Genomic DNA, 56,770 nt, shown 5'->3' with positions numbered 1-56,770 from the left:
CTTCAACCTCGACGGCGCGTCCATCTACCTCTCCATCGGGACGCTGTTCATCGCCCAGGCCATCGGCGTGCACCTCTCGCTCGGCCAGCAGGTGACCGTGGTCCTGGTGCTGATGCTGACCAGCAAGGGCATGGCGGGCGTGCCCGGTTCGGCGTTCCTGGCGCTGTCCGCGACCGCCTCCGCGCTGGGCGTCATTCCGGCCGCGGCGGTCGCCCTGCTGCTCGGCGTCGACCGGATCATGGACTCCATGCGGGTGGCGACCAACCTGCTGGGCAACTGCGTCGCGGTGTTCGTGGTGTCCCGCTGGGAGGGTGCGCTGGACCGGGTGACGGCCAAGCAGGTGCTGGCCGGCGCGGTCCCGGCTGGGCCGCAGCCGCAGCCGCAGCCGCAGCCGGCGGCCACCGCCCCCGTCGGTCGGGAGGAGGCGGACGGCGCCCCCGTCGCGCCCGGCGAGAAGTGAGCTGCGGGGCCCGGTGGCGGACGGTCGGCCACCGGGCCCCGGGCGGCGCGCCGTGCGGGGCGCGCCCCCGCTACTGCGCGGGCCTGTCCGAATCCATCCCCGGCCGGGCCTTGCTCCACAGCCCCCGGGTGAAGTCCGGGATCTCCTGCGGTGCGCCCTGCGCCCTGATCGAGCGGTCACTCAGCGGCAGCGGGGCGGACCAGGTGGCCGCGTCGTACACGTCGAAGTCCGGTACCAGGCCCAGCCGCAGGCACTGGGTGAGCCGGAAGACCAACATGTAGTCCATGCCGCCGTGGCCGCCGGGCGGGTTGGCGTGCTCCTTCCACAACCAGTGGTCCCACTGGGCGTACTTCCCGAAGTCGCCCCACTCGTCGTTGCTCTGGTCCGGCTCCAGGTAGATCCGCTCGGGGTAGTCCTCGAAGAGCCCCTTGGTCCCGCCGAGGCTGTTGATCCGGCTGTACGGGTGCGGGGTGGAGACGTCGTGCTCCAGCCGGATCACCCGGCCCTTGGCGGTCTGCACCAGGCTGATCGTGCGGTCGCTCTCGACGTACGACTCCTTCCAACTGGGGTCGCCGGCGGGCATGTGCTGCTTGCGGTAGGCGGCCAGTCCGAGCGCCGGCGTGCCGAAGCTGGAGATCCGCACCACCCGGTCCCCGCGGTTGACGTCCATGTAGTTGGCGACCGGGCCGAAGCCGTGGTTCGGGTAGAGGTCGCCGCGCAGCCGGGTGTGCCACAGCCGGCGCCAGGGCCCCTCGTAGTACGTCGGGTCGAACATCAGGCCGCGCAGGTCGTGGACGTACGCCCCGGCGCCGTGCAGGAGGTCGCCGAAGAGGCCGGCGTGCGCCATCCGCAACACCCGCATCTCGTTCCTGCCGTAGCAGCAGTTCTCCAACTGGAGGCAGTGTCTGCGGGTCCGTTCGGAGAGGTCCACCAACTCCCACAGCTGGTCCAGGCGCAGCGCCAGCGGGCATTCGGTGCCGACGTGCTTGCCGTTGAGCATGGCGGTCTTCGCCATCTCGAAGTGCCAGTCCCAGGGCGTCGCGGCGTAGACGAAGTCGATGTCGGTGCGTTGGCAGAGGTTCGCGAAGTCGTGGTCGCCGTTGGTGTAGACGGCGGGTGCGGGCTGGCCGGCCTTGGTGACCTTCGCCGCGGCCTTGGCGACCTTGTCCTGCACCGGGTCGCAGAGCGCGACGACCCGCACGCCCGGCATCGCCAGGAACAGGTCGATCATGCTGCCGCCCCGGTTGCCGAGGCCGATGATGCCGACGCGGACCGTGCCGCGCGGCTCGAAGGGCACCCCGATCATGGTCTTGCCGTGCCGCTCGGGGGCGGCGGCGGTGTCCGGGCCCGCCGCGGGTGCCTGGGGCGCGGCCGCGGCCGCCGAGGGGGTGCCCAGGCCGGTGAGTCCCAGTCCGGCGCCGGCCGCGCCGGCGGTCCACAGCACCGAACGGCGGCTGGGGCCGGCCTCGTGGGGCTCGTGGTTCTGCGGTGTTGCCTCGTGCATCGGTCCTCCAGGGGAGCGGATCGTACGCGGGACAGTCGTGAACCTCGGTGAGGACCCTGACGGTTGGGCGGCCTGGGGCACAAGAGGGCGCATTGGACTCTTGGTGTGCGTACGTGGACTCTTCGTCCCCCTCGGGTGCCACCGGGACGTGGCGTCCAGCCCGCCCGTGTCGGCATCTTTCGCAAGAGCCTGAAAAGCCTTGCCGAAGACCTTGACGTGTCCACGCACGAAACGGCAGGCTCCGAAGCGGAAATCCCCCCATGGCGGCCTGGCGCGTGGCTGCTCTCGTGGGCGCGGTCCCCGTGCCCCATGACGAAGGAGCCGCAACAGTGCAACGACGAAGGAGCCGCGACCACGCAGCGACACGGCAGCCGCACCACCGGCGCCGTCCCCGGGTGCGGGGCGGGGCACTGGGCGGACTGCTGGCCGCCCTCGGCCTCACCGTCCTCGCCCCCTGGCCCTCACAGGCCACCCCGCCCGGCGACCGGACCGTCACCGCCACCCTCTTCGAGTGGAAGTACGCCGACGTCGCCCGGGCCTGCACCGACCAACTGGGCCCGGCCGGCTACGGCTACGTCGAGGTCTCACCCGCCTCCGAACACATCCAGGGCGACCAGTGGTGGACCTCGTACCAGCCGGTCAGCTACAAGATCGCCGGCCGGCTGGGCGACCGCGCCGCGTTCGCCGCGATGGTCGGCAGCTGCCACGCCGCCGGCGTCAAGGTGATCGCCGACGCCGTCGTCAACCACATGGCGGCCGGCTCCGGCACCGGCACCGGCGGCACCCCGTACACGAAGTACACCTACTCCGGCACCTACCAGGACTGGGACTTCCACGGCTGCCGCAAGAGCATCTCCGACTACACCAACCGCGACGACGTCCAGAACTGCGAACTGGTCGGGCTCGCCGACCTCGACACCGGCAGCGACTACGTCCGCACCACGATCGCCAGGTACCTCGACGACCTGCGGTCGCTCGGCGTGGACGGCTTCCGGATCGACGCCGCCAAGCACATCGCCGCCGGCGACCTCGCCGCCATCAAGGGCAAGATGAAGGACCCGGGGTACTGGGTGCAGGAGGTCGTCTACGGCGCCGGCGAGGCGGTCCAGCCCGACGAGTACACCGCCACCGGCGACGTCGACGAGTTCCGCTACGGCACCCACCTCAAGAGCGCCTTCCTCAGCGGCAACCTCGCCCAGCTCAAGTCCGTCGCCGACGGCAAGCTCGGCAGCGACAAGGCCCGCACGTTCGTCGACAACTGGGACACCGAGCGCAACGGCTCCACGCTGAGCTACAAGGACGGCGCGGCCTACGCCCTCGCCAACGTCTTCATGCTCGCCTCGCCGTACGGCTCCCCGAACGTCTACTCCGGCTACCAGTGGACCGACAAGGACGCCGGCCCGCCGCCCTCCGGCAGCTCCGCCTGGACCGACGAGCACGCCCGGCGCGAGATCACCTCCATGGTGGGCTTCCGCAACGCGGTCGGGTCGGCGGGGCTGACCGACTGGTGGGACAACGGGGGCGACGCGATCGCCTTCGGGCGCGGCTCCGCCGGGTTCGTCGCCCTCAACGGCGGGGGCCAGGCGGTGAGTCGGTCGTTCACCACGTCGTTGCCGGCCGGGACGTACTGCGACGTGGTCGCCGCGGACCCGGCGGCGTGCGACGGACACACGGTCACCGTGGGCGGCGACGGGCAGGCGCAGCTCACCGTGCCCGCCCACGGCGCGGTGGCCCTGCACGTCGCCCGCTGACGTCCGCCCGTCCCGACGGGCCGGGCGGACGCCACGCGCCGCCTCACGTGCCGTACGGAATCGAGGGGTTGCCGGGGCGGGTCGCCCATTCCAGCGCCAGGAGGGCCGAGCGGTAGCCCCGGCCCTGCGTGGCGTGGTCCATGCCGATCTCGCACGTGCGGTTCGCCGAGAGGTGGGCGTCGAAGGGGCGGGCGGTGACCTCGGCGGCCTCCTTCTCGGTGGCCGATTCGGTCAGTTCCCGGTGGAGCAGACCGCGGTCACCGGCGAAGGCGCAGCACCCCGCGTCGTCCGGGACCACCACCTCGCGGGCGCACGCCTCGGCGACCCGCCGCAGCCGGTCCCCGTCCCCCAAGTGCTCCATGGAGCAGGTGGGATGGAGGACGGCGGAGCCGAGGGTGCGGTGGACCTCCAGGCGGGGGAGGAGGTCCGCGGCCCACCCGACGGAGTCGACGACCGTGAGCGCGGCGTGCAGCGAGCGGTTGAGCGGGGTCAGGTACGGCACCACCTCGCGGGCCAGGCCGAGCGTGCAGGACGACGCGTCCACGACCAGCGGCAGCCGTCCGCCGGCGGTCCAGCCCCAGGCGGCCTCGACGATCCGGTTGGCCATGAGCCGGTTGCCCCGTTCGTAGCCCTTGGAGTGCCAGATGGTGGCGCAGCAGGTGCCGGCGACGTCCGACGGGATCCACACCGGGCACTCGGCGCGGCGGGCGAGCGCCACCACCGCCTCGGGGAGGGACGGCCCGTGGTGGTCGGCGGGTGCGCCGAAGATGCGGTTGACGCAGGCCGGGTAGTAGACGGCGGCCGCGCCGGCCCGGCGGGTCGCGGGCGGTCGCCGGGCCGCCGGACCGGGGACCTGCGGGAGCCACTCCGGCACCAGGTCGGGGCGGATCGCCCGGCGGGCGGCGCCGGTCGCCCGGGTCAGCAGCCGGTCGTCGAGCCGGGGTGCGACGGCCAGCGCCAGCCGGGCCGCCCGCTCGACGGCCGCGAAGTGCCGCGCGGCCCGCTCGGCGATCCGTTCCTCGCGCGGGGAGTGCCGCCGGTGCCGGAAGTCCTTCATCAGCGCGCCGGTGTCGATGCCGACCGGACACGCCAGTTGGCAGGTGGAGTCGCCGGCGCAGGTGTCCACCGCCTCGTAACCGTAGGCGGTCAGCAGCGCGTCGTTGACCGGTGAGCGGGGTGGCTGGCGCAGCATCTCGCGGCGCAGCACGATGCGTTGGCGGGGCGTGGTGGTCAGGACCCCGCTGGGACAGGTCGGTTCGCAGAAGCCGCACTCGATGCACGGATCGGCGACCGCTTCGATGCGGGGGAGGGTCTTCAGGCCGCGCAGGTGCGCCCGCGGGTCGCGGTCGAGCAGGACCCGCGGCGCGAGGATGCCCCGCGGGTCCACGATCTCCTTGATCCGCCACATCAACTCCGTGGCGCGCGGGCCCCATTCGAGTTCCAGGAACGGTGCGATGTTCCGGCCGGTGGCGTGCTCCGCCTTCAGCGAGCCGTCGAAGCGCTCGACGGTCAGCCGGCAGAAGTCGTCCATGAAGGCGGCGTAGCGGGTGACGTCGGCGGGGTCGGCGGCGTCGAAGGCGAGCAGGAAGTGCAGGTTGCCGTGGGCGGCGTGGCCGGCGACCGCCGCGTCGAAGCCGTGCCGGGCCTGGAGCTCCAGCAGCGCGGTGCAGGCGTCGGCGAGCCGGGCCGGCGGGACCGCGAAGTCCTCGGTGATCAGGGTCGTGCCGGCCGGCCGGGAGCCGCCCACCGCGGTGACGAACGCCTTGCGGGCCTTCCAGTAGCCGCCGATCACGGCCGGGTCCCGGGTGACGGCGTTGCTGATCGACGGCACCGGGGCGACCAGCGCCAGCTCCGCCAGCACCCGTGCCGCCGCCTCCTCGTGGGCCCGCTGCGCCGCCTCGTCGGGTGCCCGGAACTCCACCAGCAGCGCGGCGGTCTCCTTGGGCAGTTCCGCCCAGTCGGCGGGGACGCCGGGCACGCTGACCGAGGCGCGCAGGGTGTTGCCGTCCATGAGTTCCACGGCCCGGGCGCCGGCCTCGGTGAAGCGCGGGACGGCGGCGGCCGCGGCGGCGAGGCCGGGGAAGAACAGCAGGGCGGTGGAGGTGTGCCGGTCCAGCGGCACGGTCCGGAAGACCGTCTCGGCGAGGAAGCCGAGCGTCCCTTCGGAACCGACCATCAGCCCGCGCAGGATCTCCACCGGGGTCCGCCCGTCGAGGAGTGCGTCCAGGCGGTAGCCGTTGGTGTTCTTGAGCGCGTACTTGGCGCGGATCCGGGCGACCAGGTCCGGGGCCGCCTCGATCTCCGCCTTCAGGGCCAGCAGTTCGGTGCAGAGCACCGGTTCGGCCCGGGCCAGTCGGGCGTCGGCGTCCGGGCGGGCGGTGTCGACGACGGTGCCGGACGGCAGCACGAAGGTCAGCGAGTCCAGCGTCCGGTAGGAGTTGCGGGTGGTGCCGGCGGTCATCCCGGAGGCGTTGTTGGCGACCACGCCGCCCACCGTGCAGGCGACGGCGCTGGCCGGGTCGGGGCCCAGCAGCCGGCCGTGCCGGGCGAGGGCGGCGTTGGCCCGCAGCACGGTGGTGCCGGGCCGGATGCGGGCCCGGGCGCCGTCGTCCAGCACCTCGATGCCGGCCCAGTGGCGGCGCACGTCGACGAGGACGTCCTCGCCCTGCGCCTGTCCGTTGAGGGAGGTCCCGGCGGCCCGGAACACCACGTGCCGGCCGTGCGCGCGGGCGTAGGAGAAGACCGCGGCGACGTCCTCGACGGTCTCGGGGACGACCACGACCTGCGGGACGAAGCGGTAGGGGCTGGCGTCGGAGGCGTAGCGCACCAGGTCGGAGACGGTGTGCCGGACCTTGTCCGGGCCGAGCAGGGCGAGCAGGTCGCCGCGCAGCGGCTCGGGGGTGCCGGCCGCCAGCCGTTCGGGCACCCGGTCCGGCGCGGGGTGGGTGGTGCGGGGCCGCAGGGCTTCGGGCGTGGGCTCCAGCAGGGGCACGGTCACCTCCGGTTGGCTGCGCGACGGCCCGTCGGATCAGGCCGGTGCGGCAGAGCGGTGCGGTTCCCCCGGTCCGTCGACGAGGGTGGCGAGCAGGCCGCCGAGCACCTCGCGCTGGGCGGCGGTCAGGGGTGCCAGGATCTCCTCCGCGGCGGCCCGCCGGGCGCCGCGCAACGCCCGCAGCGCGGACCGGCCGGTGTCGGTCAGTTCGATCCGCACCACCCGGCGGTTGGTGGGATCGGGCACCCGGCGCACGGCGCCGTTCGACTCCAGCGCGTCCACCAGCGTCGTCACCGCCCGGGGCACCACCTCCAGCCGCTCGGCCAGGTCGGCCATCCGGGGCGGGGCGTCGTGGCAGTGCCCGACGATTCGCAGCAGCCGGGACTGCGCGGGGGTGAAGGGGACGTCCAGGTGGGCCATGTGGCGCTTCTGGGCGCGCTGCATCCGGCGGGTCAGTCGCACCAGTTGCTCGGCGACGTTCGCCTCGTTCGCGCTGGCCGACGGCTCGGGGGTGGGCATGGCCACAGGATACAGGACAAGATTCATTGTGAGTATAGGTAACAATGAGCTAAGCTCGGCAAAGTTTTCTCCCCCCATAGCTTCCTGCTTCCCCTCCCGCCCTCGAAGGAGCCCATGCGTCCCGAAGAGCCGAACTGGACCCCGCCCCCCAAGGACCCCGACGCCCCGGTCCCGCTGCGGCGGATCCTCACGCTGTTCCGCCCCTACCGCGGCCGCCTCGCCCTGGTCGGCCTGCTCGTCGCCGCCTCCTCGCTGGTCTCGGTGGCCTCCCCGTTCCTCCTCCGCGAGATCCTGGACGTCGCCATACCCGGCCGGCGCACCGGCCTGCTGACCCTGCTCGCGCTCGGCATGATCGCCATCGCGGTCACCACCAGCGTCTTCGGCGTCCTGCAGACCCTGGTCTCCACCACGGTCGGCCAGCGCGTCATGCACGACCTGCGCACCGCCGTCTACGCCAAGCTCCAGCGGATGCCGCTGGCCTTCTTCACCCGCACCCGCACCGGTGAGGTCCAGTCCCGGATCGCCAACGACATCGGCGGCATGCAGGCGACCGTCACCTCCACCGCGACCTCCCTGGTCTCGAACCTGACCTCGGTCGTCGCCACCGTCGTGGCCATGGTCGCCCTCGACTGGCGGCTCACCGTCGTCTCGCTGCTGCTGCTCCCGCTGTTCGTCTGGATCAGCCGCCGGGTCGGCAACGAGCGCAAGAAGATCACCACCAAGCGGCAGAAGCAGATGGCCGCGATGTCCGCGATGGTCACCGAATCCCTCTCGGTCAGCGGCGTCCTGCTCGGCCGGACCATGGGCCGCGCCGACTCCCTCACCAAGAACTTCGCCGACGAGTCCGCGCGCCTGGTCGACCTGGAGGTCCGCGCCAACATGGCCGGCCGCTGGCGGATGGCCACCATCGGCATCGTCATGGCCGCCATGCCCGCGCTCCTGTACTGGGCGGCCGGCCTGGTCCTCCAACTCGGCGGCCCGGCCTTCTCCCTCGGCACCCTGGTCGCCTTCGTCTCCCTCCAGCAGGGCCTGCTGCGGCCCACCGTCTCCCTGCTGACCACCGGCGTCCAGATGCAGACCTCGCTCGCGCTCTTCCAGCGCATCTTCGAGTACCTCGACCTGCCGGTCGACATCACCGAGCCCGCCGACCCGGTCCGCCTGCCCGCCCCGCGCGGCGAGATCCGCTTCGAGGCGGTGTCCTTCGGCTACGACGCGGAGGCCGCCCCCACCCTCGACGGCGTCGACCTGACCGTGCCGGCCGGGAGCAGCCTCGCCGTCGTCGGCCCGACCGGCAGCGGCAAGACCACCCTGAGCTACCTCGTCCCGCGCCTGTACGACGTCACCGGCGGCCGGGTCACGCTCGACGGCACCGACGTCCGCGACCTCGACTTCGACACCCTCGCCCGCGCGGTCGGCGTGGTCTCCCAGGAGACCTACCTCTTCCACGCCTCGGTCGCCGAGAACCTGCGCTTCGCCAAGCCCGACGCCACCGACGACGAGATCGAGCGCGCCGCCCGGATCGCCCAGATCCACGACCACGTCGCCGCCCTCCCCGACGGCTACGACACCGTCGTCGGCGAACGCGGCTACCGCTTCTCCGGCGGCGAGAAGCAGCGGCTGGCCCTCGCCCGCACCATCCTGCGCGACCCGCCGGTGCTCGTCCTCGACGAGGCCACCAGCGCCCTGGACACCCGCACCGAACACGCCGTCCAGCAGGCCGTCGACGCGCTCTCCGCCGGCCGCACCACCGTCACCATCGCGCACCGGCTCTCCACCGTCCGCGACGCCGACCAGATCGTGGTCCTGGACGGCGGCCGGATCGTCGAACGCGGCACCCACGACGAACTGCTGGCCGCCGACGGCCGCTACGCCGCCCTGGTCCGCCGCGACACACACCAGGAAGCGTCCGACGCCCCGAACGACGGCCGCGCCCCCGAGGTCCTGGTCTGACCGCCCCGCCCGGAGCACGGTCCGGGCGGGCCGACGGGCCGGTCCTCACAGCGCGGCCGGATCGACCGCCCGCGCCATCACCCGGTACCCCTCGTCGCCCGGGTGCTTGAAGTCCCCGCTGTCGTAGGCGGACCGCAGCGCGTCCGGGTCGGCCGGGTCCGCCAGCGCCGCCGCGAAGTCGGCCACCGCGTCGAACGCGCCCGCCGTCCGGATCCACTCGTTGACCGCCCGGCGCTTCGCCTCCGCGACCGGCGTGTGGTACTCCGACCCCTGGAACGGCAGGATCGTCCCCCCGACGACGCGCACGCCGGCCGCGTGCGCCCGCGCGATCAACTCCCGGTAACCGTCGATGAGGTGGTCCGCCGCGTTGTCCGGGGCGGGCCTGTAGGTCGGCAGGTCGACCTCGCTGAAGCCGATGTCGTTCAGCCCGACCAGGACCACCACCGTGCGCACGCCCGGCTGCGCCAGCACGTCGCGGTCGAACCGCGCCCCGGCCCCCTCGCCGAACCACGGCGAGTCGTTCAGCAGCAGGTTCCCGCCGATGCCCAGGTTGAGGACCCGCAGTGGACGGCCCTCGGCGCTCAGCCGCTCGGCCAGCGCGTCCGAGTACCGCCGGTCGGCGTCGACGCTCGACCCGAAGCCGTCGGTGAGCGAGTCGCCGAAGAGCACCACGGTGTCCCGCCGCGCCGGGCCGCCGTCCGCCAGCTCCACCGCGGCCAGGTAGTACCAGGACACCGACGTCTCCCCGAAGACCGCCGGATCCACCTCCCCCAACTGCGCGCCGGCCGCCCGGTACGCGGTGGCCCACGCCTGCGCGTGGAAGGTCGCCGGTCCGGTCGGCCCGGCGAAGTGCAGTGAGACGGTCAGTGATTCCAGCGCCGCCACGCTCACCTCCGCCGCGTCGCTGTGCACCTCGCCGCCGGCCGGGATCCGTACCGACGCCGCCCCGTCGAAGGTCAGCGGCCGGACCGTCCCGGGCGCCACCGCCGCCCCGGCACCGGCCCGGGCGATGCTCGCGCCGGACACCTCCAGCGGCGCGGTCCCGTACCGGTTGGAGAGCCTGATCCGGGCCCGGGCCCCGGAGCCGGTGACCCGCACCGTCTGTCGCACGGTCTGGTCGGCGAACCCCTCCTCGGCCCAGTTCGGATGGAAGCCGACGCTCGGCCGCTGCACCGCGGTGGCCCAACCGGCGTTCCAGGCGGGTGAGTTGTCGTGGTCGTTCATGGGGTGACTGCCTCTCGGTCATCTGCTCGGTGGCGATGACCAGGAGTCTGCCGACCGGGGCGTGGGCCACCCAGACACCTGCCGGTGGTACCCACCGGGTGCCTACCAACGCCGGGGTCACCCTCCGCGGCGACCGCCCGACGCTACCCGGCGCTCCCGTGCCCCGCACCCGCCCCGACCAGCACCACCTCCAGCGTCCGCGGGCCGTGCACCCCCTCCACCCGGTCCAACTCGATGTCGCTGGTGGCGGACGGCCCGGAGATCCACGTCAACGGGCGCCGCGGGGACAGCCGCTCCAGCGCCTCCGGGACCGAGTCGACGACCTGGTCGGGCACCCGCACCACGCAGACGTGGTGGTCCGGGACCAGGGTGATCCGGCGCCGCCCCTGATCCGGGCCGCCGTCCAGGACCAGCGTGCCGGTCTCCGCGACGGCCACCGCACACCCCGTCACCACGCTGTCCACCGCGTCGAGGTCCCGAGCGGTGTCCGCGGCCCGGTCCGGTACGGCGCTGACGTCGGCGGCCGACAGCCAGTGCGGGTCCAGCCCCGGCGGGACCAGCACCGTGCGGGCCCCGCGCGCCGCCAGCAGTCGGCCGACCAGCGCCGGCAGCTCGGCGGGCGCACAACGGTGCACCCGCGCCCGGTAGTCCGCGAGGTGCGCCGCGAGCAGCTCCACCGTCTCGTCCGGCGTCCGCGCCCCGTGCACCCGGCGGTAGTCGCGGGGGACCGGCGGATCGTAGGGGCCCTCGCCGCGCGGCACGTCGGCCAGCGCCCGCCGCACCCGCGCCAACACCACGTCCCTGCTGCTCACCTGAGACCTCCTCGCTCGGGCCCGGCGGCGCCGCCCCGGGTGCGTTGCCACCAGTCGCGGAACGATTCCGCGGGCACCGCCGGCAGCGCCCGGGTGTCGGACCAGGCGCGGCCCGGCCCCGGCAGTCGGCGCGGATGCAGCCGACGGGTCCGCGCGGCGAGCCGCATCCCGCCGCGCAGCGCGCCCGGATGGTCGAAGGCCCAGGCGGCGGCGCGCAGCGCGGCCCGCTCCGCCGCGTGCCCCTTGGCGGGTTTGAGCACCACCCGGGCGCCGTGCCGGGTGACCGGGCCGCCCTCCACCACCCGCTCCCGCAGGTGCACCAGCACCTCCGGGATGTCGATCGCCACCGGGCACACCTCGTAGCACGCCCCGCACAGCGACGAGGCGTACGGCAACGACTGCTCCAACGGGCCGGCCATGCCGCGTAGTTGCGGGGTGAGGATGGCGCCGATCGGGCCGGGGTAGGGCGATCCGTAGGCGTGTCCGCCGGCCCGCTCGTACACCGGGCAGACGTTCAGGCACGCCGAGCAGCGGATGCAGCGCAGCGCCTGCCGGCCCACGGTGTCCGCCAGGGTGTCGGTGCGCCCGTTGTCGAGCAGCACGAGGTGGAAGGTCCGCGGCCCGTCGCCGTCCGTGGTCCCGGTCCAGGTGGTGGTGTACGGGTTCATCCGCTCGGCCGTCGACGAGCGCGGCAGCAGTTGGAGGAAGACCTCCAGGTCCTGCCAGGTCGGCACCACCTTCTCGATCCCGACGACGGAGATCAGGGTCTCCGGCAGGGTCAGGCACATCCGGCCGTTGCCCTCGGACTCCACGACGACCAGGGTGCCGGACTCGGCGACCATGAAGTTGGCGCCGGAGATCCCCACCTTCGCGGTGAGGAACTTCTCCCGCAGATGCAGTCGGGCCGCCTCCGCCAGTGCGGCGGGGGAGTCGGACAGTCCTTCCGGCGCCGGGCGGCCCCATTTGCCCATCTCCCGGCGGAAGATGTCCCGGATCTCGGCCCGGTTGCGGTGGATCGCCGGCACCAGGATGTGCGACGGCAGGTCGTCGCCGAGCTGCACGATCAGTTCCGCCAGGTCCGTCTCGTAGGCCCGGATCCCGGCGTCGGCCAGCGCTTCGTTGAGCCCGATCTCCTGGGTGGCCATCGACTTGACCTTGACGACCTCGTGCTCGCCGGTCTCCCGGACCAGCCGGGTGACGATCCGGTTGGCCTCGTCGGCGTCCGCCGCCCAGTGCACCCGGCCGCCCGCGGCGCCGACCGCCTCCTCCAACTGCTCCAGGTAGTGGTCGAGATGACGGAGCGTCCGGTCCTTGATCGCGGCGCCGGCGGCCCGCAGCTCCGCCCAGTCGTCCAGCTCGGCCACCGCCCCGGCCCGCTTGTCGCGGATGGTGCGGGTGGCGTGGGCGAGGTTGGCCCGCAGTTGGGTGTCGCGGGTGGAGACGGCCGCCGCCTGGGGGAACGCCGGCATGCCGAGGAAACTGCGGCTCATCGCGCACCGCCTGCCGCGCCGCCGCCCGGGACCGCGGGGCCGGCCGGCGCCGGATCGGCCTCCGTACTGGCCAGGATCTCCGCGAGGTGTACCGGTCGGACCGTCGAACCCTGCCGGGCGAGCAGGCCCCCGAGGTGCAGCAGACACGAGTTGTCGACCGTGCAGAGCGCCTGCGCACCGGTACCGGTCACCGCACGGACCTTGTCGACGCCCATCGCGACCGACACCGCCGGGTTCTTCACCGCGAACGTCCCGCCGAACCCGCAGCACTCCTCGGCGCCCGGCAGCTCCTTCAACGTCAGCCCGCGGACCCGCTCCAGCAGCCGCCGCGGCCGGTCGCCGAGCCCGAGCACCCGCAGCCCGTGGCAGGTGGGGTGGTAGGTGACGGTGTGCGGGTAGTACGCGCCGACGTCGGTCACCCCCAACACGTCCACCAGGAACTCCGTCAGCTCGTACGTCTTGGACACGGCCCGCGCCGCGGCCTCGGCCAGCTCCCGGCCGCGCCCCTCCGCCGCGGCCTTCGCCGCGATCCGCGGGAAGTTGTCGCGCACCATCGCCGCACAGGAACCGGACGGGGTCACCACGTACGCGTGGTCCGCGAACGCCCGGTCGAAGCGGCGCACCAGCGGCTCGGTGGCGTGCCGGTACCCGGTGTTGAACTGCGGCTGCCCGCAGCAGCTCTGCCCCGCCGGGAAGTCGACGTCGACGCCCAGCCGTTCCAGCAGCGTCACCACCGCCTGTCCGGTGCGTGGCCGGAGCGTGTCGTTGATGCAGGTGACGAACAGTGCTACCCGCACGGTGCCTCCTCCTCGCGGTCTCCTCCCGGCGCGCCGCCGACCCGACGGCGCCCCCGGGCGTTGCGGCCGTGTTGCCGGCGCATGGCCACCGCCTTGCCACCTGCCGACGGCGGCGACTTCACGGTCCAAGTCCCTGGCGGCCACCCGCCTCACCGGTACATGATCACCTGTCGGATCATCCTGCCCCAGTGACGGGCCCAGGAGAAGGACCGGGAGTGGAGGACCATGTCGAGCACACCGCCCATAGCCGAGGACCGGGCACCCGAGGGTGACCACCGTCCGTCGCAACTGCGGCAACTGGCCGCCGCGTCCGTCGGCAACACCGTCGAGTGGTACGACTGGTACGCCTACTCCTTCCTGGCGGTCTACTTCGCCGACCAGGTCTTCCCCAAGGGCGCCGGCAACTCCCTGGTGCCACTGCTGTCCTCGTTCGCGGTCTTCGCCGTCGGCTTCTTCATGCGCCCGGTCGGCGGGCTGCTGATGGGCGCCGTCGCCGACCGACGCGGCCGGCGCGCCGCGCTGACCCTCACCATCCTGCTGATGGGCGGCGGCAGCCTGCTCGTCGCGCTCACCCCCACCTACGCGGCTACCGGCGTGCTCGCGCCCATCGTGCTGGTCGTCGCCCGCCTGGTGCAGGGCCTTTCGGTGGGCGGCGAGTTCGCCGCGTCCACCACGTTCCTGGTGGAGTCCGCCGGACCGGGCCGCCGCGGCCTGTTCTCCAGCTTCCAGTACGTCTCCACCACCCTCGGCCAACTGCTCGCCTCCGGCACCGGAGCGCTGCTCGCCGCGCTGCTCACCGCGCACCAGATGGGCCAGTGGGGGTGGCGGATCGCGTTCCTCGTCGGTGCCCTGCTGAGCCTGCTCGGGCTGTGGATCCGCAGCGGCGCCCGGGAGACCCTGCCGCAGGCCCCCGACGCCGACCCGGCGGCACGCCCCGCCGCCACCGAGCGGCCCGCCGACCGCCCCGGCCTCTTCGAGGGCCTGCGCCGCTACCCCCGGCAGTCGCTGCTGATCTGCGGCATCACCGCCGGCGGCACCCTCGCCTACTACACCTGGACGACCTACCTGCCCACCTACGCCCAGGTCAACGCCGGTTTCGACAAGGGCGAAGCGCTGACCGTCGGCACCCTGTCGCTGGTCTTCTTCGCGCTGATCCAGCCGCTCGGCGGGCTGCTCTCGGACCGGATCGGACGCAAGCCGCTGCTGCTCACCTTCGCGCTGGGCTTCGCCGTACTGGCCGTGCCGCTGCTCCACCTGGTCACCGACTCCTTCGCCTCGCTGCTGCTGGTGCAGTGCGCGGGCCTGGTGCTGCTCACCGGCTACACCTCGATCGCCGCCGCGGTGAACGCCGAGGTCTTCCCGGCCCGGGTGCGGGCCGCCGGCATCGGCTTCCCCTACTCGCTGACCGTCGCGCTCTTCGGCGGCACCGCCCCGTACGTCGGCACCTGGTTCAAGCAGGCCGGCCACGCGGGCCTCTTCCCCTGGTACGTCGCGGGGCTGTGCCTGGTGTCGTTCTTCGTCTACCTGGCGCTGCCGGAGACCGCCCGCCGGCCCTTGGACGGGTAGCCGGGCGGCCGGCGAACCGCGCGGCCCGCGCCCGGACACGCGGAAGGCGCCGCCCCCCTGGGACGAGGGGGCGGCGCCTGGTGGTGCTGCAAGTCCGTCAGACGAGCCAGCCCACGAAGTGGACGATGCCGGCAAGCAGGCTGGTGAGGAAGTTCATCTGGCTCTGTCTCCTAGTGCATTGCGTGGTGGGACCAACTCTCCGGCCCAGCAAGGGATGTCGACCGGAGGCGCCGTAACGGTCTGCAGCCCGTCGCTTGCGCCCCGTAAGCATCACCCGCCGCCGGGGGAACGGGGAAGTCGTTCCGTGATCGACCACGCTTTCCGGCGAACACTCGATCCGACGTTCGCTTGTTCCCATGCGAGGAAGGGAGGGGTGGCGGGCTGCGGGACGTTCGGCTGTCGGACAAGGCGGCCGGGCGCAGTCCCGTCCCGGACGCGCCCCCACCGGTCCGGCCCCGGGGCGTGCGGTCCACCAGGGCCGCGCCGGTGGAAGACTGGCGGTACGCGCCCGACCGGGTGCGGTGCGGGCACGTCGGACCACGGACGCGGGGAGACGCAGATGGCTGACAGACAACAAGGGCGGGAGGGCGCTCCGGGCCGGCCCCAGCGCCGGCCCGTCGTCGCGCTGTACGAGCGGATGGTCGAGGCCATTCGGGGCGGCGCCTACCCGCCGGGGTCGACCCTGCCGACCGAGCCCCGGCTGGCCGCCGAGTTGGGGGTGAGCCGGCCGGCGCTGCGCGAGGCGTTGATCCTGCTCCAGGAGGACGGCGTGATCACCGTGCGGCGCGGGGTGGGGCGCACCGTCAACCACCATCTGCCGCCGCGCGGCTTCGAGTTCCTCAAACCGGTCGAGGCGCTGCTCGGCGAGGGACGTCAGGTGGTGACCACGCCGCTGGCCCGCACCCGCGAGGAGCCGACCGACTTCTCCACCCAGCACCTGGTCCTGCCGGCCCACGGCGAGGTGCGGTTCTGGGAGAGCGTGATCGAGGTCGGCGGCCTTGCGGCCTGTCTGACCCAGGAGTGGGCCGCGGACGAGACCGTGGCGGAGCTGCTGCCGGACGCCGTGGCGGCGTTCGACGGGCCCGGCGCCCGGACCTCGTCGATGCTGGGCCTGCTCCTGGACCTCGGGCGGGGGCTGCCGCTGACCGGCAGCAGCACCATCGTGGCCACCACGCTCGGCCGGCAGCGCGGCGCCCAGCTCGGGCGTTCCGCCGACACCCCCGGGGTGCTGGTCACCCAGGTCGTTCGGCTGGACCGCACGCCGCTGCTGGCGGCCAAGCACATGCTGCCGCCGGGCGCCCCGGCGCTGCCGGTGTGGCAGGCGCGCTGAGCGGCGTGCGGGGCCCGCACCCGGCGCCGGCGTGCGCCGGCCGGCTCCCCGGTCATCCGGTGCTGCCGGAGTAGATCACTCCCTCCCCGGCCCGGGGACCTGTCCGACAAGTTCCGGTGGCACCTCCCGGTCTTCCGCGGCCCGGGCGTCCCCGCTCCCCGCGGCGGGCCCCGCCGGTCCGGCCGGCGTTTCCGCCAGGAGCCGGCGGACCTCCCGCACCGCGGCGCGCCCCGCCCGGTTGGCGCCGACGGTGCTGGCGGACGGCCCGTAGCCGACGAGGTGCACCCGGGGGTCCCGCACCACCCGGGTCCCGGCCAGCCGGATCCCGCCGCCCGCCTCCCGCAGCCGGAGCGGCGCGAGGTGGTCGACGGCGGCCCGGAACCCGGTCGCGTAGAGCAGCACGTCGGCCGCGACGGTCCGCCCGTCGTCCCAGGCCACGCCGTCCGGGGTGAGCCGCGCGAAGAGCGGCAGCCGGTCCAGGACGCCGCTCTCCCGGGCCCGCCGGACCGCCTCGGTCATCGGCAGTCCGGTCACGCTCACCACGCTGCGCGGCGGCAGCCCCTGCCGGACCCGCTCGGCCACCAGCGCGACCGCCGCCCGCCCCTCGTCCGCGCCGAACGGCCCGGAGTGGAACTCCGGCGGCCGCCGGGTCACCCAGGTCGTCGCCGCCGCGACCGGCGCGATCTCGATCAGCTGTTGGACGGCCGAGGTGCCGCCGCCGACCACCACCACGCGGGCGCCGCGGAACTCCGCCGGACCGCGGTACTGCGCACTGTGCACCTGCCGTCCGCGGAAGTCCTGCTGGCCGGGGAAGCGCGGCCAGAACGGCCGGTCCCAGGTCCCGGTCGCGTTGATCACCGCGCGCGCCGCGTAGCCGCCCTGCGAGGTCTCCACCCGCAACCGCCCGTCGTCGCCGTCCCGGACCGCGGTGACGCTCACCGGCCGGTGCACCCGCAGCCCGAACCGTCGCTCGTAGGCCGCGAAGTACCCGCCGATCACCTCCGCCGACGGTCGTGCCGGATCGGCGTCGGTCAGCGCCATGCCGGGCAGCGCGTGCATGCCGTGCACCGCGTCGTAGGTCAGCGTCGGCCACCGGAACTGCCAGGCACCGCCCGGCTGCGGGGAGTGGTCGAGCACCACGAAGTCCCCGTCCGGCCGGTAGCCGGTGCGCCGCAGGTGGAAGGCGGCGGCCAGGCCGGCCTGACCGGCGCCGATCACCGCGACCTCGACGTCCCGCACCCCGAAGTAGTTCATGTTTCTACTAACCCGGGGTGGGGGCGGGATCTTCCCACCGCCCCCACCCCGTGCCGCCCGCGGCGCTCAGCGCCCGCCCGCCACCAGCAGCGGCGCCCCGCCGGGCGCCGAGGCCGGCCGGCCGTTCGCCGCCGGCACCCCGGCCAGCGGGGCCGGCCCGGCGTCCAGCAGCCCCCGTGCGGCGAGCTCCGGCCGGACGCCCTCGCCGAACCAGTACGCCTCCTCCAGGTGCGGGTACCCGGACAGCACGAAGTGCTCGACGCCGAGCGCGTGGTACTCCTCGATCCGGTCCGCCACCTGCGCGTGACTGCCGACCAGCGCGGTCCCCGCACCGCCCCGCACCAGACCCACGCCCGCCCACAGATTGGGCGAGATCTCCAGCGCGTCCCGGGAGCCACCGTGCAGCGCGAGCATCCGCTGCTGCCCGACCGACTCGCTCTTGCCCAGCGCCTGTTGGGCGGCGGCGACGGTGTCCGGGTCGAGGTCGTCCAGCAGCCGGTCGGCGGTGGCCCATGCCTCCTTCGCGCTGTCCCGGGAGAGGGTGTGCAACCGGATCCCGAACCGGACCGTCCGGCCCTCCCGCTCGGCCAGTTGGCGAATCCAGTCGATCTTCTGCCGCACCTGCTCCGGCGGTTCGCCCCAGGTCAGGTAGACGTCGACGTTCCGCGCGGCCACCGGTCCGGCCGCCGCCGACGACCCGCCGAAGAACACCTCCGGCAGGGGGTCCGGCGGCAGGGCCGTCAGCCCGCCCTCGACCTGGTAGTGCGCGCCGTGGAAGTCGAACGGCCGGCCGCTCCACACCCCCCGCACCACCTGGAGGAACTCGTCCGTCCTGGCGTACCGCTGGTCGTGGTCGAGGTGGTCCCCGAACCGCCGCTGTTCGGTCGAGTCCCCGCCGGTGACCACGTTCAGCAGCAGCCGCCCCCGCGAGACCCGCTGGAAGGTGGCGGCCATCTGCGCGGCCAGCACCGGCGAGATCACCCCCGGCCGGAACGCCACCAGGAACTTCAGCCGCTCGGTGACCTGCGACAGCGCCATCGTCGTCAGCCAGGCGTCCTCGCACCACGTGCCGGTCGGGGTGAGCACCGCCTCGAACCCCAACTGCTCGGCGGCCTTGGCGATCTGCGCCAGGTACTCGACGTCCGGGGCGCGCACCCCGCTCACCGGGGTGATCCGCTCCCGCCGGACGCCCCCGTCGGTGTACGCGTGCCGGTCGACGAGGGTCCGGCCGTCCCCGCCGGTCGGCAGGAACCAATGCAGGTGTACGGACATGTCAATGGGCCTTTCCGTAGGTGCGCGGCGCCGTCCCCGAGGGCGGCAGACCGCCGTTGAACCGGGGATCGACCAACTCCCCGAAGTCGAACGAGCGCGGGATCAGCCTCACCGCGGCGAACGCGTCCACGATCCGCTGCTCGGAGGCGACGGCGGCCGCGTCCACGGCCACCGGCACCGCCGTCCCCCGGGTCCGCTCGACCGCGTCCAGTGCCACCTTCGTCGGCAGACCGGTCGCCTTCGCCCACGCCTTCGCCCAGTCCGCCGGATGCTTGAACACCCAGTCCTGGGCCCGCCGCAGCCGCGCCGTGTAGTCCTTCAGCGCCCCCGACTTCGCCGGGTCGTCCAGGGCGGCGGGCGCCGCGACCTGGAAGCTCAGGCCGTTCACCAACCCCTGGCCGGAGGTGAGGATCCGCGCGCCGGACTGGTCGAGCGCCTGCGAGGTGTAGGGGTCCCACACCGCCCAGGCGTCCACCTTCCCCCGCGTGAACGCGGCCAGCGCGTCGGCCGGTTGGAGGTAGTTGAGCGTGACGTCCTTCGGGGTCAGTCCCACCGCCTTCAGCGACGCCACCAGTTGGTAGTGGGCCGAACTGCCCTGCGCCACCGCGATCGACGCGCCCTTCAGCTCCGCCGGGCTCTTCAGCGGCGAGTCCTTCTTCACCAGGATCGCCTCGCCGTCCGACCGGCTGTGCGACCCCGCGATCACCTTGATCTTCGAATGCGCGGCCCCGGCGAAGACCGGTGGCGTGTTGCCGACCGCCCCGACGTCCACCGCCCCCGCGTTGACGGCCTCCAACAGTGGTGGCCCCGAGGTGAACGTCGACCACTTGATCCTGTAGGGCAGGCCGTCCAACTCGCCCGCGGCCCGCAGCATCGCCTCCGAACCACCCTTCTGATCACCGACGTTGAGGGTCAGCGACCCCTTGCCATCGGTGTGCCCGCCCCCACCGCCCCCGGCCCCGTCGGCGCGCGAGGCGCCCCCACAGGCCGTCAGCGCCAGGCCGAGGGGCAGCGCGGCCAGCGCGAGGGCGAGCCGACGGCGTCCCGCCGCCCGACCGCCGGTGAGTGCAGGTCTCATGAGGTGTCCGTCCGTTCTTCTGGGCCGTGGTGGGAAGGGGGGAAGGGGTAGCAGGGGAGAAGGGGCGTGGGGTGACTGGGGCCGAGGTGGTGTCGGGGACGGGGCCGGGGACGGGGACGAGGGCTCGGGCCGGTCCCGCATGCGGAGCGCGCGACCGGACCGCCTCAGACGGCCACCGTCGCCCGTCCTTCCGCCACTGCGTCCGCCGCTGCAACCGCTGCTGCATCCGCCGCTCCCTCCCCGGCGCCGTCCGCGTCCGTGACGCCCAGGCGGCCGAGGAGTTGGGCGCGCAGTGCGGCACACCGCGGATCGGCGACATCCCGGGGCCGCGGCAGGTCCACCACGGTCTCGGACGCGATCCGGCCGTCCTCCATGACCAGGACGCGATCGGCCAGCAACAACGCCTCCTCCACGTCGTGCGTGACCAGCAGCACCGCGCAGCCCCGCTCCTGCCACACCTCGGACACCAGGCGTTGCGCCTTGATCCGGGTCAGTGCGTCCAGCGCGCCGAACGGCTCGTCGAGCAGCAGCAGATCCGGGTCGCGCACCAACGCCCGCGCCAACGACGCCCGCTGCGCCTCGCCCCCGGAGAGCGTCTTGGGCCAGGCATCAGCCCGGTGATCCAGCCCCACCTCCGCCAACGCCCTTTGTGCCGCAGCTCGTCCGGGACGGCCGGGAAGCCCCAGCAGAACGTTCCGCCAGACCCGCTTCCAAGGCATCAGCCGCGGTGCCTGGAACGCCACCGCCCTGCGCCGCGGGACCCACACCTCGCCCTGGATCTCCCGATCCAGCCCGGCCAACACCCGCAGCAGGGTCGACTTCCCGCACCCGCTGCGGCCAAGCAGTGCCACGAACTCGCCCGCCCGCAGCTCCAGTTGAAGCCCGTCGACGACCCGTCGCCCGTCGAACTCCCGCACCAGCCCAGCGACCTGCACGGCGAGCCGCGCACCGCCCGGGTCGTCCGCGGGCGACGGTGCATCGGTTCCGCTCCCGCTCCCGCTCCCGCTCCCGTGGGAGGTGCCTGCCTGGGTACTCACTGACCCGTGAACGTCGGTCGCCACTGCAACAACAGCCTTTCGAGGGTACGGACGAGGAAATCGGCGAGCAGCCCGAGGACCGCGTAGACCACCAGGCACACGACGATCACGTCGGTGCGGAAGAACTCCCGTGCCTGGTTCATCAGGAAGCCCAACCCGTCGTCGGCGTTGACCTGTTCACCGAAGACCAGGGCCAGCCAGGCGGTCGCCAACGCGTACCGCAACCCGGTCATGGCGCCGGGCAGCGCCCCCGGCAACACCACGTGCCGGACCAACCCCCACCGGCCCAGCCCCAGCGCGTTGCCGGCCTCCACCAACTGCGCGTCCACGCCCCGAATGCCGGCATACACGTTCAGGTACAGGTGGAAGGCCACCCCGACCGCGATCAGAGCGATCTTCGGGGCCTCCCCGATCCCCAACCAGATGATGAAGAGCGGGATCACCCCCACCCAGGGGATCGACCGCAACATCTGCACCGTCGCGTCGACCAGGTCCTCACCCAGCCGCGAAAGCCCCGAGACCAGCGCCAACGCGATCCCGACGACCGCGCCCAACAGCAGCCCCACGAGCACCCGTTGCAGCGACACCACCATCGCGGACGGCAACGTCCCGTCCGCGACCAGGCCGCCGCCCGTCCGCGCGATGTCCACCGGGGACGCCAACAGGTCCGCCGGCAGCACCCCACCGGCGCTCAACGCCTGCCACGCCACGACCAGTCCGACGGGCCCCACGGCCCGCCGCACCCACCGCGGCACCACCCACCGCCGCCCCGACACCGGCAGCACCCGGGACAGCTCCACGGCCCCGCCCGGGACCCGCCCGGCCACGGCAGCCTGCTCACCGCTCATCACACACCCCAGACACACGGGCACCGGGCGGGCACACCACGCCGCACCGGAACGCCGCGTCATCGCACGGGCATCACGGATCCGACGCCGGAGGCACCCGGCACGCACAGGAAGGAAAACTCAGCGAGAACCGCGGAACGCGAACGGAGGAAACGTCAGCAACAGCGGCCGCGACGGCAACACGCGGCGGAGGCCACCCGCAGCAGGTCGATGTGACCGCGCGTGGTGAGCAGGGCTGACGTAGACATGCCGTCGAACGTAGCGCCGCCCGCAGAGAGGGGTCAAACCCCCATCTCGGCAGCTGGACCTTTGTTGCCGCAGCATTGCCCACCCCTGGCGCCCCCCCCGTGACCCCTCACCGCCCGCGACGGGAACCCGCTCCACCCCATCCTCCCGCCCCCGTCCCTCCCCCTTTGGGAAGATCGCCGCATGGCTGCAACCTTCACGACACGAGAAATCGACGTACGCACCGGCTCCACGGAGACCGTCCACGACCTCACCGGGGAGTGCCTGTCCTTCCTACGCGACACCGCCCGGGGCCGCGACGGCCTGCTCAACGTCTTCACCCCGCACGCGACGACAGGCGTGGCCCTCCTGGAAACCGGCGCCGGCAGCGACGACGACCTCCTGGCCACCCTCCGCGACCTCCTCCCCGCGGACGACCGCTGGCACCACCGCCACGGCACCCCCGGCCACGGCCGCGACCACGTCCTCCCCGCCCTCGTCCCCCCACACGCCACCCTCCCCGTCGTCGGCGGCGAACTCGCCCTCGGCACTTGGCAGTCGGTGTGTTTGGTGGATACGAACGTGGACAATCCGGATCGGCGGGTACGGCTGAGCTTCCTGGGGTGACCCAAGACCGTCCTGGGGGTGGCTGCCGGCTCTCCCGCGTCAAGGCGGCCACCACCTCCCCCGAGCGCCAACGGGAAGGCGCCCTGGAGGCCGCCGCGTCCGTCGGGGCCCACATCATCGACTGGGCCGACGACTGGGAGGTGCCAGGCGCCACCGACCCGATGACCCCTTACCGGCACCCCACCCCATGGCGCAGCGCCTTCCACGACGATGACGCCGGGCAGGGTAACGGTTGGGGTTTTTACCGTCTGGAAGGGTGCCAAGGCGGTCCGTGACCGCGGGTGCCCGCTCCTCTTCGGCTGGATGCACGGCTCCCGGCAGCGCAGACGTCCTCTGGCATCGGTGTCTTAAGACCCCTGAAGGGGGCTTCTCGGACACTCATCAGCTCTTGCGGGTCAGGCTGACGAACCACTCTGTGGGGTCCTCCGTGCTGGGGCGCATCCACAGGTGGCCCGCCTGCTTGCCCTTCGTGTCGAGGGTGAACGCGGGGGAGCTGTCGGCGCAGCGTGGTGCGGACGAGCCGGGTTCCTGGTTGCCGGGAGCGATGAAAAGCTCTCCCTGGTACACGGCGAACGCCTCGGCCGAGTACCGGCATCGCTGCTTGGTGCTGCTCAAGCGGTTGATCTCGACCGTGTGGCGGGTGGGTTCGTAGCCGACCCGGAGCTCGACGGTGGTGCCGTCCGGTGCCATGCCGTTCCACCAGGTCCTGTACGCGTCCGGCACGCCCCCCTCGGCGTTCGCCCGCGGGTTCTGCTCGAAGATGTCGCCGCCCCACCTGAGTGTTCCGCCCAACCTGGTGAGCGTGCCAGTGGGCTGCTGTAGGCAGCCCTCCGTGCCGTGGCTGGGGGCGGTGGTCTTGAGATTGCCCGTGCCGAGCGTGAGCGACTTCGTATCGACCTTGGTGATCGCGGCATCCCAGACACACAGCGTCGAGTTGTCCATGAGGGCCACCTCGACGCTCTTCTTCGTGATCACCAGCCGGGCGTGCGACGGTCCCGTTTCCCCCGAGGCCATCAGGGGTTGGCCCAGGCCCACCCAGCGACCGTGGAACGCGCTCGGTACGGGGGTGGTCGTGGGGCCCTTCGCGTTGTCCTGCGACGAGAAGGACGCGAGCAGGCCCGCTCCCACGGCGGCGAGGAGGGCGACGGTTGCCGCGACCACGTGGCGGGCCCGGGGACGCCGTCGCTCCGGGGTGTGCGTGGCCGCGTCGTATCCCGGCCCGACTGTGGGCGCGTACGCGAGCGCGTCCGGCGGGGGTGCGGTGGGCGCGTGAACGGGTTGCGGTGCGGAGGCTGTTTGCTCGGGCTGGGGTGTGGGTGCGGGGGTTGCCTGGGCGGGCGGCGCGGTGGGGCCCGGGCCCGGCACGAGGGCCGTGTGCGGGCGCAGCGGGTCGAAGTCCAGCAACTGCGCCGCATGTCGGCCCAGTTGGCCGAGCAGAGCGCCCGGCAGCCACTCGGTGGCGTCTTGCGTGGTGGTGCGGGCGGCGACGTGTTCTGGTGTGGGGCGTTGCGCCGGGTCCTTGTGCAGGCATGCGCGTACGAGTCCGAGGAGTGGTTCCGGCAGCCCGTCCAGGTCCGGTTCCTCCTCCGCGACCCGGAACAGCTGGGCGTGCAGACCGTTGCCGGTCGCGCCGAAGGGCTGGCGTCCGGTGGCGGCGTAGGCGAGGACCGAGCCGAGGCAGAACACATCGGAGGCAGCGGTGACCTGGAGTCCGCGGACCTGCTCCGGCGACATGAATCCGGGTGAGCCGATCACCATGCCGGTGCGGGTCTGGAGGCTGTCTCCGCTGATGCTGTCCAGCGCCCGGGCGATCCCGAAGTCGATGACGCGCGGCCCGTCCACGGTGACCAGGACGTTGGACGGCTTGAGGTCGCGGTGGACGAGGCCCGCTTCGTGGATGACCTGCAGCGCGAGCGCGAGCCGGTTGGCGAGGACCCTGACCGAGTGCTCGGGCAACGGCCCGTGCCGCTCGGCCACGACGGTGTGCAGGTCGGGCCCGGGAACGTACTGCGTCGCGACCCAGGGTGTCTGCGCGTCGGTATCGGCGTCGAGGACGGCGGCTGTCCAGGCCCCGCCGACCCGTCTCGCCGCGGTGACCTCGCGCGCGAACCGCTGGCGGAACTCGTGGTGCTGGGCGAATTCGGCCTGTACGACCTTGACCGCGACGGTCCGTCCCCCGTCCGACCGGGCGAGGTAGACGAGCCCCATACCGCCGGCGCCGAGGCGGGCGATGAGGCGGTACGGGCCTATGTGGGTCGGGTCTTCGGCGCTCAAGTGGTCCACAGGAGCACGATAGACCGGGCCATCCGGTGGGCACACAGGAACCTGCCGAAGCAACAGGTGCGTCCAGCGGCCTCAGTGCACCCGGAGGAGGCAGAGCCACAGCCCCGCCCGGCTGGTTCGTCGTTCGCCGGGCTCGCCCGTGCCGGGCGAGTGGGGGCGGTGCTGCTCTTGGCCGGCCCGCGCCTGCTGCTCAGCCGTGGGGGGACACGCTCGGTGGGGCCGGGTGGTGGCCGGTCGATGGTGGCGAGGTGGTCGGCCTCCGTCGTGCTCGCGGGAGCCGTGTCGTTATCGTGCGGGCATGACAGCTTGTGTGGAATGCGGCTTCGTATACGACCTCTCTCTGGCTCCCGCGGTGTCGGAGCTCGCCAGGGGGCACATAGGCGAGTACGAGGACTTGTTGGGGGCCGGGTCGGCGGTGTTGCGGCGGCGTTCGGCGCCGGAGGTATGGTCCGCTCTTGAGTACGCCTGCCACGTGCGTGACGTGCTGCTGGCCCAGCGCGAGCGGGTGCTGGCCGCGCGACGCTGTGAAAAGCCCGTCGCCGAGCCCATGGGGCGCGATGAGCGGGTCGACCACGACGGATACGCCGAGCAGCGGCCGGCCGACGTGGCCCGTCAACTCCGCGATGCGGCACTGCTGTTCGCCAACGTTCTCGACCGACTGTCGTCCGCGGACTGGGGCCGCACACTGGTGTACACCTACCCCGACCGCGAGGAACGCTCGTTGCGCTGGCTTGCCGTGCACACGCTGCACGAACTGCGCCACCATCTGCACGACATGCGTCGCCAACTGGACTCTCGCGACGTGCGGTTGGGCTGACTGGGGGCCTTCGGCAGCGAGGTGGCCTGGCCGGGCCGCGGCCCGGCCGTCGCGCCCAGGCTGTCGGTTGCCGGTTCGTGTTCGTCCTCGGGCCGGACCGGCAACCGTCAATCCCCGCACCGCGGTGGGTCATGCTGCGTGCCTGGCTCAGTCGAACGCGGCCCGGTGGTCGTCGGCCCAGCTCGCGTAGGTGCGCGCCGTACGGCCGAGGACGGTGTGCACGTCGTCGGTGAGTCGGGCGTTTCCTCCCTCGGCGACGTGCCGTTGGCCGCGCATCGCGACCTCCGCGAACTCCGGGGTACGGCCGGCTGCGATCAGCTGCTGCTGCGCCACGTCCAGCGGCACGTCGACGATGTCGATCGGGCGGTCGAGCACCTTCCGAAGGATCTCCACCTGGTCGGGTGCGCTCAGCAACTCGGGTCCGGTCAACGTGTAGGTCCGGCCCGCATGGTCTGGCGTGGTCAGCGCCGCGACCGCGACCTCGGCGATATCGCGCGGGTCGATGACGCCTTGGGTGCCGTTCCCGGTCAGGTTGGCGATCGGCCGTCCCGCGCGGAGCATGGAGGCCCAGTGCAGGGTGTTGGTGGCGAAGCTGCTGGGTCGCAGGATCGTCCAGGCCGCCTCGCCCGCGTGCAGTGCCCGTTCGCCGGGGAGATGCCAGCCGCCGACCCTGAGCTCGGTCTGCTCGCCGGTGCCGATGGCCGAGAGTTTGACCACCTTCCTGACGCCGTGGGACCGCACGGCGTCGAGCATCGCCAGGTCGTGCCGTTCGATCCAGGGACCCGGCGCGTTCAGCAGGAAGACGGCGTCGGCCCCGGCCACCGCGCTGTCGAGGGAGTCCCGGTCGTCGAAGTCCCCCTGCACGACCTGCGCCCGCAGATGCGCGCCTGCTGGGTTGCGTGTCATCGCCCGGACCCGCTCGCCGCGCTCGGCCAGCAGCCGGACCACTTCAGTGCCGATGGTGCCCGTAGCACCCGTAACAAGGATCATGTCGAGCACTCTGCCGCCCCACTGGCTCGCGCAGATAGGAGAAATCGGCAGCCCGTAAGGTGGGCGGTGTGGACGCGATGATGCCGATGCCCGCGCTCCGGCCCTGGATCGCCGACGTGCTGCTGCTGCGGCCCGACAGCGCCCTGCCGCTGGTGCACCTGCCCGATGCCGCCACCGCGTTGGTCTACCGCAGGCTCGGCACCGGGGGTGGCGAACTGCGGGTGGTCGGCCCGCGCAGCCGTGCCTCCTACCACCCCGGCAAGGAACTGCCGCTGTGCATCCGGCTCCGACTGCGACCCGGTGCGACCCGGGCGGTGTTGGGCGTCCCGGCCAGCGAACTGCGGGATGAGGCCGTGCCGCTGACCGACGTCTGGGGCGCCCGCGCCGGCCGCCTGGAAAACCGGCTCGACGAGCTGACTGACTTGGGCCCGATCCTGCGGAGCGTCGAGGCCGCACTGTTCGAGAGCCTGCCCAACGCCACCGTCCCGAGTGATCGGTTGCTCCGCGAGGCCGTCGCGTCGCTGTCCACCACCTACGGACGGGTCGGCGCGCTCGCCCCGCGACTGTCGGTCAGCGAACGCCACCTGCGCACCCTCTTCACCGACCAGGTCGGCCTGTCGCCCAAACGCTTCGCCCGCATCCAGCGCGTCCGCAGGGTGCTGGCCGGTGCGGGCTCGGCGGGGTGGGCGCGACTCGCCTCGGATGCCGGCTACTACGACCAGTCCCACATGACGGCCGACTTCCACCACCTCATGGGAGCGTCACCAGCCGCCTTCCACGCGGGCCGCCTGCCCGCCACGACACCCTGCGCAGCATGAGGCAGCAGAGCGTCAGGTGGCCGGGGCGGTGAACGGTCACTTCGATCAAGGCCGGCGGCTGAGTGGTGGAGGCCCGGCGGGGCTGTAGCTACCGCACGGACGAGGAAGCGGTCAAGAATGTCCCCCCGGGCTGGTGGAGGGGTGCGAGCCGGGGGTGGTGCCCGGGGTGGACGTGCACGTTGCGGCAGGCCAGGCAGAGCAGGAAGTCCGCGCCGCAGTCGCCGTCCCAGGCGGGCCAGGGGCTGGTCGTCTCGTCCGCGCAGTCCACGGTCGCGGTCTCCTGGTGGCCGGGTCCGGATCCTTCGTCAGGTGGCCGTCGAAGGTGGCTGCCTGGGCCAGTTCCAAGGCCTCGCGGGCGCCGTCCCTTTGGCGGGCGGCCCTGCTGGCCGGCGCGGGCCGTCACCAGCAGGTCCGTGCCTGGGGCCAGTTGGGCGGCCAGAGCTCAGCCGTGGGCGGTCGCCTCCAGTGCCTGGGTGATCAACGGTCCGGGATCCGGCACCCACACCAATCGCCACTCGCTCACAACAGGTCTCCCCTGGCGCTTGAACTCGCTCAATCATCAGGGAAGCGGTGTACTGCGACGCGGCGTGCCGTCCAAAGGCATACCGTCGCCGGGTCGCCAACCGCTCAGCGGAAGCGAGCGCCGCTCGCGCGACGGACCCGGTCGCGGAACTGCTGACGGCGTTGGAGCCCTACGGCGTCCGGCTCGACAGGGGGCTTTCCCAGGACGGCCGCCGACTCCGGAACGCCCTCCACGCCCTACCTCCGGCCTAATGTCCCGCACGCACACGCGTAACACCTACGTCTGTACCACCGGTTGGGCCGCCTCACCACTGCTCACGGCGCTTCGAGTTCGCCTTCCCGGGTCTCAGCAGGAACCAGGGCGAGGGTTGGTCCGGACGGGCTTGTCCCTTCGGCCTCGGCGCGAGCTCGGACGGTCGGTCCTGGCTCGCTCGCGTTCCCATCGGGCCGGCTCCCAGTTGGTCTCTGGCCGGGCAGGACTTCGTCGACGACCACCACCAGCCGGATGGCCATCGGCCAGGTGGTTGGTCCTGTGCTAGGGATCCCCTTGGCTGCGATCTCCGCTACCGTGGGGTTGCCTTAACGGAGCTTCGCGGATACGAACGTGGACAATCCGTATCGGCGGGTGCGGTTGAGTTTTCTGGGGCGATCACGGGCAGGTTCCTGGAGGGTCTGGTCCGGGTGCCGGCTCTCGTGCGCTTTCGGGAGCCACGGTTGGGGGCAGGACGTCGCCGTGCCGGTTTGCTCGGTGAGGCTGACGCCGACGGTGTCCAGTGCATACGCCTTGGGCCGGATGCGCAGGGTGTGAAAGGAAGACTTCGCTGAAGTACCGTGGGGTGACGTGGCTTTGGGGGAGTGCGGGTGGAGACCGACGGGATGGTCAACCCTTTGTCGGGGCAGCCGAAACCAGCGGCCGTCTCCGGGGCGTCGTCACGAGCCAGCAGGCTCGACGACCAAGTTCCGTTCCTGGCCCGGTTGGAGCACCAGGAGCGGGTCGCGCTGCTGGAACTGGGTCAGCCCATGAAGTACAGCCCGCGGTCCGTCCTGGTACATCAGGACGAGCCGTCCACCCACGTGATAATCATCCTCGCCGGCTGGACCAAGGTCATCCACTCCGCGGCCAACGGCTACGAAGGCCTGCTCGCCCTGCGAGGGCCGGGCGACATCGTCGGTGAGGGCTCCGCGGTCAGCGGCCGCTCGCGCTCGGCGACGGTCGCCGCACTCGGAAAAGTCGAGGCCGTCACGATCGAGCGCGGCAGATTCCTGGACCATCTTGCGGAGTTCCCGGCTACTGCCCTCCAACTGCTGAGCCTCACTGGGGACCGGACACGGGCCAGCGACCGGCGACGCGTGGAGCAAGGGGCGCTCGGGGTTCGTGAGCGCTTGTCGCTCCTGCTCCTGGAACTGTCCCGCACACATGGGGTGCAGGACGCGGAGGGGGTGCGTCTGACCACCGGTCTCAGCCAGCACGAGCTGGCAGGCGCCGTCGGAGCCTCCCGCGAGGCGGTGGCCAGGCTGCTGAAAGAGCTGAGGGAACGCGACATCGTCCGCACTAGCCGCAGAGGACTGGTCATCGTCCGTCCGGACCTGCTGCGCCGGATAGGGGGCGGCGCATAGCCGACGGCTGTGCACTCGGGGCGAGTTGTGTGCCATCGGCTACAGACGCTGTGTGCATCTGTTCCTTCTCCACTGTCAGACCCCCACGAGATAGTGCTCCGGACCGAGCCCGACCGTCCGAGAGGCACGTATGACTCTGGCCCTGACAGAACCCGTCAATCGCACCATTCTGCTGCTGGACATCGAAGACTTCAGCCGACGGGGCGATGTGGTGCAGGCCTGCCTGCGCCGGGAACTGCACAACGTGGTGGAGGACACCCTGGCTGACGCGGGTGTCGAGAGGAACATGCAGTACCGCGAGGACCGCGGGGACGGCCTGATCGTGCTGGTCAGCGCCGACATCCCGAAAACCGTGCTCCTCAGGGCCCTGTTGACGACCACCCCGGATGCGTTGTGCCAGTACAACCGGCTGGCATCGAGCAGTGCCCAGATGCGGCTGCGGATCGTACTGGCCGCAGGGGAAGTCGCCTTCGACCCGAAGCAGGGCACGGTTGGCGGGCTCGTCGGCCACGACCTCAACCAGTCCTGTCGGCTGCTCGATGCCGACGCCCTGCGCGAAGTGCTCGCGCAGCGGGACGCGGACTGTGTGCTGGGGGTGTCGTCCCCCGTCTACGAAGGAGTGGTCCGCCACGGACACCGCGGACTGCGCCCGGAGGAGTTCCACCACGCCGCGGTGACCGTGAAGAAGGACCGGCTCGACCTGTGGCTGCACGGTCCGCTCCCACACGGCACCACCGTCCCTGCCCCGGGACCCGCGCCCGGCCGGCGCGGCGGCAGGGGTACGCACAACGATGCCGCTGGGCAGGCTCCTGCGGCGCCTGTTCCAGTACCTGCGAGCACCGGGGCGGCCTTCGCATTCAACGGCGGGACCGTGTCCGTCGGCGGGAGCCAGGTCAACGGCGATCAGACCGGGGTCAGCGGCGGCCACGTCACCGGGGACGTCGTCATGGGCTCTGTCCGGCACGAGGGCCGGAGCGAGCAGGCATGAGCGAGCAGCCTGGTGACAAGCAGACGGACCGCTCCCAGGACGACACAGACCCGGCGGCCGACCAACAGGAGCAGACCAACGACGAGCCCACCGAGGTGGAGGACGACCGCCCGCAGGACCCCTGGGCGGCGCGGCGTGAGCTGTACGAGCACGTACCTGCCGCCGTCAGCGGCAGCCTGGTCGGCGGCGATCAGACCGGGGTCAGCGGGGGCAGCGTCGTAGGCGACGTCGTTCTCGGTACGAAGGTGGAGCACCACTACCGTTTCGGCGCCACTACCCACACCTCCGGAGACATCCCCTCGTCCGAACTCGACCAACTTACGATGGAGTTCGCCGGATATGAGGAACTCGTGCACCCCCTGTGCGACCGGCTGCGCGAGAAGCGGGTACTCGTGCTGTACGGCGCGCCCTTCACCGGCCGCCGCAGCGCCGCCCTGATGCTGCTGCGCTCCCTGGACGCCGTGCCTGTACGCGCCGTCGACCCCAACACCCTGCCGACCGCGCTGAAGGACGAGGTGAATGGCAAGTCGCACGGCTATCTTGTGAGCGACCTGGTGACGGGCAGGGAGAACCCACTGCGCGACATCGACCTGTGGGCCCTGCGGGACGCCCTTCGCGAGAAGGACGCCTATCTGGTCATCACCGTCGACCTGTTCGCGACCCTGCGCGGCGTCAACCCCGTCCCATGGGTGCCGCCGTCTCCCCAGGCCGTGCTCCGGTCACACCTGCACGCCCTTGTGGACGACCCTCAGAGGGAGCAGCAACTGCTGGCTCTGGAAATCTCCCAGGAGTTCCTCGGCCGGGACGACCACCAGTTGCGAGAGGCGGCGGCGTTCGCGACGGCACTGGCCGATCACGCGGCCGGCACGACTACTCGGGAGGAACTGGCGAACGTCGGCCCGAGGCTGGTCCGCGAGCAGGTCCGGGAGTGGTTCGGGGGCGACGAAACCCAGCTCCGGGACAAGGCGTTCCTCATCTCCCTGGCAGCGTTCGACGAAGCCGCCTACGCCCTTACCGCGGAGCTCAGCGACACCCTGTACGCGCATTTCCAGAGAACGGAGGACGGCGGGAGCGAACCCAGGGTCGGCATCTTCGGGACGTCCATCACCAAACGTCTGCGCCTGGCCCGAGCTGTCGAGTACTGGATGGAGGAACACACCGAGTGGGGCCCGGTGCGCCAGCGCGTGGCCCGCTTCCAGGAGCCCAGAGCCTCGGTCGAGGTCCTCAGCGAGGTCTGGACGAGCCACCCCTCCGCGCGGCCTGCTCTGCTCGAGTGGCTCCGGAAGCTCGCACAGGACGGCCGACCGCTGGTGCGCACCCGCGCGGCAGTGACCGCCGCGGTGCTGGCCCAGACCGACCTGCCGTCGGCGATGGCCCTGCTCATCGAGGGCTGGGCGAAGTCGAAGCTCTACCGCGACTGCCTTGTCGCCGCCAACGCCCTCGCGACGGCGCACGCCGTCGGTGCCCCGAACATCCCGTCGATCCTGCGTTCCTGGTGTGAGGAGGAGGCCGGACCACGGCTCCGCTGGACAGCCATCCGGGCCTACGCCCTGGTGGGCCCGAGGATGCCCGGCGAAGCGTTGAAGGCGCTGGCGAAAGCCGCTCGCACCGGGGATGACGAGCAGGAGGCGCAGCACATCGCCGAGTCCGCCGCGCTACTGCTGAGCGACGAATCGGCATCGGTGCGCAGCCGGGTGCTGCGGGGCCTGGTCGAACTCCTTCGGGACGGGCCTTCCGGCCGTTGCCTGGCGCTGCGCGCGTTTGTCCTGGCCTGTGCGCGCGCTGACAGCTTCCTGTTGTTGCGGTGGCACGCGGAAGCCGCCTCAACGGGCCTGGCCGAGGAGACACGGTGGCTGGTCCTGCTCTGGCAGACCGCCCTGGGGGATCTGCGGTACACAGCCGATGCGTTGAAGGCCCTGGCCGGATGGGTCCTTGAGGCGGATGGCGATCCGCAGGCCGAGCGGGAACTGGCGATGCTGCTTCCGACGCTTGTCGGATCCGATGAGGACCGTAAGCGCCTCGATCACATGCTCGGGACACTGCGCGACCGGCGAGGGAGTGGCCCGTCCCCGGTGGCCCAGCGTCTGATGGCCGTGCTGTAAGGCACCGCCTCTCGTCTGCGGCCACGGGTCGCGAAATTCCGGATCACCGTTGAGCGAGGAGAGATGAATCATGGTGGACATCCGCCGCGAGCCCGACTGGGACCAGGGAGCGGACCGGCACACCGAGTTGGTCGACCCGGTATTGACCGTGCGCCAGTTGTCTCGGTTCGACCACCGCAGGGGTTACAGCCGGATCGACAATGCGCTGCTCTTCACCACGGACAAAGGGGAGTTCGAGGTCTTCCTGCCTCCCCATCGGCCGGCGCGGGCCCTGTTCGCCACCAAGCGGTACACCGCGGTCTACGAAATCGACATGGGGGTGCACAACTGCACCGTGTTGCTGCTGCTGCCCAGTGACAACGACGCCTTCGACTTCACCGCCGAGGTGGAGCTGACCTGGCAAGTCTTCCGGCCGCAAAAGTTCGTGGCCAGCGGGGAACGGAACGTGCCCGCTCTGCTGAGGCGCCGACTGGAGCAGCTGATGTACCCGGTCACCCGTGGCTTCGCGATTGACCGGAGTGCGGATGCCGAGCACGCCGTGTGCCAGGTGCTCGCCAGTGTGGGTGAGTTGGGGGACGAAGCCGGGCTGCGCACGTCATGTGCCGTGCGGCTCAGGCTGGACGACGCGGCGATTGCCCACCGGCGGGAGCTACGCCGCATCCGGTACGCCGACGAACAACTGAGCAGGTCACACGACATGGCAATGCGGGAAGACCGGCTCATGGCGGAGCGGAATGTGGAGCGCGCCCGGCACGATCACGAATTGGTCATGCTGCAGGGGCGCCAGGACGAGGAAGCGAGGCGGCTGGAAGCGGAGAAGATCCGCTACTACGAGTACCACCTCCAGCACGGCGGCGTGACGATGTGGGCCCTGCACCTGGCGGAGCATCCGGAGGATTCACGTCTGGTGATGGAAAACCTCCAGAGGGACCAACTGAGCCTGATTCGCAGCCAGTCCGAAGTCGCTCTGCAGGTGTTGAAGGAAGGGAATCCGGAGGACTATCAGCGCGCGGGACTGAACAAACAGGCCGTGGAGATCCTGGAGGGGCTCCTCGCTCACAACCTGCCCGGTATCGCTGCTGCTCCTCCCACACCGAACTTCCTGCCTTGGACAGGGCCCACCGGGACCCCGGTGCACTTCCAGAAGCAGCAGGACGGGGCGTCCGACATCAGCGCCGAGGAGGAGCGATGAGCAACAGCGGTACGGATATCCCGTCCGCGGGAGCCCGCCTGCTTGCGGAGCTGCGCTCCGAGACGGCCCGTGCGGACAGTAAGGCGTCCCTGCTTTTAGGGGTCATGAGCATGACCGTGAGTCTGCTCGGCGGCCCGGCCGCGGCCCACGGATGGTCTTTATCGGGGCTCTCCGTCCCCGGGATCGTGCTGTTGTGGGTAGCGATGGCCGCTCTGGCCGGTGCACTGGGGTGCCTGCTCCTCGCCGTCCTGCCCCGGTACGGCACCTGCCAGTGGTCTGCGGGGAAGCCGTTGACGTACTTCGACGACATCCGCCGGGCCACGGAAGACGGTCGGCTCGCAGAAGCGCTCGCTGCCACAGAGGAAAACCAGGCCGACGGGGTACTCGAGGCGCTGGCCCAGAACAGCCGCATCGTGGGCACCAAACACTGGTGGATCCGGGCAGGCCTCGGCTCCTATTGCGCAGGAGTGGCGCTTCTGCCCATCGCGCAACTCATCGGCTGAACGCACGTCACCGGTGCGCCTCTTACCGCGTCGTCACGATCAGGACCGTACGCCCAGACAGGAAGCTCCCATGGCCACTCCTCCCGAACCGACCCACGCCGGCCGCGCCTCCCTGCCCGAACCTCCGGTCTATCCGGCTGAGGTGGCCTTTTCGTCCCCGCGCTGTCCGGACGAGACGGTTCCGCCCCCGCCGCCGTACCCGGGCAGCGCGACGCAGTACGGTGCCGCCCGCCGTGACGGCGGTCCGGTGGACGAATCCGATTCCGGCCCCGGAAAGCGTGCGCCGCACGAGGATTTCGGCCAACGCGGGCGGGTGTATCTCGCCAAGCGGCAGCGGGGCATCGATGTTACGGCCATGGTCCAACTGCTGCTGCAAGTGCCCTCGTTCCTCGCAAGCCTGGCGATCGTCGTCGTGCTCACTCAGCTTCTGCTCCCGGACGTGGTCTGGCTGGGGGGCTTGCTCTGGCTTGTTTCGGGTGCCATGGCGTTCCACCGGCCCACGGAGAGAGCCCTCGCCCGCCATCTGCTGAACCTCCGTCATCCCACGCCACGGGAACTGAGCCGGCTGGAACCTCTGTGGCGGGCAGTGACCGCCCGGACAGGTGTCGAGGGGCGCGCATACGAGCTGTGGATCGAGGACAGCGATGACCTGAACGCACTGGCCGCGGCAGGCCACATCGTGGGCGTTACCAGGTTTTCGCTGGACCATCTGTCCGATGGCCAGCTTGCCGCGGTACTCGCTCACGAACTGGGGCACCATGTCCGCGGCCATGCTTGGTCCTCACTCCTGGGGCAGTGGTATGGGGTTCCGGGACGTCTTGCGTGGGCTGTTGTACGGAAGGTGATCCGACTTGTCACCGCCATCGGGCATGGGCGCATGGGCTTCTGGGCGGCAGTGCTGCTGCTGGTCGCGGGTGCCGCTGTCCTGCTGGTCGCACTGGAGTACTGGTTTGTCACTCTGCCGCTGGCCGCTGCACCGTATCTGCTCGCCGCCGTGACCCGCCGGGCCGAAGTACGGGCGGATCACCATGCAGCAGTCGCCGGCTTCGGACCGATGCTCGCCGAGGTGTTGCAGATGATGCAGGCGGCGGATCCGGAAGGTGGACCCGTGACGGCTTCTGCCTTGTCCGGGTGCGGTAAAACGGCTGCGATGGGCACGGGAACCCCTGCTCGTGGCCGCAGACCGGGCGTCTTGGGAAAGCTCCTGTCCACGCACCCCGACTACCACACGCGCCTTCACCACCTCGCGCCGTATCTAAAGCAACGATGAGTTTGCCGCAAGCCGCATCCCGGGTCCGGGCCGCCGCCACTCGATCCCTCAGGCTACGCGTGTGAGGTACATGTAGTGATCGCCTCAATGGAGCTTCGCGGATACGAACGTGGACGATCCGGATCGGCGGGTGCGCCTGTCGTTCCTCGGGTAGCGGCTACTGCAGGCACGGGGTGATCTTCCGCCCCCTCGGTCCGATTGGGTGAGCGCTGCCTTCCGGGAGGTTCGCGTGGGTGTCGGAATCGCCTCGCCGGTCTTCCGGTTGTAGTGAACCGGATCGACCATGTCGGCCCGCTTGTCATCTTCCATGGTGCAGGGTCGTACGGGTTGCCCTGGGGCCCATTCCGCCCATTCCGTCTAGGCTATGGCCCGCCCTCCGCAGGGGTGTTGACGTGCATCGTCATTAGGGCCTCAGGTGAGCAGGACGGCCGGATCGACGCCTGTGCGTGCGAGAAGATTCGGATGGCTCTCGTCGGCTCAGCTGACGTCGGGACCAAGCCCTTCACTCTCAGTTGGAGCGGCGTAGGGGCGGCCGAGATAGCTGTGGAAAGTCGCGCATCTACGAAGATCTATAGGTGCCTGGCCTCCTGCTCTGACTGCGGCGACCCGTAGTTGTCAGTGCCGGCCCCTAAAGTCCCGGTATGACGATATTCCGGTCCAGTCTGGCGCTCAGGCTCATGGTCGAAGAAGCGCGAAAACTCACCGAGCACGTCGGCGTGCATGAACGGATCGACGCTGTGCTGCGCATCATGGGTGATGGCTTCGGCGGGACGTACGGCAAGGGAAGACCACTGGTGGACGCCCTGGAGGAGTCGGCCCAAGCATGCCTGCTCCATGAGGAGTTTGCGCTGGCCCAGCGCTTCCAGAGGTTCGCGGGCTACGCGGGTGGCAAACTCTTCCTCGACACCCTAGAGAACTACTACGACGCGAAGGCGCGGCAGCGGAGCGAGGAGTTCATGCGGCGGATGGCTGCCATGGGCGCCGATCGAGCCGTGTCCGCTCTGGAGGCGCTGCGTGCCGAGAACCCCGATGCGGGTGTCACCGACGCCCTCGCTCTGTTCCGTGGCATCGCCCGGTCCACCGGTCACCTGAGGATCGGAGACGGCGAGGGCGGAATCCAACTGCCCACCAAGTTCCTCAAGCGACTTCAGGAGTTCGGGCACATGGAGCTGATCCTGCGGGATCTGCCCCGGCCAGCCTCCGCTGAGACCGCCCGGATGGTGAGCGAGTTCCTGGAAGACGTGGACGCTGGAATGCTGGCCCAACTGCTGGAACTGCGAGCCAGGCGCGCGGGCCTCGCCTCCCTGCGCGTCGCAGTGGACCGTCCCGAGAGCTCTGAGGGCGCCCTCCACGCCTGCCTGACGAACCAGGAGTGGATCTTCGGTGGCGCCTTCGTGGCTGAGTTGGCCCGCCGCCAGTACGCCCCGGACACCATTCTCGACATTCCGCTACTGCGAGGGGACGGCTCCTTGCACGTGGTGGAACTCAAACGCGCCAACATCGAGAAGCTGGTCGTCCGCCCCAGCGGCCAACTCATGCTGGGTGCCCCGGTCCACCGCGCGGTCTCGCAGACGCAGAACTACCTACGCACCTTGGACGAGGGCCGTGAAGCCATCCTGGCGCGGTACGGGGTCGACACACGGAGGGCCTCCGCGACTGTGGTGATCGGGCATCCGCAGTACGTGAGTGAGGGGGTCACGTCCCAGCAGGTCGCAGACACGCTGCGGACCTACAACACGCACATGGCACGTATAGAAGTGATTACCTACGAGACCCTGCTCGAGTCTGCGGAGCGGATGTTGGCGCTCTCGTCGGCCGAGCGGACCACCGGCCGAATTGAGGGGCACACGGCATGAACGACGACTCTCCCGCGATCGAGCCGCTCCTGGCGAGACTTTGCGGTGGCGCCATCAACGGTAAGGACTACGTCGGCTACTTCATGAACGAGCACGGTGAGGAACTCGTCTTCGCCCAACGGCGTGGCGACAAGACCGCTCGGCTCTGGCACAGTGACGCGGACTGGGAGATGTTACGGGTCGGCGATCATTCGATACGGCTTGACGGAGCCATGGAAGGGCTGATCACAGTGGCCGACCTGATCATCAACCGTTCTGAGGCGACATGGCTGTCCTCCTGCCTGGCAGCCTCCCGCCATCTGCGCCCGGGGCGCGCCTGAGGCGTACAGCAACAGGTCAGGCTCCTACCGGCTCCCGGGCGCCTGACCTGGCGTTTCTCTGTCAGGGTTGCGGATTTTGAACCCACAACCTGTTCATCCCGAACGAAAACCGCGTCGATTTACGCGTGCTCGTCGACTGTCCTGACGGTTGCCTCAAAGGAACTGCGCGGATATGGACGTGGACAATCCGAACGTTCAGGCTCGTCTGACCTTCCTGGGGTGACCCGACCGCAGTCACGCGGACGGCCGCGGTTCTGACTGCGTACCCGCACTTCTCGTGGGGGCCTGCACCATCGGTCGAGTTGGTGGTGGCAGCGAGTCGGATCTCGAGGACGGCCGCAGATCACAGAGGGCGTCGCATCGTCCACACGGAGCGTCCGTTCATTGAGCCCACCGAGGGGCACAACTTGCGTCACACCGTCATCACGCACGTGAACGCATCGGCCACGTCGGCCGAAACCGCTCTCTTTTCAGATGCTTCGTGGCCAGCAGACCCTAGTGGGAGCGGATGCGCAAGGACGGTGCCGAGGGGGAGCCGCGATGTCCGGACCGCTCTATGTTCCCGTTCTGCCGGCTCGGCCGCACGTAGTCGGGGTCTGTCGGCGGCTGTGGCCTGACGTCGGGGCGGCGAGCAGACCGCTATGGAACCTGCCGCCGTTGCCGGGAACGGCCCCGGAGATGCTGGCCGCGGAAGTCGGCAAGTACGTCGGTCCGGTGAGTGCCGTGAGCCGTCGTGGCGGATGGGTCGACGCTCCCTTCGGAGAGGACGCCCAGGCCGCAGCCCTTACCGAGGCATTCCTTTCCTACTACGAGTTCGGCCAGTTGCGGCCGGTCACCGGGCCGGAGAGGGCCGAGGCGCAGCAGAGGGCGGCGGTGGAGACGGCCCGACGCTGCCTACGGGGGCTGGGTGTCCGGGTGCAGGTTGCGGGGGAGTGGGACGGTCGCCTCGGGGAGGATGTCCGGGGCCTGCTGGCCCGGACCGGTCCGGAAGTCTCCCTGGATCTGTTGCTCGACATGGGCGCGGTCCTCGACGAGCGGCCCGACGCGGGCAAGGAGGCGCTGCGCGCCCTCGACGCGCTGATGCCCTTGGCGGTCTGGCGGAGCGCTGCCCTGCTCGGAGGCGGCCTTCCCCGGGTGACCGGCGACATGTTGGTGGACGGTTCGTGTGAGGTGCCTCGAGCAGAATGGCGCATGTGGCACGAGGTCCGCGCGACGGGCCGTGCCTATGCGGCGTTCCTCGGCTACGGCGACTACGGGGTGCAGCCTCCGAGTGCCCTCGCGCAGCCCCCGGCACCCGGGAGGAAAGGCGGTCCGCCCTGGGGCGTGCTCCGCTACACCACCGAGAGCTCGTACCTCCTGTTCAAGACGCTGACCCGGGGGCCCGACCGGACCGCCGTCAACCGCAACGCGGCCCGCCGGATCACTGAACTGCCCGAGTTCCGTGGAGCGGGGGCCAGCCAGGGCGAGCAGTGGCTGAGCGCCTGCGCGAACGGTCCGCTCTCGACGAGCGAGGGGGTGGGCGGGCCAACGGAGTGGCTCAGGGCGGGAAACCTCCAGCACATGACGTACGTCGTACGGAGCTTGGCCGACGGCTGAGGGGACGTCGGGCCCGATTGCCCGGGCCCGGTCGCCTGTCAGGGCTCAGTCGAACAGCGCTGCCAGCGCGGTCTCGCCCGCCACGATCCGCCAGGCGGGCACCCGCACCCACCGGCTCACAGGGCAGGGTTTGGCACCGTGACCTCCGGACGGCAGCCCTGTGAGCAGGTCGCCTCGCGCGTGGGCGAGCCGAAGGTGCCGTGCCTGGTCGGCGCCGGGCTCCGGGCCGGGGTCGATCAGCACTGCCGTGTTCTCGCCGGCGTCGGTGAAGAGCAGGTCCACCGGGTGCCCGCCCACCAGTACGGCTCGCTCCAGGTCGGTGATGCCTCGTTCGGCCAGGTACTGCTGGAGGCGGTCTGCGAGGTCTTCACGGGCCTCGGTCACCGGGCTGCGAGCCGCGTCGACCGTCATGCCGTCCTCGTCCGCTCCCAGTGGCGCCGAGCGCGCGGCGAGGAGGGCCGGCAAGCCGCTCTGCTCCTGCCAGAAGGGGTGGCTGCCCACCGTGATCAGCTGCGACTTGGCCCGGGTGACGGCGACGTTCCACAGGTTGACCTGGCTCGCGACCCAGTGCGTCGTACGGGGCGGTGTGTTGTGCGCCGCCACCGGGCTGAGCACCATCACGTCGCGTTGTCCGCCCTGGAAGGTGTGGACGGTGCCGACCCGGACCCGGTCGTCGTCCGGCCACATCCGGGCCAGCGTCTCTTTCTGCGCCCTGAACGGGGTGACCACTCCCAGCGTCGCGTCCGGCGGGAGCCCTGCCAGTAGTTCGTCGACCACGCGCCGCACGGCTTCCGCCTCCGCCGCGTTCCGCCAGGACCTCCCGTCGCCGCCGCGCGCCGATTCCCCGGACGGCACGTCGACCCAGCCGAGCACCGGTGCCGGGTCTGCCGCTCCCACCGGGTCGTGCGCCGGCACCTGCCGCCGCACGTCGGTCAGCACCCGCAAGCGACCGCCGTAGCAGTGCCCGTTGACGACGTCCGCGATCCGGGGGTGGCAGCGGTAGTGTTCGTCGAGGAGCAGCGCGCTGTCGCCGTGCTGTTCGGCGGCGTGGTACGAGGAGTGCACGTGGTAGGTGAGACGGTGGTGCTCCAGTTGCGCGGCGCTCAGCCCGGCCCGCGTCCGTGCCTGCCGCTCCTGCTGCGGTGACACGCCGGGGATGTGCCCGAGCTGCATGGGGTCACCGATGATCAGCGCCCGGCGGGCTCGGAACAGCAGCGGCAGCACGGACGGAATGGAACACTGGCTGGCCTCGTCGATGACCACGAGATCGAACAGCCCCGGGGCGAGTTCCAACTGCCGTACCGAGTGGGTGCTGACGGCCCATCCCTTGATGTGCGTCATCAGGTTCTTCTGGCTGCGCTGATAGCCGGATCGGCGTCGGAGCGCCTGCAGCCGCTGGTTCATGAGCCCGGTGGCACGGTCGAGGGTCTCCGCGGACAGCGCGCGGGACAGTTCCGCAGCCAGGCCGGACAGCGTCTCCGCCGCCGCCAGCCGAGACTCCTTGAGCCCTTCCTCGTCCCATTCTCCGTGCTTGTGGACGAGCTCCCGCACCTCCCGCTCCGCGGACACGGCGCCCGCAAGGGACTCCAACAGCTCGGGTGATACCGGTCGTTCCGTCGTCCACTGCGGCCAAGCCGGTCCGGCCCCCTCGGGGTCCGCCGTACTTGCCGAGACCACTGCGGACAGCGTGCGCCCACGCCGCCACGCCCCCAGCTGCAACCAGCGGGCCCCGGCAGTCCTTCGCGCCCTGTCCGCCCACCTCCTCAGGCATGCCACGCCGTCCTCGTGCGCCGCCCAGGCCCCTTCGAGGAGGGAGAGGGGCAACTCCAGCTCAGCAGCGCGTTCTTGCCGGTCGTGGAATAGTTCCAGCAGCTGCCCTTCCTCAGTAACCCGGTGTGCTGCCTCCGCCCGCAGTAGGTCGGCCCTCTGCCGGTGGTTGCGCAACGCGCCGCCCACGGTGGCCGATCCGCGGCGCGGTGCTTCGACGGGTTCGGCGAGCAGTCGTTCCAGCTTGGCAGCTTCCCGCTCCAGCGCCTCCTTGTTGCCCGTCCGCATCAGCAGACCGGGTGCGATGTCGTCGCAGCGCTGGGCGACGACGTTCACGGCCTCGTTGTTCGTGGAGGCGACCAGCACCGACTGTCCTGCGGCGACGCAGGTGGTGACGACCGCGGTGACGACCTCGCTCTTGCCCGTGCCGGGTGGCCCGGTCGCCACCGTCAGCGGTTGCGTCATCGCCGAGGAGATCACCTGCTCCTGGCTCTCGTTGCACGGCCCCGGGGCGACGGCTGGCACGGGGGTCGCCGCTGCGGCGGGCGTGGCCGGCGCCTGCCGGGCTCCGCCGTCCAGCAGCGCCTCCAGGGCGGTGCCCGCGATCTGCGCGGTCCGGGCTGAGATCTGCAGCAGGTTGTCCACCAATGCCTGGGTGGCCATGGCTTCCGCACCCGAAGGCACCAGCAGTACGGCTGCGTTGTGGGCGCCGGGCCGCAGCGCCTGCATGACCGTGCGGTCGCTGAGCGCGGACGGGTCCAATGGTTCGAGTTCCGGCAGCCCCAGCTCCTCCAGCAACTCCCTTATGGCGCGCAGCATCTGGGCGTCGTTGCCCTCCTGCCAGGCCGGCTGCCAGCGGGCGACCAGGTCGGCGGCGTCGCCCGCGTCGAGGAGTTCCGAGATGACGCCGCTGTGCAGGGACGGCACGCCGCTGGGCCGGAGCACGTCCCGGCCGTTCTCGTCCGGAGCCAGCTCCATCTGCTGGATGAGCAGCGGCGCCAGCTCCACCGTCGCACGCCGCCCTCGGCTCGCGTCCCGCACGGGCAGAGTGATCGCTGGATAGCCGTACCAGTACTCCTGCCGCTTCCCCGCCTCGGCGTCCGAGCCGGAGCGCCCGTCCTGCGGGCGGGGCAGCGATCCCGGCGCGACGATGTGTGGTCCGCGGCCCGACTGGATGGTTTCCTCGCCCTGCGCCAGCAGGAAGTACTTGTTGTCCCGGCCGCCGTCCCGGTCGGGCCGCATTCCGGCCGCCGCCTGCGCGGTCAGGCAGTCCGCGTAGTACCGCAGCAGCCGCTGCCGGTCGACGCCGTCCCGTTCGTCGGCTTCGGCCAGCCCCTGGGCCTTCAACAGGGCGGGGGAGTGCCGGGCTGCTTCGGCGGCGTCGTGGGGCGGAGCGGGAAGACGCACGGGCCGTGCCACCGACCGGGCGAAGGGGAGGGTCCGGGTGGCCCTGATCGTGGACTTGGTGGGCCGCTGCTCCTCCGGCACGCCGTCGCGCGTCATCTGGGCGGTCAGGTAGTCGAAGAGGTCGTCCGGAGTGATCCAGCCGCCGCCCTTGATCCGGCCGTTGCGCAGCCCCTCGACGATCTCGCCGGTGAATCGGGAGGTGCCGAGGCCGGTCCCGGGCGGCGCCATCGCGGAGGCCGCCTGAAGGGCGTCGGACGCGGTGATGAAGTACACGCCGGTTGGCCGCAGCAGGGTGCTCGGAGAGGGTTGGGACACTCCCCCCGCCGGGCCCTTGGCGGTCCACCCCTGGACGACGGAACCGCTGGAACAGCAGTCCAGCAGGACCAGCTTGGAGGCGGCCCGACAGGACTGGAGCATCCGCTCCAGGAACTCCGCCGGGACGGCCGTGCCTGGCAGGTCGGCAGGGTCGGTGTCCCGGGTCAGGAAGTACAACTGGCCGTCCTGCTCGCAGTACTCGCCGTGCCCGCTGAAGTAGAGCAGCGCGGTCTCACTGGGCTGCCGTGCCTCCAGGAACGTCTCGACGGCGTGCAACATCTCCGCGCGCGTCGGCTCGGCGGCCAGCGCGCACTCGTTGTACATGCCGATCTCGGTGTTCTCCAGGACCGCCCGCATGTAGTGCAGGTCGGCACGTACGGCCGGGAGGTCGGCGTACGTCCCGCTGGCGTACGTGGAGACGCCGACGAGGAGGGCGTACCGGTCGTTGTCGGCCATCGGCGCTCAGCCCGCCGTCGTGCTGTCGTCGCCGTCGTCCGCGAGGAACCGCTCGATCAGGGTGTCGTCCTCGCGGGCCTCCTTACCGGTGATGTGCAGGGTCGTCCCGTCGGGCCGCTTGACCACGATGGCGCGCTGAGGGACCCGCGCCAGCCACACCTGCACCAGCGCCGCGACGAACGAACCGGCGCTCAGCAGCAGCCCGACGGTTTCGGCGGACGGGCCGCCTTTGTCGCCAGCTCCCACCGGGCTGCCGGGTTCGGGCACGTCCAGCCGGGCTGTGGAGTCCACCTCGCCTAGCGTGGTGAGCAGTTCGCGCGTCTCCTTGCGGGCGCGCAGCGGGTCCTCATCGACGACGGTGATCCGGTATCCGGTGTGGTTCTCGGGCATGGCGATCTCGTGCTCCCCCTGGGCTCGTCGGCTCCTTGCCGGGTGAACGAGACTAGTGCCCAGCACTGACACCGGAGGCCCCGCAGAACTCCGCCCTCCCTGCCGATGGCGTGAAAACGGCTGGCGATGGCCGGGGCCCGTGGGTCTCACGGCAGGCGCTCTGCCCGGACCGTGCCCGGAGTGCCCGTGTGCGCGCCGACCTCCCAGTGGGTGGCCGGCGCCGCGACGATCAGCACTGCCCAGGCCGGAGACTCCGCATTGCTAGGCGGGGCAGGCCGGGGGGCTGGCCCGGGGTGAGGATGTGGAGACAGGTCAAGGGGCCGTGTCGACCTCCACGAGGCAGTGGCGTAGTTCGTAGCTTCCGATGCCGTCGATGAAGCTGATGGTGGGTGGTGTTGCCATCCGCAATCCCGGCAGGGCGAACAGGCCGCTGAGAAAGATGTCCGTCTCCAGGAGCGCGATGTGCATCCCGGGGCACTTGTGCGGGCCGTCGCCGAAGGACAGGCCGGGGGGACCGACACCCTCGCCCATGGCGCGTCCGGGGCGGATGCGTTGGGGGCGTGCTCCCACGGTCCGTTCGTCGAGGTTGGTGTGGTCGAGGAGGATGTCGATGCGTTCTCCGGTCGGCACCGTCAGGGTCTCGTCGCCGTTGCCGGGCAGGTCGAGCGGTCCGGTGGTGCGGCGGCTGAGGCGGCCGATGACCGGGTCGAGACGAAGGATCTCGTGGAGGACCGCGATCCTGCCTGGTTCGTCCGCCGCCTGATAGTGCGTCAACAGTTCGGCGTCGGAGAACAGGTGCCAGGCGGCCGCGCTGATGAATTCGCGGGTGGTCACCATGCCCGCCGCGGCGAAGGTGAGGCATTCACCGAGGATCTCGGTGGTCGAGCAGCCCTCGTCGAGCAGGTGGGAGATGAGGTCGTCGCGGCGACTGTGGCGGCGGGCTCGCACTGCGGGTCGTACGTCGCCCAGGTGGACGCGCAGCCAGTTGGTGTTCTGCCGCACCATCCAGTAGATGCCGTGCAGGCTCCGCAGCCCAGGCGTCCCGAACTCCTCGGGGAAGAAGCGTTCCAGCCGTTGCTTGATGCCGGGCCGGCTCTCGGTCAGGCCGATGACGGCACAGGCCACGTCGATCGCCACGTTGAAGGCCAGGTCGGACAGTGCGGCCCGGCCCGTGGCCGCGAGCTGGTCCAGCTGGGTCCGCGTGGCGCGGCCCATGACGTCGCGGTAGTGCTGGTCGACGCGGCGCGGTGTGAAGAAGCGGGCGGTCTGTCGACGGTGCTCACGGTGTTCCGGACCGTCCCGGTAGAGCACCGGACGCCGAATGCGCGAGGGGAGATTCTCGACGGTCTCGACACCGAGGCCGGCCTGCACGGTGGTGGTGCTGCGCAGTACGGTGCGGGCCGCGTCGTACCCCCGCACCTGCCAACTGCCGTCCGCCGCACGCGAAACGGGGCAGCCCGCCGCCGGCGTCTCCCGCTCGATCCTGCGGCGACCGTAGTCCCTGTCCTCGCCGTCCACGAGCGGCCCCCCGTATCCCGATGACGATGCCGAGCGCGCCGCCACCCCTACGCGGCTCCACCCGTCCCTGCCGACTGCGCGTCCGTCCCGCACCTCGGCACCACCCCGATGCGCTGGAGGCCGGGGCCGTTCGGGCGGCTCGGAGAAGCCTTCCCACCGAGGGCCCCCGTACCCTCTCCCGTCCGGTGAATGCCCCCGCTCCTGGTTGGCGCCGGTGTCGACGCCAACCAGGAGGTGGGGGACCGGGGCGTACGGATTCGCTGCCTGTTGGGGGCTGGCGGGGCCGTCGCGCCACGCGGTCTCACGGGAGGCGTGGCAGGTGGACTACCGGTCGTTCTCCGGGACGAGCGAGCCGTCGGAGGCGGCGGGCAGGGTCCGGCTGCGCAGCTTCTGGCTGGTGATCGCCTGGGTTCCGTTGAGGTCCGCGTGGACCTTGCGGGCGACGTTCTCGATCACGTCCACGCCGGCCTGCATGCTCGCGTGGTCCGACGTCAGGACCGCGATCCCGTAGTCGTGGCCCTGACCTGTGAAGGCGCCCACGCTGTGCACCCGCCAGCCACCACCGGTGCGCTGTAGCCAGCCGTTCTTCACGTGGACCGTGGCCCCGCTCGGTGCGCCGGCCGGTACCCCCCAGCGCTGACTGGGGATGACCTGGTTCATCAGGTCCAGCGCGTAGTCCCGGGAGGCGTCGACGAGGACGGCGTTCGAGGCCGTGAAGAGCTTCATCAGGGTGAGCTGATCGGTGGCGTTGATCTGGGTCAGACCCCAGTAGCCGTCCGGATCGGGGACGGTGCGCTGCATGTCTGCCAGGCGCAGGAACTCCCTGATGCGGTCGAGACCGAGCTGCTTCCACAACGTGGTGGTGGCGTCGTTGTCGGACTCGGTGATCATCTTTGTCGCGAGGGTGCGCTCGGCATCCGTCAGCGCACGGTGCTCGTCCTGGGTCTGGCGCAGCAGTGCGCCCAGCACGATGACTTTGACGGCGCTGGCCGAGTCGTGCTGTCGGTCGGCGTCGTAGGTGCAACTGGTCTTGGTGACCCGGTCGTACAGGGCGATCGAGGTGCTTCCCGTCACCTCTGGCGCAGTCACCACCGTCCTTATGTCATGGGTGAGTTGGTCGGCGAGGCCGGGCTTGGCGGAGGTGCAGACGACCTGCGGGCCTGCCTGGCCGTTCGTCGCGACCGGTGCTGCGCTCGCCGGGGTGGCGGCCACGAGGGCCGACGTCATGGCCGCGGCGAGGGCTGTGACTGCCGATGCGCGCTGTAATCCGCCGGCACGGTTCCGTATTCGGTTGAGCAAGAGTGTGGTTCCTTGTCGCTTCATGCGTGCGGGGTCCTGCCGATCATGGGTCAGGACCCCGCGCAGTACGGTAGTTCATGTGTTCACACGCCTGGCGGTGGGAAGTGGTTCCGCTGCTCGGAGGGGCGTCCGCGCTGCCACCCCTGGTTCTGTCGTCGCCTGGGGCGTGGTTGGCTCCGGAACGGGGCGGCCGGTTGAGGGTGTCTGGCGGGAACTCGCGGGGACGACGTTGAGCTGTGTCGCGTCGGGTCGGGTCGCGCCGGTTCGGTGGTGCGGACGAGGAGTCAACTGGCGCCGGGAGTCGTGTAGTTGACGTTCCGGATCTCGACTGGCGGCACGGGGTTGGGTGGGGCTGCGCTGGTGCGGGTGCGGGGGCCGCGCCGCAGTCCCGTGCCCCTGCCTACGTGAAGTAATGAGAAAGTAAAAACCCTGGTATGGTCTGACAATTCACCCAGGCATACGGCTGAAGGACTCTGCATGACCACGCCCGTCTCCCCGGACGGTTCGCCGTCCGCGGGCCCGCAGGTGCCGGAGCGCGACCCGTGGGCGCCGCCGGTCACCGAGGACGCCGCCACACCGGCGCCGACGCACCCGGCGCCGACGTGGGGTCGGCAGCCCACCAACGCCATGCCCGTCGCCGGCTTGGTGCTCGGCCTGGTGGGTGTGGTGCTCGGGCTGTTCGTCTTCCTGTTCTGGCTGGCGTGGTTGCCGGCCCTGTTGGCCGTGATCTTCGGTGGCGTCGGGCTCAGTCAGGTGCGGGCCGGTCGGGCCACCAAGAGGGGCATGGCGCTCGCCGGCGTGCTCACGGGCGTCCTCGGGTTGGTGATGGCGGCGGCCGCCGCGGTGTTCACCGTGGTGATCGTCAAGGATGCCGTCGATGACGCCCGTCGGGAGGTCAGGGAGGTCAGCGACGAGGCGAGCAAGAAGGCCGCGGCGGCCGAGAAGGAGGCTGCCGCTGCCGAGAAGGCACGCCATCTGTCCTTCGGCCAGTCGTACGCCTTCGGGGACGGCCTGAAGGTCACGGTCGCCAAGCCGGAGCCGTTCACTCCGGACGCCTTCGCCAACGGCCACGCCAAGGGCAACAAGGCGGTCCAGGTCACCATCACCGTGGAGAACACCGGCAGCAAGCGGGCGTCCATCAACACCGGACTGCCCGACGTCAACGACGCGGACGGCGCGTCGACGCAGCTGGTGATCGACGGGAGCGGGCGGCAGAAGGTCCTCGACGGCTACCTGCTGCCCGGTCGGAAGGCCGTGGGCGTCTACGCCTTCTCCCTGCCGCCCGACGCCGCCGACCAGATGGAGGTCGAGTTCAGTCCCGACGCCGGGCAGTGGGACGACGCGTACTGGAGCGGGCCCACCCCCTGATCGGGAGGTCGGGGTGCCGGCCGGCGGGCGCCTGCCGCGATGCGGCGTTCACGGCCGCTCAAAGAGGTGCGCCGGCCCGTCGTGCGCACCGGGCGAAGGCGACTCCAGGCGGTAGAGCGCCTCGGCGTTGGCGTGCGCGATCTTGTGCCGGTCCTCGGGGTCGGCGAGCGTGCCGAGGAACGCGGTGAGCGTCGCGGCATCGAAGCGGTGGAAGGGGTAGTCGCCGGAGAGCAGGATCCGGTCGACGCTCGTGAAGTCCAACGCGTGACGGAGCAGCCGGGGCGTCAGCATGCCGCTGGTCGCGAGGTGGACGTTGGTCCGGAAGTAGTCGGCGACGCGGCGGTCGAGGTGGGTCGCGACGTGCGAGAGGCTGTCGACGCGATCGAGCGCGAACAGCAGCATCTCGCCCCAGTGCCCCAGGACGATCTGGAGGTCCGGGTGTCGGTCGAAGGTGCCGCGCAGGATCAGCCGGAGGGCCGCGAGTCCCGCCTCCAGGTGCCAACCCCAGCCGAAGGTGGCAAGCGCCAGCTCGACGGTCGGATCGAAGCCGCGGTAGGAGGCGTCCCGGACCGCGTTCGGCGGGATCTGCGGGTGGAGGAACACCGGCCGGCCCAACGCCGCGGCGGTGCCCAGGAGTGCGTCGTAGGCGGGGTCGTCCAGCGGACGGTCGCCGCTGCGACCGTAGGACATGATCCCGACGTGCGCGGCGCTGCCCGCGGTCCGCTCCAGCTCCGTCACGGCGGCGTCCGGATCCGACATCGGTAACGTCGTCATCGCCCGCAGCCGGGCCGGATGGCGCCCGACCGCCTCGCTGGCCAGGTCGTTGGCCTCGCGGCTCAACGCGACGGCTTCGCGGGGCGGGAGTCCGTGCGTGCCCGGCGGGGCGAGCGAGAGGACCTGCACGTCGACGCCTGCGGCGTCCATCGCGGCGATCCGCTGCTCGCCGACGTCGAGCAGCCGGGCGGGGAGGTCACCGCGGTCGTTCAACGCCACGCTCTCGTCGCGGAACGGCAACGGCTGGGCGCGCAGGGCCCGGTCGAGCCCGGGGGTGGTCCAGTGCTCCTCGATGGTGATGACGCGCATCGATGCTCCTTTGGCTCATGTTCTGTTGAGCGAACATAACAGGATCGCTCAACACTTGTAGAGTGAATTGTGTGGACGAACCGATGACACGCGCCGCCAAACGCGCCGCCACCGCCCGACGGATCCTCGAAGCAGCTCGGGTCGAGTTCGGCGAGCACGGACTCGAAGGGACGACCGTGCGCGCCGTCGCGCAACGGGCCGGGGTCGACCCCTCCCTGGTCATGCAGCACTACGGCTCGAAGGACGACCTCTTCGCCCTCGCCATCCGACTGGATCGCGACAGCACCGACGACGACGTCGCGGAGCACCTCGCCGATGTCCTCGACGTCCGCCTCGGCGCGCTCCCGCCGGAAACCCGCGCCCTGGTCCGGTCGATGCTGACCGCGCCGGAGGCGACGCGCACGATGCAGCAGTTCCTCGACGAGCGGGTCCGCAACCTCGCGCGCACCAGTGACGACGGCGACGCCGAACTCCGCGCGGCACTGACCGTCAGCAGCATCCTGGGCCTCACGATCGCGCGGCACTTCCTCAACCTGGAGGCGCTCGCCGACATTTCCCCGCGGCAACGGGAAGAGGTCCTGCGCCCGTGGCTCACCACGGTCCTCGGCGCGGAAGCGGAACGGCCGCCGGGTGCCAGCTAGTCGAGGATGCCGCGGTCCCGGGCGGCGGCGAGCCAGCTGGGGAACTCGCCCAGCAGCCGGTCGTAGAGTGCGGCGTCCGGCAGCTCGCGGGGGGCGGTGCCGGCGGGGAAGAAGCCGGCGTTGTCGACGACCCGCCGGCCGGGGACCGGGAGTTCGTCGAGCCGACGCAGGAAGTCGAACTCCCGGTGGTCGGGGTCGCCGAAGCCGATGAACTGCCAGAACAGCGGCAGTGCGGCCGCCTTGCACAGCCACTTCTCGGCGGCGGTCCGGCTGGTGGGGCCGCCGTCCGTCTGGAACACCACCAGCGCCGGGGCGCTCGCCCCGGAGGCCAGGTAGTGGTCCAGTACGGCGTCCATCCCGGCCTCGTAGTGGGTGCGCCCCATGTGCCCCAACTGCTCGTGGTGGGCGGCCACCCGGCCCTGGTAGGCGTCCAGGCTGATCTCGTGCACCCCGTCGACGTCGGTGGAGAAGAAGACCAGTGGGACGACCGCGTCGTCGTCGAGGTGCGCGGAGACGGCCAGGACCTGCTCGGCGAGGTGCTGCATCGTGCCGTCCTTGTAGTACGGCCGCATCGAACCCGAGCGGTCCAGCACCAGGTACACCGCGGCCCGCTGCCCCTGCAGCCCGTGCTTGCGCAGGCTGACCCCGGCCTGCCGGTAGTGGTCCACCAGCGGCGGTGCCGTCTGCTGCACCTTCTCCAGACTCCACGGACTCATCGATCGTGCTCCTTTCCCTCCGGGGAGCCTACGCACCCCGCCCGGCGCAGCGACGCGGGGACGTCGGGTGGCGCCCCGTCCCGGCGCGGCTCACGGGGCGGCGCGCCCGCCGTCGGTGCGTCGGCGCGCGAGCAGCTCCTCGACGGCCCGTTCCAGGACGGCGGCCCGGTGCTCCGGGGGGTTCCGCTTGACGAGGGCGTTCACGCGCTGGGCCGCCGCGGTCGTGGGCAACAGGCCCACCAGGAGGACCGGCAACAGCAGGCGTCTGGCGAGGACTTCGTCGGCGGAGCTGAACTGCGGGCGCCGCACCACCGAGACGTTGACCCGGACGGCGTGTTCGTTGCCCGGGACGACGCCGGGCCGGTCCGTCTCGATCGCGGCGTAGCGGAATCCGTGCGCCAGGTCGCAGGCGGGGCAGCCGACCGGCCCGCGGCTCAGGCGGCCACCGCACGTCGAGCAGCCCAGCCGGTCGAACGCGGCGTCCACCACCCGCCAGTCATGCCGGTCGGGCTCCGACACCACCAGCTCCGCCAGCGCCACCTCCTCGTCGTGCGGGGCGCTCGCCCCTCCCGGGTGGTCAGCGCCGAGGTCCCACTGGCACAGGAACGCGGCCCACGCACCTTCCAGGATGCCGTCCACCAGGTCGCGACAGGCACCACAGGCCGGTGCACCGCCGTACTCGTATCCGCCGCACTCCGCGCAGCGCCGCAGGGCGGCCCCGACCGCCGGTCTGCCCGCCCCCGACGGTCGCCCAGGTGTGGCCACTACCGTGCCGGGGTGCCGCCGGGGCCGTCCGCCGGCGCGGGCGTACCGGGAACGCCTGCGGCCGGCACGGGCGGGTGCGGCAGCCGGCGGGCGAGCGGGAGGAGGACGGCGCCGAGGGCGAAGCCGTAGCAGGCCACGAGGCCGTGGCCGTTCTCCTGGGCGAGCCACATCGCGAGTCCGCCCGCGGGTACGGCCAGTGCCAGCAGCCGTTCCTTGGCCCGGGGGGCGGTCAGCAACAGGCCCGCCGCGAGGGTGGCGGCCAGGAAGTACGTCGCGCCGGAGCTGCCCGCGAAGTTGCGCGGGTCGGTGCTGCGCGCGGTCTCGCCGAAGAGCGCGTCGATCTGTTGGGGCAGCAGCACGCCCGCGGCGAACAGCACCAGCATCAGCGGGCCGCGCCAGAACCACTGCGCCAGCGCCGCGATCACCGCCAGGGTGACGAGGTTCCAGGCGCCGCCGAAGACCCCGCCGTTCTGCAGGAACACCGAGGTCACCACCCGCCACCAGCCGGACTTGCGCGGATCGGCGTCCAGGGCGTCCATCGCGCCGGGCCACGCCAGTTGGAGCACCACGGCGCCGACGGCCACGGCGGTCAGCGCGATCGCCGCCCACGGAACCGGCCGGCGGCGCACCGTTTCCTCGCCCACCAGGAGCAGGCCGCACTTGAACGTCAGCACCATCAGTGCCGCCGTCGTGAGATTGAAGACTATGGCGTCCACGTCACGCATCCCCCGTTGAAGAAACCCTGGTCACAGGCTGGCGATCACATTAGTCCACCGCGTGTGCACCCGGTCCGGGGATGCGCGGCGCCGGCCGCGACCGCCGGGGTGCGGAGGGCCGCCTACCGCTTCGTGCACAAGGTGGCGTCCAGGAGGGACAGTGCGTGGTCGGGCGTTACGGGGGCGGGCGCGGGGTCGGCGGTGACCGCGACCGTGACGGCCCGGCCGTCGACGGTGACGCCGGTCCGCGTGCGGTACCCGGGGATGTCACCGCCGTGGCCCCACATCACGCCGCCGCACCGCAGCGGCGTGCTGATCAGCCCGAGCCCGTACCTGGCGCCGGGCCACAGACCGGCGTCGGCGGGGACCGTGCGGCGCATCTCGGCCAGCTCGGCGGGGCGCAGCAGCGCGCCGCCGAGCAGCGCGCGGAAGAAGCGGTTGAGGTCGCCCGGGGTGGAGACGAGCGCTCCGGCGGCTCCGGCCCAGGCGGGGTCCAGCTCCGTGACGTCCGCCAGCGCTCCCGTGGGCCCGGACGGCACGTAGCCCTCGGGGTGGGCCTCCCGGAGGCGTTCGTCGCCGGCGCCGGGGACGTAGGTGTGGCGCAGTCCGATGCGGTCGATGACCCGTTGGGTGAGCTGTTCGGCCAGCGGCCGGCCGGTGACCTTCTCGACCAGCAGGCCGGCCAGGAGGTAGTTGGTGTTGCTGTACGACCAGCCCGTCCCGGGGGCGAACGGCGCCCGGTGCGCCAGCGCCAGGTCGAGCAGGGCGCGCGGTGTGAGGTGGGTGTGGCGGTACGCGGCGAAGTCGCCCAGGAAGTCCGTGTAGTTGGGCAGTCCGCTGGTGTGTTGCAGGAGCTGACGGACCGTGATGCGACGGCCGTCGGCGGCGCCGCGCACCAGCTTCGGCAGGTAGCGTTCGAGGGGTGCGTCGAGCGCGATCCTGCCCTCGCCGACCAGTTGCAGGACGACCGTGGCGGTGAACGCCTTGGTGTTGCTTCCCGCCCGCACCTGGCCGTCCGCCGGCACTTGAGCCCCGGTCGTCACGTCCGCCACTCCCGCCGCGTAGGTGTCGGTGCGGCCGTCATGGCCGGTGGTGGTGGCCAGCGCGGCGGGGAAACGGTCGTCCCGCACCAGGCGGCGCAGCCCCTCGCGCACGACGTCGCCGGAGCCCCGGGCCGGCCCGGGAGGGGTGGGCAGCGCCCCGCTCACCGTCAATGCGAAGGCTGCCGCCGCGACCGTCGCGATGCCCCGGCGCCCGGTCCCGGACGGCACGCGGACCCGCGGGGACCGCCGAAGACGCTCGGGCATCGTCACCCCTCCCGCGGCGGCCCGCCGGCCGCGCCTCGGAAACCCGGACCCGCTCAGCCTGCGCCGCCACGGTCCGCCGCGCCATCCGGGCAGCCGGCCCGTGCCCGGTGGGGACAGCCCCCGGTGGTCAGCCGGCGGCCCGTCCGCGGCGCGCGGACCAGCGGGGCCGCCGCACGGGTGAGGGGATCGAGCGCGTGATGGCGACGCCCCCGCGGCGGCAGCACCCTGGCGAAGCGAGGACGGCCCGGGCGGGCGCGGCGGCGGTCGCCGGGCGCGGCGTCCCGATCAGCGCAGCTTGGCGCCGTATATGTGCGCCACCGGCATCGTCATCAGCACCCGGCGCTCGGACACCATGGCGGCGCGGTACTCGTCCCAGTCGGGGTGCTCGCCGGCGGCGCGGCGGTAGTAGCGCACCAGCGCCTCCACCTCGGGGCCGTACGGGTCCGTGCCGGGCCCGATGAGCGTGGCCGTGCCCTCGGCCGTGGCCCAGGAGGCGCCGTCGGCGCCGGTGACCTCCAGGGTGGCCCGCGGGTCCCGCCGCAGGTTCGCCGTCTTGGCGCGTCCCTCGCTCATCGAGACGTGCAGGACGTCGGTCGCCGGGTCGTAGAAGGGCATGACGGGGGAGAGCTGCGGCCGGCCGTCCGCCTTGATCGTGGCGAGCACGCCGAGCCGGCTCTCGGCGAGGAGGGCGCGCGGGTCGAACGGGGTAGCGGTCATGTCTGGGCAAGGCCCGGCCGCCGCCGTCTATTCCCGACGGCCCGGCCCGCCGTCAGTGGCCGCCGCTGGCCGTCAAGCGCCCGGCGCCGGACGGTCGTTGGCCGGCAGGGCGCAGGCCGGCGTGCCGCCGGGCATCCGGTGCCGGTTGTCGGCGATCACGCGGTAGACCGCGTGGGCGACCCAGCGCACCGGGGGGAGGGTGAGGACCGCGCCGGCGACGGCCCAGGGGCCGCCCGCGCTCAGCAGGAGCTTGGCGACGGCCTGGGCGCCGCCGTGGACCGACCCCGCCGGAGTGATCCACAACACTTCGTGTTCGGCGCGCTGCTGCGTGACCCCGAGTTCCGCCAGGTCCGTGAACTGCCAGGCGGTGATCCGGCAGCCGGGCCGGAGGTGCCGTTCGGCGAAGTTCACGGAGGTGGTGCAGAAGCCGCAGTCGCCGTCGTAGACGAGTACGGGTCGGGTCCTCGGGGTCTTCGGAGTCGGCATGTGCTCATCGTGGCGGAGGGTGCCGTCGCCGGGCGCGACGGGGGCGGTCGGTGGTGCTGGGGCAGCGGGGAGGCGGGGTCGCCGGCTGTCGCGGAGTGGTTACGCCTCGTCCTCGGTGCGCTTCTTCTCCTTGATGCGGACCGTCTCCTTGCGGACCTCCGCCTGGGTGGCGCGCTCCTTCTGGAGCCACTCGGGGTTCGCCGTCTTGAGCGCGTCGATCTGCTCGGTGGTGAGGGCCTCGGTGATCCCGCCGCGGGCGAGACCGGAGATGGAGACGCCCAGCTTCGCCGCGACCACCGGGCGCGGGTGGGGGCCGTTGTCCCGCAGCTCGCGCAGCCACGCGGGCGGGTCCGCCTGGAGGGCGTTGAGCTCGGTGCGGGAGACGACGCCCTCCTGGAACTCTGCGGGCGTGGCCGGGAGGTACACGCCCAGCTTCTTCGCCGCGGTGGCGGGCTTCATCGTCTGGGCGGTCTGGTGCGACTTCATGGCTCCAGGGTATCTAGCGTGCGCACCGCCGCTGACCACGGCCTCCGGCCACGGCGGGTAACCTGGCGGGGTGACAGGCTCGGACGCATCCCCTTCGTTCCGGCTCGCGTACGTACCCGGAGTGACACCCGCCAAGTGGGTGCGGATCTGGCACGAGCGCCTGCCGGAGGTCCCGCTCACCCTGGTCCAGGTGTCGGCCGGCGAGGCCGCCGACGCGCTGCGGGACGGCGGTGCCGACGCGGGTTTCCTGCGCCTGCCGGTCGACCGCACGGACCTCAGCGCGATCCCGATGTACACCGAGACGTCGGTGGTCGTGGTGCCGAAGGACCACCTCGTGGCCGCCTTCGACGAGGTGTCCGTGGCGGACCTCGCCGACGAGATCGTGCTGCACCCGCTCGACGACACCCTGGACTGGGCGCAACCGCCGGGCCGGCCCGCGTTCGAGCGTCCGGCCACGACGCCGGACGCCCTTGAGCTGGTGGCGGCGGGCATCGGGCTGCTCGTCGTCCCGCAGTCCCTCGCGCGCCTCTACCACCGGCGGGACCTCACCTACCGGACGATCACCGGCACCCCGCAGTCGCAGGTCGCGCTGTCGTGGCGCGAGGACCGGACCACCGACCAGGTGGAGGACTTCATCGGGATCGTCCGCGGGCGGACCGTGAACAGCACCCGGGGCCGGCGCCCGGCCGAGCCGACCACGCAGCGGCCGGCCGGCAAGAAGGACCAGCCGTCGGGGAAGAAGGACCAGCCGGCCGGCAAGGGCGGCGGGGCGGCGCGGGGCAAGGCGCCGGCCGGGCGGGGCGGCCCGCGGCGCGGGGCCGGTGCGTCCAAGGACGGGGGCCGGCGCGGTCGCCCGCGCCGGCGGTCGTAGCGCCCCGCGGGACCGTCCGCGGCCCGACGGCTGCCCGCCGGACCGCGGGGTTCGACGGCCCGGGGGTCAGCGTCCCTGGGCGGCCTTGACGTTGTCACCGAAGGTCCAGCCCTTGGCGCCGTCCCAGTTCAGGGACCACGTCATCAGGCCCTTCAGCCCGTTGTGGTACGTGTTCCACGCCTGGGTCACCTGGCTCGGGGCCAGGTAGCCGCCGCCGGCGCCCGGCTGGGCGGGCAGGCCGGGGACCTGCTTGTCGTAGGGGACCTTGATGGTGGTGCCCTGGACGGTCAGCCCCTTGTCGAGGCAGTCGGTCTGCCGGGTGAAGCCCTCGACCGTGCCGGCCTCGTAGGAGTCGCCGGAACACCCGTACATGCTGCCGTTGTAGTACTGCATGTTCAGCCACCACAGGCGGCCGTTGTCGACGTACTTCTTGATGATCGGCAGGTAGGCGCCCCAGATGGAGCCGTAGGTCACGCTGCCGCCGGTGACGTAGGCGGTCTCGGGGGCCATGGTGAGGCCGAAGCCCGCCGGCATCTGGGCGAGGATGCCGTCGATGATGCGGATGAGGTTGGACTGGGAGGGCGACGGCTGGTTGATGTTGCCGCTGCCGCTGAGGCCGGTCTCGATGTCGATGTCGATGCCGTCGAAGTTGTACTTCTTGAGAAGCGGCACGATCGTCGCGACGAAACGGTCGGCCACGGCGGTGGAGTTGAGGTCGATGCCGGCGGTGGCGCCGCCGATGGACATCAGGATCGTGGCGCCGTCGCTCTTCGCCTGGCACATCTCGGCCGGCGTCGGCACCTTCACCGTCGCGTCCATGCCGTCCTCCCAGAGGGCGGTGCCGTCCGACCT

General features: G+C 71.8%; 50 protein-coding genes (2 of these 50 running past the window's edge). 21 read left to right on the top strand and 29 right to left on the bottom strand.

All coding sequences use genetic code 11. The annotated features are described in order from the left end of the window. Positions 1-460: the final stretch of a cation:dicarboxylate symporter family transporter gene (locus ABD385_RS01560; protein WP_344573000.1), read on the top strand. The gene continues 932 nt to the left of window position 1, outside the view; only the last 460 of its 1,392 coding nucleotides appear in the window; its start codon lies off the left edge, out of view; its stop codon occupies positions 458-460. 70 nt (positions 461-530) lie between these two features. Here the strand turns inward: ABD385_RS01560 and ABD385_RS01555 are convergent, their stop codons facing one another. Continuing rightward, positions 531-1,964 carry a Gfo/Idh/MocA family protein gene (locus tag ABD385_RS01555; RefSeq protein ID WP_344572999.1) on the bottom strand — a complete coding sequence of 478 codons (1,434 nt, stop codon included), beginning with the start codon at positions 1,962-1,964 and terminating at the stop codon, positions 531-533. 395 nt (positions 1,965-2,359) lie between these two features. Between ABD385_RS01555 and ABD385_RS01550 the strand changes: the two genes are divergently transcribed. Continuing rightward, positions 2,360-3,715 (top strand): alpha-amylase, encoded by a 1,356-nt coding sequence (locus ABD385_RS01550; protein ID WP_344573484.1) that lies wholly within the window; start codon positions 2,360-2,362, stop codon positions 3,713-3,715. Positions 3,716-3,758: 43 nt separating this feature from the next. On the opposite strand, the gene ABD385_RS01545 is transcribed toward ABD385_RS01550, so the two are convergent. After that, positions 3,759-6,707, bottom strand: a complete 2,949-nt coding sequence (locus ABD385_RS01545) for an FAD-binding and (Fe-S)-binding domain-containing protein (protein ID WP_344573483.1) — start codon at positions 6,705-6,707, stop codon at positions 3,759-3,761. A 36-nt stretch (positions 6,708-6,743) separates the two neighbouring features. Then, positions 6,744-7,226, bottom strand: a complete 483-nt coding sequence (locus tag ABD385_RS01540; RefSeq protein ID WP_344572998.1) for a MarR family winged helix-turn-helix transcriptional regulator — start codon at positions 7,224-7,226, stop codon at positions 6,744-6,746. Positions 7,227-7,340: 114 nt separating this feature from the next. Here ABD385_RS01540 and ABD385_RS01535 point away from each other — a divergent pair, with 114 nt between their 5' ends. Continuing rightward, positions 7,341-9,176 carry an ABC transporter ATP-binding protein gene (locus tag ABD385_RS01535; RefSeq protein ID WP_344572997.1) on the top strand — a complete coding sequence of 612 codons (1,836 nt, stop codon included), beginning with the start codon at positions 7,341-7,343 and terminating at the stop codon, positions 9,174-9,176. 45 nt (positions 9,177-9,221) lie between these two features. Here the strand turns inward: ABD385_RS01535 and ABD385_RS01530 are convergent, their stop codons facing one another. The 4 genes from ABD385_RS01530 to ABD385_RS01515 form a co-directional block, all read right to left on the bottom strand. Next, positions 9,222-10,400 (bottom strand): GDSL-type esterase/lipase family protein, encoded by a 1,179-nt coding sequence (locus ABD385_RS01530; protein ID WP_344572996.1) that lies wholly within the window; start codon positions 10,398-10,400, stop codon positions 9,222-9,224. Between the two features lie 143 nt (positions 10,401-10,543). Next, positions 10,544-11,212 (bottom strand): LutC/YkgG family protein, encoded by a 669-nt coding sequence (locus ABD385_RS01525; protein ID WP_344572995.1) that lies wholly within the window; start codon positions 11,210-11,212, stop codon positions 10,544-10,546. Further along, the gene (locus tag ABD385_RS01520) at positions 11,209-12,702 is read right to left on the bottom strand and encodes a lactate utilization protein B (protein WP_344572994.1); all 1,494 of its coding nucleotides are present in this window, start codon (positions 12,700-12,702) and stop codon (positions 11,209-11,211) included. Before ABD385_RS01520 ends, ABD385_RS01525 begins: the two co-directional genes overlap by 4 nt. Then, positions 12,699-13,499, bottom strand: a complete 801-nt coding sequence (locus tag ABD385_RS01515; RefSeq protein WP_344572993.1) for a (Fe-S)-binding protein — start codon at positions 13,497-13,499, stop codon at positions 12,699-12,701. The genes ABD385_RS01520 and ABD385_RS01515 overlap by 4 nt, the downstream gene beginning before the upstream one ends. Before the next feature lie 225 nt (positions 13,500-13,724). Here ABD385_RS01515 and ABD385_RS01510 point away from each other — a divergent pair, with 225 nt between their 5' ends. Together ABD385_RS01510 and ABD385_RS01505 are read left to right on the top strand one after the other, a co-directional pair. Then, positions 13,725-15,065, top strand: a complete 1,341-nt coding sequence (locus tag ABD385_RS01510; protein WP_344572992.1) for an MFS transporter — start codon at positions 13,725-13,727, stop codon at positions 15,063-15,065. Positions 15,066-15,624: 559 nt separating this feature from the next. Further along, complete coding sequence (locus ABD385_RS01505; RefSeq protein WP_344572991.1) at positions 15,625-16,395, top strand: GntR family transcriptional regulator; 771 nt, start codon at positions 15,625-15,627, stop codon at positions 16,393-16,395. A 75-nt stretch (positions 16,396-16,470) separates the two neighbouring features. Here the strand turns inward: ABD385_RS01505 and ABD385_RS01500 are convergent, their stop codons facing one another. From ABD385_RS01500 to ABD385_RS01475, 6 genes are all read right to left on the bottom strand, one after another. Next, positions 16,471-17,649 (bottom strand): NAD(P)-binding domain-containing protein, encoded by a 1,179-nt coding sequence (locus ABD385_RS01500; protein ID WP_344572990.1) that lies wholly within the window; start codon positions 17,647-17,649, stop codon positions 16,471-16,473. Between the two features lie 66 nt (positions 17,650-17,715). Further along, positions 17,716-18,921 (bottom strand): LLM class flavin-dependent oxidoreductase, encoded by a 1,206-nt coding sequence (locus ABD385_RS01495; protein WP_344572989.1) that lies wholly within the window; start codon positions 18,919-18,921, stop codon positions 17,716-17,718. A 1-nt stretch (position 18,922) separates the two neighbouring features. Continuing rightward, the gene (locus ABD385_RS01490) at positions 18,923-19,999 is read right to left on the bottom strand and encodes an ABC transporter substrate-binding protein (RefSeq protein ID WP_344572988.1); all 1,077 of its coding nucleotides are present in this window, start codon (positions 19,997-19,999) and stop codon (positions 18,923-18,925) included. Positions 20,000-20,163: 164 nt separating this feature from the next. Further along, the gene (locus ABD385_RS01485; protein ID WP_425585327.1) at positions 20,164-21,060 is read right to left on the bottom strand and encodes an ABC transporter ATP-binding protein; all 897 of its coding nucleotides are present in this window, start codon (positions 21,058-21,060) and stop codon (positions 20,164-20,166) included. Next, positions 21,033-21,884, bottom strand: coding sequence for an ABC transporter permease (locus ABD385_RS01480; RefSeq protein WP_344572986.1), 852 nt, complete (start codon positions 21,882-21,884; stop codon positions 21,033-21,035). Before ABD385_RS01480 ends, ABD385_RS01485 begins: the two co-directional genes overlap by 28 nt. Positions 21,885-22,039: 155 nt before the next feature. Next, positions 22,040-22,132, bottom strand: coding sequence for a putative leader peptide (locus ABD385_RS01475; RefSeq protein WP_317623392.1), 93 nt, complete (start codon positions 22,130-22,132; stop codon positions 22,040-22,042). A 181-nt stretch (positions 22,133-22,313) separates the two neighbouring features. Between ABD385_RS01475 and ABD385_RS01470 the strand changes: the two genes are divergently transcribed. Continuing rightward, positions 22,314-22,736 carry a YjbQ family protein gene (locus ABD385_RS01470; protein WP_344572985.1) on the top strand — a complete coding sequence of 141 codons (423 nt, stop codon included), beginning with the start codon at positions 22,314-22,316 and terminating at the stop codon, positions 22,734-22,736. Continuing rightward, positions 22,733-23,011 (top strand): hypothetical protein, encoded by a 279-nt coding sequence (locus tag ABD385_RS01465; RefSeq protein WP_344572983.1) that lies wholly within the window; start codon positions 22,733-22,735, stop codon positions 23,009-23,011. Before ABD385_RS01470 ends, ABD385_RS01465 begins: the two co-directional genes overlap by 4 nt. Positions 23,012-23,117: 106 nt before the next feature. Here the strand turns inward: ABD385_RS01465 and ABD385_RS01460 are convergent, their stop codons facing one another. Continuing rightward, complete coding sequence (locus ABD385_RS01460) at positions 23,118-25,019, bottom strand: serine/threonine-protein kinase (RefSeq protein WP_344572982.1); 1,902 nt, start codon at positions 25,017-25,019, stop codon at positions 23,118-23,120. A gap of 298 nt (positions 25,020-25,317) precedes the next feature. Here ABD385_RS01460 and ABD385_RS01455 point away from each other — a divergent pair, with 298 nt between their 5' ends. Further along, the gene (locus ABD385_RS01455) at positions 25,318-25,836 is read left to right on the top strand and encodes a DinB family protein (protein ID WP_344572981.1); all 519 of its coding nucleotides are present in this window, start codon (positions 25,318-25,320) and stop codon (positions 25,834-25,836) included. 147 nt (positions 25,837-25,983) lie between these two features. Here the strand turns inward: ABD385_RS01455 and ABD385_RS01450 are convergent, their stop codons facing one another. Further along, complete coding sequence (locus ABD385_RS01450) at positions 25,984-26,826, bottom strand: NAD(P)H-binding protein (RefSeq protein WP_344572980.1); 843 nt, start codon at positions 26,824-26,826, stop codon at positions 25,984-25,986. A gap of 77 nt (positions 26,827-26,903) precedes the next feature. On the opposite strand from ABD385_RS01450, the gene ABD385_RS01445 reads away from it, so the two are divergent. Then, on the top strand, positions 26,904-27,644 hold the full coding sequence (locus ABD385_RS01445; RefSeq protein WP_344573482.1) for an AraC family transcriptional regulator: 741 nt from the start codon (positions 26,904-26,906) through the stop codon (positions 27,642-27,644). Between the two features lie 88 nt (positions 27,645-27,732). Here ABD385_RS01445 and ABD385_RS01440 read toward each other — a convergent pair whose 3' ends face one another. Next, entirely contained in the window at positions 27,733-27,912 is a 180-nt protein-coding gene (locus tag ABD385_RS01440) for a hypothetical protein (protein WP_344572979.1), read from the bottom strand. Between the two features lie 1,115 nt (positions 27,913-29,027). Here ABD385_RS01440 and ABD385_RS01435 point away from each other — a divergent pair. The 9 genes from ABD385_RS01435 to ABD385_RS01395 all read left to right on the top strand — a co-directional run bounded on the left by ABD385_RS01435 (position 29,028) and on the right by ABD385_RS01395 (position 39,610). Continuing rightward, the gene (locus ABD385_RS01435; RefSeq protein ID WP_344572978.1) at positions 29,028-29,783 is read left to right on the top strand and encodes a Crp/Fnr family transcriptional regulator; all 756 of its coding nucleotides are present in this window, start codon (positions 29,028-29,030) and stop codon (positions 29,781-29,783) included. A 130-nt stretch (positions 29,784-29,913) separates the two neighbouring features. Further along, complete coding sequence (locus ABD385_RS01430) at positions 29,914-30,771, top strand: hypothetical protein (RefSeq protein ID WP_344572977.1); 858 nt, start codon at positions 29,914-29,916, stop codon at positions 30,769-30,771. After that, positions 30,768-32,873, top strand: coding sequence for a hypothetical protein (locus tag ABD385_RS01425; protein ID WP_344572976.1), 2,106 nt, complete (start codon positions 30,768-30,770; stop codon positions 32,871-32,873). The genes ABD385_RS01430 and ABD385_RS01425 overlap by 4 nt, the downstream gene beginning before the upstream one ends. A gap of 70 nt (positions 32,874-32,943) precedes the next feature. Beyond that, the gene (locus ABD385_RS01420; RefSeq protein WP_344572975.1) at positions 32,944-34,065 is read left to right on the top strand and encodes a KIAA2012 family protein; all 1,122 of its coding nucleotides are present in this window, start codon (positions 32,944-32,946) and stop codon (positions 34,063-34,065) included. Beyond that, complete coding sequence (locus tag ABD385_RS01415; RefSeq protein ID WP_344572974.1) at positions 34,062-34,568, top strand: Pycsar system effector family protein; 507 nt, start codon at positions 34,062-34,064, stop codon at positions 34,566-34,568. Before ABD385_RS01420 ends, ABD385_RS01415 begins: the two co-directional genes overlap by 4 nt. Before the next feature lie 70 nt (positions 34,569-34,638). Further along, positions 34,639-35,838 (top strand): M48 family metalloprotease, encoded by a 1,200-nt coding sequence (locus ABD385_RS01410; RefSeq protein WP_344572973.1) that lies wholly within the window; start codon positions 34,639-34,641, stop codon positions 35,836-35,838. 641 nt (positions 35,839-36,479) lie between these two features. Further along, on the top strand, positions 36,480-37,694 hold the full coding sequence (locus tag ABD385_RS01405) for a Shedu anti-phage system protein SduA domain-containing protein (RefSeq protein WP_344572971.1): 1,215 nt from the start codon (positions 36,480-36,482) through the stop codon (positions 37,692-37,694). Then, complete coding sequence (locus tag ABD385_RS01400) at positions 37,691-38,014, top strand: hypothetical protein (RefSeq protein ID WP_344572970.1); 324 nt, start codon at positions 37,691-37,693, stop codon at positions 38,012-38,014. Before ABD385_RS01405 ends, ABD385_RS01400 begins: the two co-directional genes overlap by 4 nt. Positions 38,015-38,554: 540 nt before the next feature. After that, positions 38,555-39,610 carry a beta family protein gene (locus ABD385_RS01395; RefSeq protein WP_344572969.1) on the top strand — a complete coding sequence of 352 codons (1,056 nt, stop codon included), beginning with the start codon at positions 38,555-38,557 and terminating at the stop codon, positions 39,608-39,610. A 45-nt stretch (positions 39,611-39,655) separates the two neighbouring features. Here ABD385_RS01395 and ABD385_RS01390 read toward each other — a convergent pair whose 3' ends face one another. The 4 genes from ABD385_RS01390 to ABD385_RS01375 form a co-directional block, all read right to left on the bottom strand. Further along, complete coding sequence (locus ABD385_RS01390) at positions 39,656-43,555, bottom strand: caspase, EACC1-associated type (protein WP_344572968.1); 3,900 nt, start codon at positions 43,553-43,555, stop codon at positions 39,656-39,658. Between the two features lie 6 nt (positions 43,556-43,561). Continuing rightward, positions 43,562-43,945: an effector-associated constant component EACC1 gene (locus tag ABD385_RS01385; protein WP_344572967.1), complete on the bottom strand. Its 384-nt coding sequence runs from the start codon at positions 43,943-43,945 to the stop codon at positions 43,562-43,564. Positions 43,946-44,257: 312 nt separating this feature from the next. Then, positions 44,258-45,463: a cytochrome P450 gene (locus tag ABD385_RS01380; RefSeq protein WP_425585326.1), complete on the bottom strand. Its 1,206-nt coding sequence runs from the start codon at positions 45,461-45,463 to the stop codon at positions 44,258-44,260. A 324-nt stretch (positions 45,464-45,787) separates the two neighbouring features. After that, the gene (locus tag ABD385_RS01375) at positions 45,788-46,690 is read right to left on the bottom strand and encodes a serine hydrolase (RefSeq protein WP_344572966.1); all 903 of its coding nucleotides are present in this window, start codon (positions 46,688-46,690) and stop codon (positions 45,788-45,790) included. 549 nt (positions 46,691-47,239) lie between these two features. Here ABD385_RS01375 and ABD385_RS01370 point away from each other — a divergent pair. After that, positions 47,240-48,130: a DUF4190 domain-containing protein gene (locus ABD385_RS01370; protein ID WP_344572965.1), complete on the top strand. Its 891-nt coding sequence runs from the start codon at positions 47,240-47,242 to the stop codon at positions 48,128-48,130. A gap of 48 nt (positions 48,131-48,178) precedes the next feature. Here ABD385_RS01370 and ABD385_RS01365 read toward each other — a convergent pair whose 3' ends face one another. Then, complete coding sequence (locus ABD385_RS01365) at positions 48,179-49,213, bottom strand: amidohydrolase family protein (protein WP_344572964.1); 1,035 nt, start codon at positions 49,211-49,213, stop codon at positions 48,179-48,181. 71 nt (positions 49,214-49,284) lie between these two features. Between ABD385_RS01365 and ABD385_RS01360 the strand changes: the two genes are divergently transcribed. Next, positions 49,285-49,854, top strand: a complete 570-nt coding sequence (locus ABD385_RS01360; protein WP_344572963.1) for a TetR/AcrR family transcriptional regulator — start codon at positions 49,285-49,287, stop codon at positions 49,852-49,854. On the opposite strand, the gene ABD385_RS01355 is transcribed toward ABD385_RS01360, so the two are convergent. The 7 genes from ABD385_RS01355 to ABD385_RS01325 all read right to left on the bottom strand — a co-directional run bounded on the left by ABD385_RS01355 (position 49,851) and on the right by ABD385_RS01325 (position 55,047). Further along, complete coding sequence (locus tag ABD385_RS01355; RefSeq protein WP_344572962.1) at positions 49,851-50,570, bottom strand: VWA domain-containing protein; 720 nt, start codon at positions 50,568-50,570, stop codon at positions 49,851-49,853. The genes ABD385_RS01360 and ABD385_RS01355 overlap by 4 nt on opposite strands. 90 nt (positions 50,571-50,660) lie before the next feature. Next, a complete protein-coding gene (locus ABD385_RS01350; RefSeq protein ID WP_344572961.1) occupies positions 50,661-51,209 on the bottom strand; it encodes a hypothetical protein in 549 nt (182 codons plus the stop codon). 125 nt (positions 51,210-51,334) lie between these two features. Beyond that, positions 51,335-52,060, bottom strand: coding sequence for a hypothetical protein (locus tag ABD385_RS01345; protein WP_344572960.1), 726 nt, complete (start codon positions 52,058-52,060; stop codon positions 51,335-51,337). 113 nt (positions 52,061-52,173) lie between these two features. Next, a complete protein-coding gene (locus ABD385_RS01340) occupies positions 52,174-53,358 on the bottom strand; it encodes a serine hydrolase domain-containing protein (RefSeq protein ID WP_344572959.1) in 1,185 nt (394 codons plus the stop codon). 285 nt (positions 53,359-53,643) lie between these two features. Further along, positions 53,644-54,075, bottom strand: coding sequence for a PPOX class F420-dependent oxidoreductase (locus ABD385_RS01335; protein ID WP_344572958.1), 432 nt, complete (start codon positions 54,073-54,075; stop codon positions 53,644-53,646). A 72-nt stretch (positions 54,076-54,147) separates the two neighbouring features. Then, positions 54,148-54,561 (bottom strand): thiol-disulfide oxidoreductase DCC family protein, encoded by a 414-nt coding sequence (locus ABD385_RS01330; protein ID WP_344572957.1) that lies wholly within the window; start codon positions 54,559-54,561, stop codon positions 54,148-54,150. 99 nt (positions 54,562-54,660) lie between these two features. Beyond that, positions 54,661-55,047, bottom strand: a complete 387-nt coding sequence (locus tag ABD385_RS01325) for a DUF5997 family protein (protein ID WP_344572956.1) — start codon at positions 55,045-55,047, stop codon at positions 54,661-54,663. Between the two features lie 70 nt (positions 55,048-55,117). Between ABD385_RS01325 and ABD385_RS01320 the strand changes: the two genes are divergently transcribed. Next, the gene (locus ABD385_RS01320) at positions 55,118-55,918 is read left to right on the top strand and encodes a LysR family substrate-binding domain-containing protein (RefSeq protein ID WP_344572955.1); all 801 of its coding nucleotides are present in this window, start codon (positions 55,118-55,120) and stop codon (positions 55,916-55,918) included. 66 nt (positions 55,919-55,984) lie between these two features. On the opposite strand, the gene ABD385_RS01315 is transcribed toward ABD385_RS01320, so the two are convergent. Beyond that, on the bottom strand, positions 55,985-56,770 hold the 3' portion of the coding sequence (locus tag ABD385_RS01315) for a chitinase (RefSeq protein ID WP_344572954.1). It continues 294 nt past the right edge of the window; only the last 786 of its 1,080 coding nucleotides appear in the window; its start codon lies off the right edge, out of view — the gene reads right to left on this strand; its stop codon occupies positions 55,985-55,987.

This window comes from Streptomyces lunalinharesii, from assembly GCF_039532155.1.
Classification (GTDB): domain Bacteria; phylum Actinomycetota; class Actinomycetes; order Streptomycetales; family Streptomycetaceae; genus Streptomyces; species Streptomyces lunalinharesii.
This window is presented reverse-complemented; position numbering and strand designations above follow the sequence as displayed.

What these genes read in the sequence shown, in the direction of transcription:
- ABD385_RS01400 (WP_344572970.1), top strand. Translation starts at nt 37,691, where the DNA reads ATGAACGACGACTCTCCCGCGATCGAGCCGCTCCTGGCGAGACTTTGC.
- ABD385_RS01520 (WP_344572994.1), bottom strand. Translation starts at nt 12,702, where the DNA reads ATGAGCCGCAGTTTCCTCGGCATGCCGGCGTTCCCCCAGGCGGCGGCC.
- ABD385_RS01450 (WP_344572980.1), bottom strand. Translation starts at nt 26,826, where the DNA reads ATGATCCTTGTTACGGGTGCTACGGGCACCATCGGCACTGAAGTGGTC.
- ABD385_RS01390 (WP_344572968.1), bottom strand. Translation starts at nt 43,555, where the DNA reads ATGGCCGACAACGACCGGTACGCCCTCCTCGTCGGCGTCTCCACGTAC.
- ABD385_RS01455 (WP_344572981.1), top strand. Translation starts at nt 25,318, where the DNA reads ATGACAGCTTGTGTGGAATGCGGCTTCGTATACGACCTCTCTCTGGCT.
- ABD385_RS01385 (WP_344572967.1), bottom strand. Translation starts at nt 43,945, where the DNA reads ATGCCCGAGAACCACACCGGATACCGGATCACCGTCGTCGATGAGGAC.
- ABD385_RS01365 (WP_344572964.1), bottom strand. Translation starts at nt 49,213, where the DNA reads ATGCGCGTCATCACCATCGAGGAGCACTGGACCACCCCCGGGCTCGAC.
- ABD385_RS01555 (WP_344572999.1), bottom strand. Translation starts at nt 1,964, where the DNA reads ATGCACGAGGCAACACCGCAGAACCACGAGCCCCACGAGGCCGGCCCC.
- ABD385_RS01425 (WP_344572976.1), top strand. Translation starts at nt 30,768, where the DNA reads ATGAGCGAGCAGCCTGGTGACAAGCAGACGGACCGCTCCCAGGACGAC.
- ABD385_RS01330 (WP_344572957.1), bottom strand. Translation starts at nt 54,561, where the DNA reads ATGCCGACTCCGAAGACCCCGAGGACCCGACCCGTACTCGTCTACGAC.
- ABD385_RS01490 (WP_344572988.1), bottom strand. Translation starts at nt 19,999, where the DNA reads ATGAGACCTGCACTCACCGGCGGTCGGGCGGCGGGACGCCGTCGGCTC.
- ABD385_RS01540 (WP_344572998.1), bottom strand. Translation starts at nt 7,226, where the DNA reads ATGCCCACCCCCGAGCCGTCGGCCAGCGCGAACGAGGCGAACGTCGCC.
- ABD385_RS01500 (WP_344572990.1), bottom strand. Translation starts at nt 17,649, where the DNA reads ATGAACTACTTCGGGGTGCGGGACGTCGAGGTCGCGGTGATCGGCGCC.
- ABD385_RS01340 (WP_344572959.1), bottom strand. Translation starts at nt 53,358, where the DNA reads ATGCCCGAGCGTCTTCGGCGGTCCCCGCGGGTCCGCGTGCCGTCCGGG.
- ABD385_RS01470 (WP_344572985.1), top strand. Translation starts at nt 22,314, where the DNA reads ATGGCTGCAACCTTCACGACACGAGAAATCGACGTACGCACCGGCTCC.
- ABD385_RS01335 (WP_344572958.1), bottom strand. Translation starts at nt 54,075, where the DNA reads ATGACCGCTACCCCGTTCGACCCGCGCGCCCTCCTCGCCGAGAGCCGG.
- ABD385_RS01495 (WP_344572989.1), bottom strand. Translation starts at nt 18,921, where the DNA reads ATGTCCGTACACCTGCATTGGTTCCTGCCGACCGGCGGGGACGGCCGG.
- ABD385_RS01430 (WP_344572977.1), top strand. Translation starts at nt 29,914, where the DNA reads ATGACTCTGGCCCTGACAGAACCCGTCAATCGCACCATTCTGCTGCTG.
- ABD385_RS01415 (WP_344572974.1), top strand. Translation starts at nt 34,062, where the DNA reads ATGAGCAACAGCGGTACGGATATCCCGTCCGCGGGAGCCCGCCTGCTT.
- ABD385_RS01480 (WP_344572986.1), bottom strand. Translation starts at nt 21,884, where the DNA reads ATGAGCGGTGAGCAGGCTGCCGTGGCCGGGCGGGTCCCGGGCGGGGCC.
- ABD385_RS01375 (WP_344572966.1), bottom strand. Translation starts at nt 46,690, where the DNA reads ATGACGTCGGCCCTCGTGGCCGCCACCCCGGCGAGCGCAGCACCGGTC.
- ABD385_RS01325 (WP_344572956.1), bottom strand. Translation starts at nt 55,047, where the DNA reads ATGAAGTCGCACCAGACCGCCCAGACGATGAAGCCCGCCACCGCGGCG.
- ABD385_RS01410 (WP_344572973.1), top strand. Translation starts at nt 34,639, where the DNA reads ATGGCCACTCCTCCCGAACCGACCCACGCCGGCCGCGCCTCCCTGCCC.
- ABD385_RS01420 (WP_344572975.1), top strand. Translation starts at nt 32,944, where the DNA reads ATGGTGGACATCCGCCGCGAGCCCGACTGGGACCAGGGAGCGGACCGG.
- ABD385_RS01475 (WP_317623392.1), bottom strand. Translation starts at nt 22,132, where the DNA reads ATGTCTACGTCAGCCCTGCTCACCACGCGCGGTCACATCGACCTGCTG.
- ABD385_RS01345 (WP_344572960.1), bottom strand. Translation starts at nt 52,060, where the DNA reads ATGCGTGACGTGGACGCCATAGTCTTCAATCTCACGACGGCGGCACTG.
- ABD385_RS01530 (WP_344572996.1), bottom strand. Translation starts at nt 10,400, where the DNA reads ATGAACGACCACGACAACTCACCCGCCTGGAACGCCGGTTGGGCCACC.
- ABD385_RS01355 (WP_344572962.1), bottom strand. Translation starts at nt 50,570, where the DNA reads ATGAGTCCGTGGAGTCTGGAGAAGGTGCAGCAGACGGCACCGCCGCTG.
- ABD385_RS01510 (WP_344572992.1), top strand. Translation starts at nt 13,725, where the DNA reads ATGTCGAGCACACCGCCCATAGCCGAGGACCGGGCACCCGAGGGTGAC.
- ABD385_RS01505 (WP_344572991.1), top strand. Translation starts at nt 15,625, where the DNA reads ATGGCTGACAGACAACAAGGGCGGGAGGGCGCTCCGGGCCGGCCCCAG.
- ABD385_RS01370 (WP_344572965.1), top strand. Translation starts at nt 47,240, where the DNA reads ATGACCACGCCCGTCTCCCCGGACGGTTCGCCGTCCGCGGGCCCGCAG.
- ABD385_RS01395 (WP_344572969.1), top strand. Translation starts at nt 38,555, where the DNA reads ATGTCCGGACCGCTCTATGTTCCCGTTCTGCCGGCTCGGCCGCACGTA.
- ABD385_RS01535 (WP_344572997.1), top strand. Translation starts at nt 7,341, where the DNA reads ATGCGTCCCGAAGAGCCGAACTGGACCCCGCCCCCCAAGGACCCCGAC.
- ABD385_RS01445 (WP_344573482.1), top strand. Translation starts at nt 26,904, where the DNA reads ATGATGCCGATGCCCGCGCTCCGGCCCTGGATCGCCGACGTGCTGCTG.
- ABD385_RS01405 (WP_344572971.1), top strand. Translation starts at nt 36,480, where the DNA reads ATGACGATATTCCGGTCCAGTCTGGCGCTCAGGCTCATGGTCGAAGAA.